The sequence below is a fragment of the Sphingomonas yabuuchiae genome, from assembly GCF_001477495.1.
Lineage (GTDB): Bacteria > Pseudomonadota > Alphaproteobacteria > Sphingomonadales > Sphingomonadaceae > Sphingomonas > Sphingomonas yabuuchiae_A.
In genome coordinates this window covers 1-49,476 of the sequence record NZ_LDTF01000077.1, presented here as the reverse complement: position 1 = coordinate 49,476, position 49,476 = coordinate 1, and the positions used below count along the sequence as shown (strand labels likewise).

Annotated in this window: 41 protein-coding genes, 1 pseudogene and 1 riboswitch; of the genes and pseudogenes, 14 read left to right on the top strand and 28 right to left on the bottom strand. The window is 65.8% G+C overall.

Annotation, left to right across the window (positions count from 1 at the left end; all coding sequences use genetic code 11):
• Window positions 1–165: 165 nt before the first annotated feature.
• A complete protein-coding gene (locus NS355_RS13590) occupies window positions 166–2,124 on the top strand; it encodes a putative bifunctional diguanylate cyclase/phosphodiesterase (RefSeq protein WP_084787948.1) in 1,959 nt (652 codons plus the stop codon).
• On the opposite strand, the gene NS355_RS13585 is transcribed toward NS355_RS13590, so the two are convergent.
• From NS355_RS13585 to NS355_RS13570, 4 genes are all read right to left on the bottom strand, one after another.
• Window positions 2,125–3,030: a crotonase/enoyl-CoA hydratase family protein gene (locus tag NS355_RS13585; protein WP_058746202.1), complete on the bottom strand. Its 906-nt coding sequence runs from the start codon at window positions 3,028–3,030 to the stop codon at window positions 2,125–2,127.
• 112 nt (window positions 3,031–3,142) lie between these two features.
• Window positions 3,143–5,041, bottom strand: a complete 1,899-nt coding sequence (locus NS355_RS13580) for a S9 family peptidase (protein WP_058746201.1) — start codon at window positions 5,039–5,041, stop codon at window positions 3,143–3,145.
• 76 nt (window positions 5,042–5,117) lie between these two features.
• A complete protein-coding gene (locus NS355_RS13575; protein WP_058746200.1) occupies window positions 5,118–5,312 on the bottom strand; it encodes a DUF1289 domain-containing protein in 195 nt (64 codons plus the stop codon).
• Between the two features lie 61 nt (window positions 5,313–5,373).
• Window positions 5,374–6,231, bottom strand: coding sequence for a serine hydrolase (locus tag NS355_RS13570; RefSeq protein WP_084787946.1), 858 nt, complete (start codon window positions 6,229–6,231; stop codon window positions 5,374–5,376).
• Window positions 6,232–6,362: 131 nt separating this feature from the next.
• On the opposite strand from NS355_RS13570, the gene NS355_RS13565 reads away from it, so the two are divergent.
• Window positions 6,363–7,313 carry a LysR family transcriptional regulator gene (locus NS355_RS13565; protein WP_244489684.1) on the top strand — a complete coding sequence of 317 codons (951 nt, stop codon included), beginning with the start codon at window positions 6,363–6,365 and terminating at the stop codon, window positions 7,311–7,313.
• Here NS355_RS13565 and NS355_RS13560 read toward each other — a convergent pair.
• Window positions 7,242–8,492 (bottom strand): cation:dicarboxylate symporter family transporter, encoded by a 1,251-nt coding sequence (locus tag NS355_RS13560; RefSeq protein ID WP_058746197.1) that lies wholly within the window; start codon window positions 8,490–8,492, stop codon window positions 7,242–7,244. The genes NS355_RS13565 and NS355_RS13560 overlap by 72 nt on opposite strands.
• Before the next feature lie 214 nt (window positions 8,493–8,706).
• Here NS355_RS13560 and NS355_RS13555 point away from each other — a divergent pair, with 214 nt between their 5' ends.
• The 6 genes and pseudogenes from NS355_RS13555 to NS355_RS18390 all read left to right on the top strand — a co-directional run bounded on the left by NS355_RS13555 (window position 8,707) and on the right by NS355_RS18390 (window position 14,424).
• A complete protein-coding gene (locus NS355_RS13555) occupies window positions 8,707–9,519 on the top strand; it encodes a substrate-binding domain-containing protein (protein ID WP_084787944.1) in 813 nt (270 codons plus the stop codon).
• Entirely contained in the window at window positions 9,516–10,835 is a 1,320-nt protein-coding gene (locus tag NS355_RS13550; RefSeq protein WP_275934727.1) for an MFS transporter, read from the top strand. The genes NS355_RS13555 and NS355_RS13550 overlap by 4 nt, the downstream gene beginning before the upstream one ends.
• A gap of 105 nt (window positions 10,836–10,940) precedes the next feature.
• Complete coding sequence (locus NS355_RS13545; protein ID WP_084787942.1) at window positions 10,941–12,461, top strand: porin; 1,521 nt, start codon at window positions 10,941–10,943, stop codon at window positions 12,459–12,461.
• Between the two features lie 90 nt (window positions 12,462–12,551).
• Window positions 12,552–12,785, top strand: a complete 234-nt coding sequence (locus NS355_RS13540) for a hypothetical protein (protein WP_058746194.1) — start codon at window positions 12,552–12,554, stop codon at window positions 12,783–12,785.
• A gap of 105 nt (window positions 12,786–12,890) precedes the next feature.
• Complete coding sequence (locus NS355_RS13535; RefSeq protein WP_058746209.1) at window positions 12,891–13,544, top strand: nicotinamidase; 654 nt, start codon at window positions 12,891–12,893, stop codon at window positions 13,542–13,544.
• An 83-nt stretch (window positions 13,545–13,627) separates the two neighbouring features.
• Window positions 13,628–14,424: pseudogene (locus tag NS355_RS18390) on the top strand (IS5 family transposase).
• Window positions 14,425–14,437: 13 nt separating this feature from the next.
• Here the strand turns inward: NS355_RS18390 and NS355_RS13520 are convergent.
• The 4 genes from NS355_RS13520 to NS355_RS13505 all read right to left on the bottom strand — a co-directional run bounded on the left by NS355_RS13520 (window position 14,438) and on the right by NS355_RS13505 (window position 18,990).
• Window positions 14,438–14,908, bottom strand: a complete 471-nt coding sequence (locus NS355_RS13520; RefSeq protein ID WP_209445095.1) for a cupin domain-containing protein — start codon at window positions 14,906–14,908, stop codon at window positions 14,438–14,440.
• A 100-nt stretch (window positions 14,909–15,008) separates the two neighbouring features.
• On the bottom strand, window positions 15,009–15,584 hold the full coding sequence (gene pnuC / locus NS355_RS13515; RefSeq protein ID WP_058746192.1) for a nicotinamide riboside transporter PnuC: 576 nt from the start codon (window positions 15,582–15,584) through the stop codon (window positions 15,009–15,011).
• Window positions 15,581–16,681 (bottom strand): phosphotransferase enzyme family protein, encoded by a 1,101-nt coding sequence (locus tag NS355_RS13510; RefSeq protein WP_430727016.1) that lies wholly within the window; start codon window positions 16,679–16,681, stop codon window positions 15,581–15,583. The genes pnuC and NS355_RS13510 overlap by 4 nt, the downstream gene beginning before the upstream one ends.
• A gap of 59 nt (window positions 16,682–16,740) precedes the next feature.
• A complete protein-coding gene (locus NS355_RS13505; protein WP_244489686.1) occupies window positions 16,741–18,990 on the bottom strand; it encodes a TonB-dependent receptor in 2,250 nt (749 codons plus the stop codon).
• A gap of 82 nt (window positions 18,991–19,072) precedes the next feature.
• Window positions 19,073–19,182, bottom strand: a riboswitch (TPP riboswitch).
• Window positions 19,183–19,310: 128 nt separating this feature from the next.
• On the opposite strand from NS355_RS13505, the gene NS355_RS13500 reads away from it, so the two are divergent.
• Window positions 19,311–21,737, top strand: coding sequence for a S9 family peptidase (locus tag NS355_RS13500; RefSeq protein WP_058746190.1), 2,427 nt, complete (start codon window positions 19,311–19,313; stop codon window positions 21,735–21,737).
• 118 nt (window positions 21,738–21,855) lie between these two features.
• Window positions 21,856–23,682, top strand: coding sequence for a DUF885 domain-containing protein (locus NS355_RS13495; protein WP_058746189.1), 1,827 nt, complete (start codon window positions 21,856–21,858; stop codon window positions 23,680–23,682).
• Between the two features lie 9 nt (window positions 23,683–23,691).
• Here the strand turns inward: NS355_RS13495 and NS355_RS13490 are convergent, their stop codons facing one another.
• On the bottom strand, window positions 23,692–25,473 hold the full coding sequence (locus tag NS355_RS13490) for a M14 family metallopeptidase (protein WP_430727015.1): 1,782 nt from the start codon (window positions 25,471–25,473) through the stop codon (window positions 23,692–23,694).
• 248 nt (window positions 25,474–25,721) lie between these two features.
• Here NS355_RS13490 and NS355_RS13485 point away from each other — a divergent pair, with 248 nt between their 5' ends.
• On the top strand, window positions 25,722–26,855 hold the full coding sequence (locus NS355_RS13485; RefSeq protein WP_244489683.1) for a DUF2252 family protein: 1,134 nt from the start codon (window positions 25,722–25,724) through the stop codon (window positions 26,853–26,855).
• Here the strand turns inward: NS355_RS13485 and NS355_RS13480 are convergent.
• The 3 genes from NS355_RS13480 to NS355_RS13470 form a co-directional block, all read right to left on the bottom strand.
• The gene (locus NS355_RS13480) at window positions 26,852–27,109 is read right to left on the bottom strand and encodes a hypothetical protein (RefSeq protein WP_058746187.1); all 258 of its coding nucleotides are present in this window, start codon (window positions 27,107–27,109) and stop codon (window positions 26,852–26,854) included. The genes NS355_RS13485 and NS355_RS13480 overlap by 4 nt on opposite strands.
• A 160-nt stretch (window positions 27,110–27,269) precedes the next feature.
• Window positions 27,270–29,495: a catalase/peroxidase HPI gene (gene katG / locus NS355_RS13475; protein ID WP_058746205.1), complete on the bottom strand. Its 2,226-nt coding sequence runs from the start codon at window positions 29,493–29,495 to the stop codon at window positions 27,270–27,272.
• 331 nt (window positions 29,496–29,826) lie between these two features.
• A complete protein-coding gene (locus NS355_RS13470) occupies window positions 29,827–31,383 on the bottom strand; it encodes a DHA2 family efflux MFS transporter permease subunit (protein ID WP_058746186.1) in 1,557 nt (518 codons plus the stop codon).
• A 125-nt stretch (window positions 31,384–31,508) separates the two neighbouring features.
• Between NS355_RS13470 and NS355_RS13465 the strand changes: the two genes are divergently transcribed.
• Together NS355_RS13465 and NS355_RS13460 are read left to right on the top strand one after the other, a co-directional pair.
• Complete coding sequence (locus NS355_RS13465; RefSeq protein WP_058746185.1) at window positions 31,509–32,561, top strand: type III polyketide synthase; 1,053 nt, start codon at window positions 31,509–31,511, stop codon at window positions 32,559–32,561.
• Entirely contained in the window at window positions 32,558–33,055 is a 498-nt protein-coding gene (locus NS355_RS13460; RefSeq protein WP_058746184.1) for an isoprenylcysteine carboxyl methyltransferase family protein, read from the top strand. Before NS355_RS13465 ends, NS355_RS13460 begins: the two co-directional genes overlap by 4 nt.
• On the opposite strand, the gene NS355_RS13455 is transcribed toward NS355_RS13460, so the two are convergent.
• From NS355_RS13455 to NS355_RS13395, 13 genes are all read right to left on the bottom strand, one after another.
• Window positions 33,039–33,293 (bottom strand): hypothetical protein, encoded by a 255-nt coding sequence (locus NS355_RS13455; protein ID WP_058746183.1) that lies wholly within the window; start codon window positions 33,291–33,293, stop codon window positions 33,039–33,041. The two genes, NS355_RS13460 and NS355_RS13455, sit on opposite strands and share 17 nt — an antisense overlap.
• Window positions 33,294–33,473: 180 nt before the next feature.
• The gene (gene lldD / locus NS355_RS13450) at window positions 33,474–34,607 is read right to left on the bottom strand and encodes an FMN-dependent L-lactate dehydrogenase LldD (protein WP_058746182.1); all 1,134 of its coding nucleotides are present in this window, start codon (window positions 34,605–34,607) and stop codon (window positions 33,474–33,476) included.
• 273 nt (window positions 34,608–34,880) lie between these two features.
• Window positions 34,881–35,012, bottom strand: coding sequence for a hypothetical protein (locus NS355_RS19425; protein WP_275934728.1), 132 nt, complete (start codon window positions 35,010–35,012; stop codon window positions 34,881–34,883).
• 1,088 nt (window positions 35,013–36,100) lie between these two features.
• Window positions 36,101–36,415, bottom strand: a complete 315-nt coding sequence (locus NS355_RS13440) for a 2Fe-2S iron-sulfur cluster-binding protein (protein WP_058746180.1) — start codon at window positions 36,413–36,415, stop codon at window positions 36,101–36,103.
• Complete coding sequence (locus NS355_RS13435; RefSeq protein ID WP_058746179.1) at window positions 36,415–37,404, bottom strand: NAD(P)H-dependent flavin oxidoreductase; 990 nt, start codon at window positions 37,402–37,404, stop codon at window positions 36,415–36,417. The genes NS355_RS13440 and NS355_RS13435 overlap by 1 nt, the downstream gene beginning before the upstream one ends.
• Window positions 37,404–38,564, bottom strand: coding sequence for an acetyl-CoA C-acetyltransferase (locus NS355_RS13430; protein ID WP_058746178.1), 1,161 nt, complete (start codon window positions 38,562–38,564; stop codon window positions 37,404–37,406). Before NS355_RS13430 ends, NS355_RS13435 begins: the two co-directional genes overlap by 1 nt.
• A 1-nt stretch (window position 38,565) precedes the next feature.
• The gene (locus tag NS355_RS13425) at window positions 38,566–39,348 is read right to left on the bottom strand and encodes an enoyl-CoA hydratase/isomerase family protein (protein ID WP_058746177.1); all 783 of its coding nucleotides are present in this window, start codon (window positions 39,346–39,348) and stop codon (window positions 38,566–38,568) included.
• A complete protein-coding gene (locus tag NS355_RS13420) occupies window positions 39,345–40,415 on the bottom strand; it encodes a phosphotransferase (protein ID WP_058746204.1) in 1,071 nt (356 codons plus the stop codon). The genes NS355_RS13425 and NS355_RS13420 overlap by 4 nt, the downstream gene beginning before the upstream one ends.
• 2 nt (window positions 40,416–40,417) lie before the next feature.
• A complete protein-coding gene (locus NS355_RS13415; RefSeq protein WP_084787938.1) occupies window positions 40,418–41,194 on the bottom strand; it encodes an enoyl-CoA hydratase-related protein in 777 nt (258 codons plus the stop codon).
• Window positions 41,191–42,369, bottom strand: coding sequence for an acyl-CoA dehydrogenase family protein (locus NS355_RS13410; RefSeq protein ID WP_058746175.1), 1,179 nt, complete (start codon window positions 42,367–42,369; stop codon window positions 41,191–41,193). Before NS355_RS13410 ends, NS355_RS13415 begins: the two co-directional genes overlap by 4 nt.
• Window positions 42,366–43,127, bottom strand: a complete 762-nt coding sequence (locus NS355_RS13405) for an SDR family NAD(P)-dependent oxidoreductase (RefSeq protein WP_058746174.1) — start codon at window positions 43,125–43,127, stop codon at window positions 42,366–42,368. The genes NS355_RS13410 and NS355_RS13405 overlap by 4 nt, the downstream gene beginning before the upstream one ends.
• Window positions 43,128–43,145: 18 nt before the next feature.
• On the bottom strand, window positions 43,146–44,327 hold the full coding sequence (locus NS355_RS13400) for an acetyl-CoA C-acyltransferase (protein WP_058746173.1): 1,182 nt from the start codon (window positions 44,325–44,327) through the stop codon (window positions 43,146–43,148).
• Entirely contained in the window at window positions 44,320–45,462 is a 1,143-nt protein-coding gene (locus NS355_RS13395; RefSeq protein WP_058746172.1) for an acyl-CoA dehydrogenase family protein, read from the bottom strand. Before NS355_RS13395 ends, NS355_RS13400 begins: the two co-directional genes overlap by 8 nt.
• A gap of 175 nt (window positions 45,463–45,637) precedes the next feature.
• Between NS355_RS13395 and NS355_RS13390 the strand changes: the two genes are divergently transcribed.
• Complete coding sequence (locus NS355_RS13390; RefSeq protein ID WP_058746171.1) at window positions 45,638–47,161, top strand: acyl-CoA synthetase; 1,524 nt, start codon at window positions 45,638–45,640, stop codon at window positions 47,159–47,161.
• Here the strand turns inward: NS355_RS13390 and NS355_RS13385 are convergent.
• Complete coding sequence (locus NS355_RS13385) at window positions 47,153–48,385, bottom strand: NAD(P)/FAD-dependent oxidoreductase (protein WP_058746170.1); 1,233 nt, start codon at window positions 48,383–48,385, stop codon at window positions 47,153–47,155. The two genes, NS355_RS13390 and NS355_RS13385, sit on opposite strands and share 9 nt — an antisense overlap.
• On the bottom strand, window positions 48,382–49,239 hold the full coding sequence (locus tag NS355_RS13380) for a zinc-binding dehydrogenase (RefSeq protein WP_244489681.1): 858 nt from the start codon (window positions 49,237–49,239) through the stop codon (window positions 48,382–48,384). Before NS355_RS13380 ends, NS355_RS13385 begins: the two co-directional genes overlap by 4 nt.
• Window positions 49,240–49,476: the final 237 nt, after the last annotated feature.

Sequence of the window (49,476 nt, the reverse complement as noted above, 5' to 3'; positions counted from 1 at the left end):
TCCGCCACACCGTAACATCCAACCCCTACCCCCTCCCCCCGCGCCTCGTGGCCTGCCCTACACCCTGACGCTACGGCTTCCACGACCGCACACCGGAACCACAAAGCTAGCATAGTTCTATCGACACCCGGAGCGGATGAGCTAGTCATCGCTCAGGAGATTGATATGAAACGCCTAATCACCCGGGTTATGCGATTGCGACAGGCCGACAGCCAGATCTCCTCGCGGGTTCGGGCCGTGCTGGTGGAGTCGCTCTATGCGTCGCCGCGCTCTTTGGTCATCGGCGCTTTGACCAGCAGCGCCATTGCGGCGGTCGTTGCCGTCTGCAGCGGCGACGACTGGCTGATCCTATGTGCCGTCGCCGTGGGGCTGGTCGGGCTGATCCGTATCGGCGATGCACTGTCAAGCCGTCCGGCTTCGGTTCCCGAGCAGGAACGCGGCTACCGCCTCGGTGCGCTGAGCTATGCGACCCTGCTGGGTCTGTTCGGGCTGCTCACGCTGACCCGGACCGACAATGGCGTCCTGCACCTTCTCTCCGTCACGACGGCCATCGGCTATGCGGCGGGGATTGCCGGGCGCAATGCCGGGCGGCCCTTGATCGCCTTGTCCCAGCTTTGCTGTGCCTCCCTGCCGCTCGCGATCGGGCTGCTCATCCCGCTGAGCCCGTTAAAGGCGCTGATGGCGGCGGTGATCATCTTCTTCGTCATCGCGATGATGGACATTACCCAGCAGACCTATGCCGCGATACTCCGTGCCACCGTCGCTTCGGAGGAAAAGGCCGCGCTGGCCGAGCATCATGCGCGCATGGCCCGGCGCGACGACCTGACCGGCGTGTCCAACCGCACGGCCTTTCACGAACAATTCGAGCAGCGCCTGCAAGGTCTGGCGCAATCCGGCGACAAGCTGGCATTGCTGTGGCTCGATCTCGATCGCTTCAAGGAAGTGAACGACTCCTTCGGCCATCTGGCGGGCAACGCGCTGCTTGTCGCCATCGCCCGGCGATTGAATGCGCAGTTCGGCGAAAAGGGCATCGTCGCCCGGCTGGGAGGCGACGAGTTCGCCGTCCTCTGTCATGTCTCGGAACATGATGCCGTCGACCGGATCGGCGCGACGATCCTCCATCTTGTAAGACAGCCGGTGCCGTTCAGCGGGCATATGCTGCACACCACCACCTCGATCGGCGTCGCCATCGCACCCGAAGACGGAGGCGATGCCGACACGCTGTTGAAGAATGCCGACCTCGCCCTCTACCGCGCCAAGGAGAGCGGTCGGGGCCAGGTGCTGTTCTATGAGCCGGTCATGGATGAGAAAATCGAGCGCCGCCGTCAGCTCGCCGCAGCGATGAACGGCGCGCTGGAACGGGGCGAGTTCCACCTGCTGTTCCAGCCCATCTTCCGTCTGGCCCAGAACAGCATCGCGTCGTGCGAGGCGCTGTTGCGATGGCACAGTCCGCAATTCGGCCCCGTATCCCCGGCCGAATTCATTCCGATCGCCGAGGAAAACGGGCTGATCGTGCCCATCGGTGCCTGGGTGCTGGAGCAGGCCTGTCGCGCGGCGAGCACCTGGCCATCGGGTGCGACGGTCGCAGTCAATCTTTCGCCGGTGCAGCTGCGTACCGAAGACCTGACCGTCATGGTCGCGGGAGCCCTGAGGGACAGCGGCCTGCCTGCGAAACGGCTGACGCTGGAGGTGACGGAGACGGTGCTGCTCGATGATGTCGAGCGCTCGGTGGCCGCGCTGACCGCGCTGAACGCGATCGATGTGTGCACGACCCTGGACGATTTCGGGACCGGCTATTCCTCGCTCAGCTATCTGACCCAGTTTCCGTTCCAGACGCTGAAGATCGACCGCTCCTTCGTGATGGATCTGGCGCATAACCCCGCCTCGATCGCGATCGTGCAGACCATCGTCGAACTCGCTGCCAAGCTGGGGATGCGGACGGTGGCCGAGGGCGTGGAGACACCTGCCCAGCTCGACCAGCTGCGCCGGACGCGGTGCGATGCGGTTCAGGGCTATCTGTTGGCCAAGCCGATGCCCGCCGCAGAGATAGCCGCCTTGTTCGCCGAGGCCGCCATCGAAGACCGAAGCCCCGGACAAGCGGCTCGCCTGCCCGGGGCCGGTTGATCAGGCTACGGCCTTGTCCCGCAAACGGCTCTGTGCGGCGACCAGCCGCTCCATCCGCTTCAGGTCTCCTTCGGTCAACCGCAAGGCGGCATCCGCCCAGAGGTCGACCACGGCCTCCAGTTCCTCCAGCGGTAACGGATTAACCGCGCGCGACGCCTCATAGATGGCGCAGTGCGCGCTGTGCCGCCGCTCGTTCTGCCGGATATAGTCGGCGACCATGTGCCGCCCCTCGCCCCGCTCGGCTAGGCCATGGACCAGGCCCATCTCGTAAAGCTCCTCGGCGCTAAAGGTCCGGCCGCTCAGGATCATCCGTTCGGCCCGCGCCGCGCCCAGCCGTCGCGAGAGGAAGCAATGCGCCCCCATGCCGGGGAACAGGCCGAACATCGTTTCGGGCAAGCCGAAATGGGTGCCGCGTTCGGCGATCACGACGTGGAAGGACAAAAGCGCCTCGAACCCGCCGCCCAGCGCGTCGCCCTCGACCAGGCCGATGGTGATGATCGGCCGTTCCAGTCCGCGCATGTTGCGATAGAGGATACGGACGCAACGATGGCCGTACCGGGCCAGCGCGTCGTGATTGCGGTCGCGGATCGCCTGCGCGAACAGGTCGAGATCGCCGCCCAGCGAGAACACGCCGGGAAAGCGCGAGCCGAGCACGAGATAGCGGATCGGCAGCGTGCCGCTGTCGACCGCCTGCACGATCCCGTCCTGCCAGCGCTCGAAATCGCTCAGCAGATCGGGATTGAAGCTGGGCCGCGCACGCGGGCGCATCGCGGTCCAGAGTGTGTGGGCGGCGCCGTCATATTGCGTTTCCAGCTGCTCGAAGCTGAGCGCGCGGACGATATCTGACATGAGCGAGGCGCGGCCATCGCGGAAGTCGTTCGCCATTTTGGGGTCATAAGCGGTCATCGGTGATACTCTCGACATGCAGCACCATGCTGCCTGTGGAGAATAGCCCGGACGCCGATCGCGCCCCTTGCCGAAACTGCCCCGTGCGCGACAGTTTCGGCCTTATAATACGTTAGTTAGTGGATGACTGACCCAGATATTTGCCGAACCATGCCAGTTGTCGCTTCATCACGTCGGGGGCCTGGGTCGGCACGCAGTGTCCGGCATCGGAATAGATGACGAGGCTGGTCGGCACGTTCTGGCTCTTCAGCGCATTCCACCATTCGACCGACTGGGTGGGCGGCACCTCGATATCGCGTTCGCCGACATAGATGAAAGTCGGGGTCCGCGCTGACTTGACGTGGTAGACCGCCGAGACATCCTCATAGGCCTGATAGTCGTCATAGACCGACTTACCGAAAAACGGGATCATCCAGGTGTTGATGCCGTTGGTCCCGTAATAGCTGACCCAATCGGATAGGCCTGCTCCCGCCACGATCGCCTTGAAGCGATTGGTCTGCGTGTTGGCCCACATCGCCATGAAGCCGCCATAGGAACAGCCGGTCAGGCCGAGCCGGGCGTCGTCGATCGGCGCCAGCTTCTCGACCGCGTCGATCCCAGCCAGAATGTCACGAAGGTCACCGCCGCCAAAGTCGCGCTTGTTCGCGGCCGTAAAGGCTTCGCCCTGCCCATAGGAACCGCGCGGATTGGGCAGGAAGCGGTAATAGCCCGCATCCTCGAAGGTGCTGGCCAATCCCTTCTCGATGAAGCGGGGCGTGCTGGCGGCGCTGGGACCGCCATGGACCTGTACGATCATCGGCGCCCTGGCATCGGGCTTTGCCGTCAACGGTGCCAACAGCCAGCCTTGGACAGTGAAGCCTTCGTTCGTCCAGGTGACGCTGCGCGCCTGAACGGCGGGCTTCTGGGTGTCATTGTCATGGGTGATCTGGCGAAGATCGGTCGCAGGCCCGGCATAGACGGCCGGTGCATGGGTAAAGTCCTCGACGACGCTGGCCGCCATATCGCCCTTGGCATTCCATGCGATCTTGCCGTCTCCCGCCGACAGACCCACGGGTCGGGCGAAGAGCGGACGCGGGGCTTGGCCCGGCATAAGGGCGACGGCCCCCATCTGTTCGTTGCGAAGCGTCGCCGCGCGCAACCCGCCCTTCGTCCAGGTCAGCGCGGTGAAGGTCATCGGCTGGCCCTTGGTCTGGTTGACCGGCGTGCCGCCCGCCAACGGCACGGTCCAGACATCGCCACCGATCGAGCCGAAATCGCTCATCAGCCCGCCGATATACGCGACGGTCTTTCCATCCGGCGACACGCGCGGCATGTTCAGCTGCGTCGCGGGTTTGGCGATCGACGTCACCGCCCCGGTCTTCGCATCGACCCGGTCGAGCGTCGCCACCCACCAGTTTGCATCGCCATTGCCCAGCGCCGAGGTCACGACCAGGCCCGAGCCATCGGGCGTCCAGTCATATTCATAGATGTAGCGCCCCTGCGGCGACAGCGGCACGGCCTTGGATGGTGCCCCCTCCCCGACCGTCACGATGGCGAGGCGCTGTTCGTCATTGGCGACACCGATCTCACCCACCTGCCGCGCACCCGCCTGGGTCGCACCGACATCCTTGGTCGCGCCCAGCGTGATGAGCATGGCCACCCGCTTGCCATCGGGCGAGAAGCGCGGGGTCGAGGCGAGTCCTTCGACCGTCGCGACGGACTGCACCGTGTCACCCCGTGCGAGCATCAGCGTGGCGACGCCGCCGTTCCGCGCCAGAAAGGCCAGGCCGTCGCCCTGCGGGGCATAGGTCAGCCCCGAATAGCTGCATGTCGCGCAAGGATCGATCCGCCGCACCACGCGCCCATCGCGCGCCGAACGCACGACGATGCCGGGATGGTTGTTCTCGCCCAGCTCGATCGCGGCGACCTCGCTGCCCGAGGGCGCCATGGTCAGGCCGAGATAACGATGCACCGCCGCCTGCGCCGGAAATGCGACGGCGGAGGCGAGAAGAAGGGCGAGAGGAAGACGCATCGGCGATCCTTGATGGAAGATGATGTCAGGCAATCGACGCAAAACCAAAATCTATCAAGCGCTTATGCCGGGATGGTCACACATCCTCGACCACGCGGATGCCGCGTGCATCCAGTTTGGCCAGCCGCGCCGGCAGCGCCTTGCTGATGGCCAGCAGCCGGGGACGCGGCGCCTTTTTCCACTCCCGGCATTCCGGCAGGGTCCGGGCGCACGCCACGCACCAGCCGGTGCGGCCATCGAAACGGCATATGCTGATGCAGGGGCTTTTCATCTGCGTACCATGATAGGTCCGCCATCCCTCTGCCCCGCTACGACAATCATAACGCGGCCGGTCACCGCAACCGCATGAAGACGGCAACCGCGTTGCGAACGCTGTCGGCAAAACGGTCGTAGATCATGCGGGACACTTCCGCGATGACGGGCTGGCGATCCCGCCCGCCCCGCGCGAAGACGGCGATCGCGACGCGGCGGCCGTCGGGCATGGTGATGAACCCGACATCGTTGGTGATGCCATCGAGCGTCCCGGTCTTGTCCTCCACCAGCGTTCCCGCCGGGAGCAGCCCGCGAATGCGGCGGGTCCCTGTCCGGCACTGGCGCATCAGACCCAGCAGATAGGCGCGGCTCTGGCTGGAGAGTGCCGTCCCGCTGTCGAGGATCCGCAGCAGCTGAACCATGGCGAAGGGCGTGGCGACGTCCTTGATGTCCGCCAGATGCCCACGCTCGCGGAGTAACTGGGCAATGGTACGGTCGACCCGCATCCCGCTGATGTTATGCGACAATACCCATTGCTGAACCTTGGCGGGACCGCCGAGCGTGGCGAACATCTGGTCGGCGGCCAGATTGTCGCTGCGCACGATCATCGCCTCCATCGCCTTGGCGGCGGTACGGCCGTTGACCATATCGCTCAGGCTGCGTCGGCCGCGATCCACCTCCGCCAGATAGGCGCCCGCAATGGCCAGTTTCACCGTGCTCGCCATCGGAAAAGGGATCTGGCCGTTGACCATCGCGGTCGAACCGCCGTCGAGGTCGATCGCCGCGATCCCATATTCCCCCGACCGGCCGGAGAGCAGCGCATTCATGTCGCGCTGAAGCTCGACAAGCTCCAGCGACCGTGCAGAGGCCGGGGCGGGAATAGCGCAGCAGGTCGCAATACCCATCAGGATGAGACGGGAAAGCGGGGTAAAACGCATACAGCTTACTCGATCGAAGACGGAATCAGCGACAGCGACGCTAACCAAAAAAACCGGTCGCGTCGCGCAGAAATATGTGGGCCTTGCGGCGAGTTGCTGGCCCGCGCGACAGGCGGCGGCTGGCCTAGGGCATGTCGCTGCTGTTACCGTCCGCCATGGCCATGAATTTCGAGCTGCTGGACATAAGGGTGTTCGTCGCGATCGCGGACGGCAAGAGCTTCCTGCGCGCCGCCGAGCAGTTGAACCTGTCGCAACCCGCGATCAGCCGCCGGGTCCAGAAGCTGGAGGCGACGGTCGGCACGCCCCTGCTGGAGCGGACGACGCGGACCGTGCGGCTGACCCCGGCGGGCAAGGAGATATTGCCACTGCTCCGCCGTCTGCTGGAGGAACTGGACGAATCACTGCTCGGCATGATGGCCTCGGGCGAGCGGCAGGCGGGGCGGCTGACCATCGCGAGCATCCCCAGCGCCACCGTGCGTTTCCTGCCGGACGTGCTGGAGGCGCTGGGGCGCGACTATCGCAACGTTCGGGTGCGCGTGCTCGATCTGTCGGCGACCGAATGCGCCGAGGCGGTGCGGACGGGGCAGGCCGAATTCGCCATCACCCTGCCCGTCTCATCAGATGGCGACATGGTCTATGAGCCGCTGACCGACGATCCTTATGGCTTGGTCTGTCGGAAGGACGACCCGCTGGCGGATCTTGCCGATCCGGCCTGGAGCGATCTGGCGGGATTGCGGCTGGTGACGGTGCATCCCGGCAGCGGCAACCGGACCGCGCTCGACGCCGGGCTGGCGCGTGCGGGCATCGAATTGCGCTGGTTCTATGAAGTGACGCGGCTGACCTCGGCGCTGGCGCTGGTGCAGGCGGGGCTGGGTCCGTCGGTGCTGCCGCGCCTGGCGTGCGAGGGACCGGATGCGCGCGATCTGGTCTGGCGACCGCTGCGCGGCGCGGAGGTCACGCGCACCATCGGCGTACTGCGCCGCAGCTCCGCCACGCTGTCCCCGGCCGCGTCACGGCTGATGGGGCTGCTGACCGAGGCCTGGACCGCCGAACCGCGTCCCGCCCCAGCGCGCGACGAGTAGCGAGGCCGAAACATTGGCCGTGCCGCTGGTCAGCGCGCGGATTTCCGACAGGAAACGGTCGACCGCGATCAGCATCGCCGCCGCCCCGACCGGAATATCGGGCAGCAGCGACAGCGTAAGCAGCAGCGCCGAAAAACCGCTGCCCGTCACCCCCGCCGCCGCCTTGGAGGTGATCAGCATCACGCCCAGATAGACCGCGATCCGCTCCGGCGTCAGCGCGATGCCCAGCGCCTCGCCCAGGAACAGGGTCGCGACGACCAGATACACCGCCGTGCCCGCCAGATTGAGCGAATAGCCTAGAGGAACGGTTAGCCCCGCCACGCTGCGGGGCACGCCCAGCGCCTCCAGCTTCAGGATCAGACGCGGCAGCACCACCTCGGTCGAGGAGGTGCCCAGCACGATCAGGATTTCGTCACGGAACACGCGCAGCAGCGTGCCGCCGCCGATCTCCGTTGTGATCCACACCAGCAGGACCAGCCCGGCGATCAGCAACCCGCATGCCAATGCAAGCGTCGCGAACAATAGCCCCAGCGAGCCTATGAAGCCGACGCCATAGGTCCCGACGGTATAGGCAATGGCCCCGAACGCCCCGACCGGCGCGGCGCGGATCAGAAAGCCGAAGATCGCGAATTGCAGACGGGTCAGCGCCTCGATCCCGCGCACGATCGGGGCGCCGGCTTCGCCGATGCGTAGCAGACCGAACCCGACCAGCCCGGCGACGAACAGCACCGGCAGGACATCGCCCGCGGTAAAGGCGGAGAACAGCGTATCGGGCACGATCCGCACCAGGAAGTCGCCCGGCCCGGTGATATGCCGCCCGGCCAGCTGGCGCTCCACCTCGGCCACGGCCTCGCCATAGGGCGGAACGGGCAGGTCGCGCCCCGGCTGCATCAAGGCCGCGACGCCCAGCCCGACGGCGAGCGCGGCGATGGTGATGCCCAGAAAGACGATCAGGCTGCGCAGCACCGTGGCGCCCGTGTCGCGGGCCGCGCCATGGCGGACGATGCCCTCGACGATGGTGCAGAACAGGACGGGCGGCACCATCATCCGCATCGCCTTGACGAAGGCGATGCCCAGCGGCCCCAGCTCGCGTCCGAACCCCGGGGCCAGCGCGCCGATCAGCGTCCCGGCGACGATGCCGATCAACATCTGGACATAGAGGTGCCGCAAGACGCGCAAGGCCGATCCGCTCCCGATATATGCAAGTTACGCATCAAGCGACCCGATCATTGCATTTGATCGAAGCACCCCGTGTGAGGCTTAGTGCCGCGCAAGGCACGATGGCTCAAGCCCCTGCCACGACAAGAAACCGTCACAACAAGAACCCGCGAGCGAGCGGGACGGCCAGAAGAGAGGTATGATGGAAGCCCGATCTCCCAGATTCCGAACCGTGATGCCCCGCCGCGCCGCGCTGGGGCTGGCATTGCTGCTGGGGCTGAACGCCGTCAGCGCACCCGCCCTCGCCCGCGATACGAAGCCGGCGAAAGTCCGTGAACTGCACGTCGTCACGTCGGGCGGCTTCACCGCCGCCTTCCATGCGCTGGCGGCGAAGTATGAACGCGACACCGGCATCCATATCGTTGCCGAGCATGGTCCCTCGATGGGCGACACGCCGCAGGCGATCCCCAACCGGCTCGCCCGCCATGAGGACGCCGATGTCGTCATCCTCGCGCGCAGCGGCCTGGACAAGCTCGCCGATCAGGGGTTGGTCGCGAAGGGCACCGAAGTCGATCTGGGCCTGTCCAAGATCGCCATGGCGGTGAAGGCGGGCGCCACCGCGCCCGACATCTCCACCCCCGATGCGCTCCGTAACACGCTGGTCAATGCCAAGTCGGTCGCGTGGTCGGACAGCGCCTCTGGCGTCTATATCCAGTCGACCATGCTCGACCGGTTGGGCGTCACCGATCAGGTACGCCCCAAGGGCCGGATGATCCCCGCCACCCCGGTGGGCCAGATCGTCGCCACCGGCCAGGCCGAGATCGGCTTCCAGCAGCTCAGCGAACTGAAGACGGTCAAGGGCATCCGCATCGTCGGGCTGATCCCGGACTCGTTGCAGAAGGTGACGCCCTTCTCGGCGGGCGTCGTCGCCTGGTCGCCGCGCCAGGCCGAGGCCCGTGCGCTGATCGCCTATCTGTCCTCGCCCAAAGCCTATTCGATCATCCGCGACAGCGGATTGGAACCCGCCTCGCAAAAGGCCAAGCCATGACCTCCTCCACCATGCCCTTCCCCGCCGCCGACGCCGCATCCCCGGTATCGGCCGAGCGCCGCAAATCCGCCTTCAAGTCGATCTTCATCGTTGCCAGCGGCAACTTCCTGGAGATGTTCGACTTCATGGTGTTCGGCTATTACGCCACCTACATCTCGAAGGCGTTCTTCCCGACCGGCAGCGAGTTCGCCTCGCTGATGCTGACCCTGATGACCTTCGGCGCGGGCTTCCTGATGCGCCCGGTCGGCGCGCTGGTGCTGGGCGCCTATATCGACAAGCATGGGCGGCGGCAGGGCCTGTTGCTGACGCTGGGCCTGATGGCGCTGGGCACGCTCGCCATCGCGGTGACGCCCACCTATGCGCAGATCGGCGTCGTCGCCCCCGTCATCATCCTGCTCGGACGGCTCGTCCAGGGCCTGTCGGCGGGTGTCGAGGTCGGCGGCGTGTCGGTCTATCTGAACGAGATCGCGCCGCCGAACCGCAAGGGCTTCTTCTGCTCGTGGCAGTCGGCCAGCCAGCAGGCCGCGGTGGTCTTCGCCGCGCTGATCGGCCTGATCGTGTCGACCAGCCTGTCGCCGGAGACGATGCAGGCCTGGGGCTGGCGCATTCCGTTCATCATCGGCTGCGTGATGATCCCCTTCCTGTTCGTCATCCGCCGTCACATGGAGGAGACCGAAGTCTTCCTGAAGCGCAAGGAGCATCCACCGCTGTCGCAGATCATGCGGACCATCGGCAGCAACTGGGGCGTGGTGCTTCAGGGCGCGCTGATGGCGGTGATGACGACCGTCTTCTTCTACATGATCACCGCCTATACCCCGACCTTCGGCAACAAGGTCTTGTCGCTGACCCCCGGTGCCGCGCTGTTCGTGACCGCCTGTGTCGGCGTCACCAACTTCGTGCTGCTGCCGGTCATGGGGGCGCTGTCCGACCGGATCGGGCGTCGGCCGCTGCTGATCACCGCCACGCTGCTCGGTGCGCTGCTCGCCTATCCGCTGATGAGCTGGCTGGTCGCGGCGCCTAGCTTCGGGCGACTGCTGACGGTCGAGCTGCTGCTCGCCGCCATCTATGCCACCTATAACGGTGCGTTCATCGTGTACCTGACCGAAGCCATCCCGCCGCATGTCCGCACCGTCGGCTTCAGCCTGGCCTATAGCCTGGCCACCGCGATCTTCGGCGGCTTCACCCCTGCGATCAGCACCGCGCTGATCGGGGCGACCGGCGACAAGGCGATCCCTGGGGCCTGGTGCGCCGCCGCCGCGCTGCTCTCGCTGCTCGCCCTGCTGATCGGGTCGCGCATGCGCCGCAGCGCCGACTGATCCCCGAACCGCCGCGCTCCTGAAGGAGTGCGGCGGTTCCCCCTTCCCAAATAATCCGAGGCGGCGGCCAGGAAGCCTCGCGCCCACCCCTGAGAGGATGCCGTCATGCATCGTGGAGCCTTGCTCGCGATCGGCCTGTGCGCGCCACTGCCGGTCGCCGCACAAACCACCCCCGCCCCCGCACAACGCAATGACGACGTCGCGCGTCTGACCAGGCTGGTCGAACAGCAACAGGCGCAGATCGAGCAGCTGGAAGCCCGACTGGCGGCGGTCGAAGGCGGCAAGCCCCAAATGCTCCTCGCCGCCCCGCTCGGCCAGCCGCTGCCCAGCGACGCGCATCCCTCCACTCCGCCACAGATCGCGGCGCAGGCCCCGCAGGTGGCGCGCACGCCCGCGCCGCTCGGCCAGTCGCTGCCCAGCGACGCGCACCCGCCCTCGCTCGACGCGCGGCTGGCGCGGATCGAGAAGGCGCAGAAGGACGGCGTGCATGTCGACTGGTCGAAGGGCACGCCCGAATTCACGAGCGCCGATGGCCGCTTCTCCTTCCGCCCGCGCGGCCGCATCCTGATCGACGCCGCCACCACGACCGGCAGTGCGCTCCCGACCCGGAACATCACCGCCACCACCGCCCGTTCGCTACGCCTGGGCTTCGAGGGGTCGATAGGCCCCCACCTCTCCTATCTGCTGGAGGGCGATTTCGCCGACAACGACCCGGCGATCAAATCGGCCTATCTCGCCTGGACCACCGGCTTTCTGGGACAACAGGCCGAGTTCGCGCTGGGCAACCGGCTGAACGATCGCGGGCTGGACGGGTCGAGCGGCACCATCTCGGTCCCGTTTCTCGAACGCAACTTCGTCGGCCAGGGCATCATCCCGGTGCGCGGCTTTTTCGGATTGGGCGCAGCCGCCCGCATCTATGGCGATGGCTGGCATGTCGGGGTGCAGGTGTCGGGCGACGACATCAGCAATCCTGGCACGGAAAGCGACGGCCTGACCATCGCGGGCCGCGCGCATTGGAACCCGGTCAAGACCGCCGAATGGCTGGTCCATCTGGGCGTCTGGGGCTTTCGCGAGACGATCGCCGCCGACGCGACCCGCCCGACGCGCAGCATCGCGGTCGGGGGTTTCTTCAACGACAATCTCCGCATCGCGCCGGGGACCTTCACCGGTGCGCGGACGGGCGAAGGCTATGGCTTCGAACTGGGCACCTTCCACAAGTCGCTTTGGGCGTATGGCGAATATGGCACGCGGCGGATTGCGAACCGCGCAGGGGCCGCGACCGACCAGTCGGCTTGGGCGGTGCAGGCGGGCTGGTTCCTGACCGGAGAGACCCCGCCCTATCTGACGCGCGGCGGCGTGTGGAGCCGCCCCAAGGTCCTGCGTCCCTTCACCTCGGGCGGACGCGGCGCGATCGAGCTCGCCACCCGGTATGAGGAACTGGATTACAGCGACAATCCCACCGCCGGGCGCGGGACCGCACTGACGCTGGGCATCAACTGGTATCTCAACAATTTCGTCCGGCTTCAGCTGAACGTGATCGACTGGACCATCGCCAATCCCGCCCAGCTCCAGGGAACCAGTGACCACGGCCAGACCCTGATCGCCCGCGCCCAGATCGCCTTTTGACGAAGCGGAACAGCCCATCGACTTCGTGACGAAAGAACCTGCTTCAAAATCACGGACCGTGCGTTGGTCCCGGGTAAAAAGGAGAAGGTCATGTCTCAGGAAATCCCTAATACCTCGGAGCCTGCCAGCTTTGCCGATCTGCCGATCCAGCCGACCGGATCGGGCGTGCAGGATCTCGAGATCGCCTATGAACAGATGGAACTAGCCAAAGGCGACACCGCATCAGCGGACGAAGCGCCGGACGGCGTGCCCTCTGGCGGTGGTGCCGTGATGCCCATCGAGGACGAGGAAGCCGCGATCATCAGCGCCGCCCACCCAAGCTGAACGCCCGGCGGGCGCGCTATCTCCAACCCTATGGCCCCGTCGCGACGACGCTGGCCATAGGGTTTTGATCGTCCTAAACCGCTCCCACTGGCAGTGGAGACGCAGATGGGAGCCCGGCCTTTGATAGAAGATCTAGCCGTTGCGGAAACAGACGCGCTCATCATCGTCGATCCACAGATAGACTTTTGTCCTGGAGGCCGATTGGCCGTGGCAGGTGGCGATGAAATCATGGCGGGCATCGATGCGCTTGCCCTGCGCTTCCGCCTCGTCGTCATCACGCAGGACTGGCATCCCCAGAGCCATTCGTCGTTTGCGAGCAGCCATTCCGGCCGGCGCCCGTTCGACACGATATCCATGCCTTATGGCGAGCAGGTGTTGTGGCCTGATCACTGTATTCAGGGAACGGCCGGGGCCGAATTCCATCCCGACGTGCAAGGAGCAATAGACCGCGCCGACCTCATCATCCGGAAAGGCTGTAATCCGCGGGTCGATTCCTACTCCGCCTTTTACGAGAATGACCGGACGACGAAGACCGGCCTTGCGGGCTACCTCCGTGACAAGCAGGTGCGGCGGTGCGTGTTGGTCGGGCTGGCCTATGACTTCTGCGTGGCCTGGTCAGCCCTGGATGCCAGGCGCGAGGGCTTTGAGGCCGTCATCCTGAAGGATCACACACGGGCGATCGGAATGCCGCTCGGCAGCGGCACGACGATCGACGAGGCTGAGGCACGGTTCCGCGCCGCCGGTGTCCGTTTCGTCTAGGTCGGATCGACATTCAGGATTCCCAAACGCGCTGAACGGTGATTCATAAGCATTCGTGTTGTGGCGCGGAGCGGATAATGGGGATCAGGCGGTACGAGTTGAGCGAGGCGCAATGGTCCCGGATTGCCTTGCTGGTTCCGGGCAAGACGGCTGATCCTGGCCGAAGGGGTTCGGATAACCGGCTGTTTGTGAATGGATGTTTGTGGGTGCTGCGCTCTGGCGCCCATTGGTGCGATCTGCCGGAACGCTACGGCAAGTGGAAGACGGTGCATCGGCGTTTCAGCCGCTGGTGCCACGCTGGCGTCTGGGAGCGGGTGTTCGAGGCGCTGACGGTGGATCGCGACAATCAGTATCTGATGATCGACAGCACCATCGTTCGCGCTCACCATCAGGCGGCGACCGGAAAAGGGGGGGCAAGGATCAGGCGCTGGGGCGTTCCCGAGGCGGACTGACGACCAAGGTTCACATGCTCGCCGACACGTTCGGCCGATCTTTGCGGTTTCGCATCACGCCCGGCTAAGCCAGCGACATCGCCTCGGCACCCGCCTTGCTCGAAGGCCAGCGCGGCAAAGCTGTGCTCGCCGACAAGGCGTATGACGGCAATGACTTGCGTAGTCAGATCGCTGCTATGGACGCCGAGGCGGTGATCCCGTCCAAGCGCAACCGCAAGGTCGCCATCCCGCACGATGCCCTCATCTACAAGCATCGCAACCAAATCGAAAGATGCTTCGGTCGCCTCAAACATTTCCGACGCTTCGCTACTCGCTACGACCGCCGCATCATCCACTTCACCGGCTTCGTCCATCTCGCCGCTGCCATGATCTGGCTACGAAGAATGTCGATCCGGCCTAGGACGCAGCGACATTCCCTGACGCCATAGGCCCCGCCCCGGTTCATCGGGCGGGTAGCTTGGTCCCCAGCAGCACCAGACGATCGCCGGTAATCCCGAACCAGTGCGGCATACCCGCAGGAAGCAGCACCACATCGCCTGGCCCCAAAGGGCGCGTCGTTCCGCCTTCGATCCGATCCCCTTCGATCAGATCGGCGCGGCGTGTAACCGGGGCGAGCAACGTGCCGCCAGAGATCAGCGTGCCGGCACCTTCCAGCACGATGGCATATTCCGCCTCTGCCTGATGAACCGCCGGACGACCGGGCTTCTTCCATATCTCGATCGCAGCCACGCGTGCACCGTCGCGAACGAGCGGACGCCATGCGAAGCCCTGACCCGGCTTCATCTCGGCCTCCATCGCTGCAATCTGCGCGCGAACCTCTTTGGCGCTCGCGAATTCGCCTGCCGCGGGACCGGTCGGAGCATTGCCCGATTGCGCCATCACGCCGGTCGACGCCAGCAGGATCGAAGCCATGGCGCCAATCATTTTATGGATTAAAAACGGCATCTTACAACCTCTCCCTGTTATGGGATCGTTGTTGCATCAAGCACTGATCGCGGCAACAGCCCTGTGCCTACGGCCCCATCCGTCCGTCGTGCGACATGGTCTCTCGCCAGTCGCGATAGCCGATGACGGCAAGGCCGATCATCACCGCGTATAGCCCTGCGGTCAGCATCAGGCCCTTGAACACGAACATGCCGACATAGACGATATCGACCGCGATCCAGAGCAGCCAGTTCTCGCGGTGCCGCCGCGCCGTCCAATATTGGGCGACCAGGCTGAAGCTGCTGAGCGTCGCGTCCAGCCATGGCAGGGCCGCATCGGTGTGGCGGCTGGTGAACCAGCCGATCGCTACCGCCCCCAGCATGCCGATCGCCAGACCCGCCACGGCTTTCGGGCGTGTCAAAGGCTTTACGACGACCGCGCCGGTGGCATTCCGATTACGACGCCAGACGATCCAGCCATAGACGATGCCCATGCCGAACACCGCCTGCAGCGCCATATCGGCATAGAGCCGTACATCGAGGAACAGCTTGAAATACAGCGCACAGGCGACGAGGTTCAGCGGCCAGCACAAGACGTTGCGCCGCGCCGTCAGCCAGATCGCCACGAAACTGATCGCGACCACTGTGATTTCCAGTACCGTCATGGCAGGTCCAGCCCAGCGCGGAGGCAAGCCACAAACTCCCGCCCCGCGGCCGACCGAAACCAGTCGGCATGACCGAGAAGATACCCGTCCCATGCAAGCGATGCGGCATCGGGATCGCCAACCACCCCGGCGAAATAGTCGATCTCGGACAAGGCGAATTCGACATGCACCAGCGGCAGGAGCCGGACGATCGTCTCCTTCGCCACGGCATCGAGCGGGCGGATTCCTTCATACCCGGCGATCAGCGACAGCGCGGCCATGGGATCGGCGATATGGCCATCGCGCCCCTCGCCCAGGTCCAGCCAGGCAAAGGCCGTCCGCTCGATCGCGGTCGCTAGGTCATGCACGGCACAGGTGCGGTCGGCCAGCCCGAAGTCGAACACGGTTTCGACCCTGCCATCCGCTGCCCAAAGCAGGTTGGACGGATGCCAGTCATTGTGAGTCCACAAGGGCTCTTGCCGTGCCAGCCAGGGCGCGATCTTTTCGCGTACTTCGGCAAATAGCGACACCAAGCTGCTCTGCCACTGCCGTTTTTCCAGAAACTCTGCAAGCGCGGGCCGGTCATCGACATAGGCCTGCGCCGCCCCGATGGGATCGGCGGCGGACAAAATGGAGAGGCTGGCGACCAGAGGCTGCACGATGCGCGCGGGGGCGGCATAGCCTTCGGAAGCGTGGTGCAACCGTGCCAGCGCAACCCCGGCGGCATGGGCGTGAGCCTGAGACTGGAAGGGCGTCCAGGACAAACGGTCCCGATAGAGATCCTCTCCGGGCGCCCGCCGGTGAAGCTCATAGGTCCAGTCGCCCCGCGCGATCGCACTCGCTCCTTCCCCGGTGCGCAGCAGGTCCGGCACGGGCATCCCGGCGGCGGCGAGATGGGCGATGAAGCCATGCTCCTCCGTCAATCCCGCCACGCTCCGCACCCGGCGATCATGCCGCTTCAGCAGAAGCGCGTCGCCGTTGGTATGGATCAACGTCGCGGCCGAAAAAGGACGCGGCGAATGCCAGTGGAGCGCTTCGATCTCAGGGGCATCCGGAAAGCATGCCAGCACCGCCGCCGCTTCGTCGGCCGTGATGGCGGGCCAGGTGGGGGCCTCCATCGTCAGCCCCATGCCGTGCACGCGGTGCCCCCCGGACGGATCGGCTGCACCGCTCATGCTCAGAAGACGCGCGATAGGGTGGCGACCACCGCCGAGCCGCCGCCGACATAATAGCCGGGCGCACTGCCCGTGATCACCATGCCACCGCGCCCGATCGTATCGCGGGCGTTGGTGGTCACCGCCTGAACACCCGCAAGGACGTGCGGGTCGGTGACGTTGATCGCGTTGAGCCGCAAGTCGGTCCGCTTGCCGTCGAGCCAGTCGGCCAGATGCACGCCGATCGCCAGATCCAGCATTGCATAGCCGGGAATGCTCTCGTCATTCATGAAGGTCGCATATTGGCGGCCGATATATTTGCCCGCGATGCTGCCGAACAACAGGCCGTCGTCATAGGTCCCGCCGCCGCCGATCTGGAGGGTCGGGCTCGACACCGCCCGCTTGCCGCGCGTCGGCAGAAAGTCGCCGCCGACCGGCAGATCGTCATCGATCCGCGTCCGCAGATATTCGCCCGAGACATAGACGCTGACGCCCTTGGCGGGGCGATAGTCGATCTCGCCATCGACACCGTGAGAGGTCTGCCCCCCGGCATTCAGCGTCGAATTGACCAGCGCGCCGCCATTGTCGACCACTGTCGCCAGCTGGCGGTTGCGGAACTTGTAGTGGAAGCCGCTGACGGACGCCGACAGGCTGGGGCCGATATAGCGATAGCCCAGCTCCTGCGACACCGAATATTCGTTCTTCAGCGCGTCCGTGCCGCGCGTCGTGACGACGCCGCCATAATAGCTGTCGTAGAGCGTGAACTCGTTGGGCGGCCGGAAATTGGTGGTAATGTTGGCGAACAGCTGCTGCCGATCGTCGATCGCGTAGTGGACGGCAGCACGCGGCAGGGCGACGAAGCTGTTGCGCCGGACCGCGCTCTGCGGCCCCGGCAGATAGTTTCGGCCGTTGCGCAGCAGGTCGACGCCCTTGAAGCCGAGATCGACCGTCAGGCGCGGCGTGAACGCGATGCTGTCGGCCAGGAACAGGCTCTTCGTCACGGTGCCGGTGCGCTGGTTCTCATAAGCGAGCAGACGGCCATCGGCGGTGCGGATCGCTCGGCTGCGATAGCCCCAGCGGTCCGCGGGGCGGCCATCGGCGTCGACTGACGTATAGGTCTGCGTCACCCGGTCGGTGCCATAGTCGAACCACAGCCCCGCCGTCAGCCGGTGGATACCCGCCTGCAGGGTCAGCTTGGCGACCTGCCCGACGCGCATCTGGTGGCCGGTATAGTTGCCCAGCACCGTCGCCACGCCGTCCACGGCCCCCGGCAAGGCGATCGGTCGGGTCAGTTCCTCATTGCCCAGAAAGTTGCCGGTCGTCCCCAGCTGGGTGCCATAGGGCGAATTGCCATAGCCGAACTGGAGATAGCTCGTGCTGTCGAAGCTCAGCCGGTCGGACAGCGCCAGATGCACAGGGGCCGAGGCATAGAGGTTGCGGAACGGCGCGCGGTACAGTTCCCAGTAATTGGTATCGCCCGGCGTATAGCGCGCATCGTAGTTGAACCCGCGCCCTTGCGCCTGCCACTCCGCCAGCGTCGGGCTGGGGTAAGCGGACGAATTGGCGTCATTGTACGACAGCGCCAGGCTAGCGCGGTTGCCATTCCCCCATTCGCGCAACAGCTTGGCATCGACATGCTGGCGCATGTCATAACCCGCACCCCGCCAATTGTCCGCGCGCGTGTTGGAATAGGAGACGAACGCCTTCAGCCCCGTGTTCCCGATCTCCCCCGTATCGACCCGGGCGAAGACACGACGCATGTCATAGGAACCGAGCGCCAGGTCGGCGAGCAGCTGCCGCGTCGCCCTGGGATCATCGAGGCTCAGCGACAGCAACCCGCCCGCGCCCACGACGTTCGGCGCATCGAGATCGACCGATCCGGGCGACAGCGCGATCCGGCGCAGATTTTCGGTATCGGCGAATTGCGACGGATAGGCGTAATAATAACCGATATCGTTTTGAGGTGCGCCCTCCATCAGCACGCCGATCTCGTCCTGCCCCAGGCCGCGCAGTGTCAGGCTGGAACTGGTCGACAGGCCGTAAGGGTCGCTGGAGGCGACGTTCGCGCCGGGGAGCAGGTTGACGAGTTGAAAGGCGTTCTGGGTCGGCGCCTGCTTGACGATGAAGTCGGTCGCGACTTCGCTCACCGCATGGGGCGCGGTCTGATCGGGCAGCAGGCCTTCGGGGTCGCGGTGGCCGATCACACGGATATCGGCCGAGGCGTCGGGGGTCTGCTGCGCCGCGACGGTCACCGGCCATGCGGCAGACAGCATCAGGGCACCGAGGCGGATCATCGTCTGACCGCGCGAAATCACAACCGGCATCGTCTTTTCGTCCACTTTACGGAGGGACGACGGAAGAGCCGCGTACCCTCCCTACGCCGGTATGACCCGGATCAGGTTCAGCGGGTCATGGGCTGCTGCCCATCTCTCAACCGCGCATCAGCGGCCCCCCGGGGATGACGCCGTCTAGGCGGTTATGCGCCGCATGCAAACGCTTATCGCGCCCGGCCTTGTCGCAAGTCCCCCGAAAGGGCTGGCAGGTCCGTCGCACCCGTGGCACATAATCCACCATTCATCACAAGGGGTTACGAATGCGCACTGGTGCCTGCCTGATCGCTCTGCTGCTTACCACCACTGCCCATGCGCAGACGCCCGGCACCAAATATCACCGCGCACCGGATGCCATCGCCAAGGCGCTGGAAAACCCGCCGACCCCGGCCGTCGCGCTCAGCCCCGATCACCGCACGCTCGCCATCCTGGGTCGTGAGAACCTGCCCACCATCGCCAATCTGTCGAAGCCGATCCTGCGCCTCGGCGGCTACCGCATCGATCCCGCGACCAATGGCCAGGCCGAAGTCCGCGTCCAGTGGCTGAACGCCCTCAGCTTCAAGGACATCGGTAGCGGCCGAACCGTCGCGGTCCAGCTGCCCACCGGGATGCGCTTCGCATCGCCGGACTGGTCGCCCGACGGCAGCCGCCTCGCCTTCTATGCGCAAGATACGGACGGGCTGTCGCTTTGGGTCGCCGAGCGCGATGGCCGGGCGCGGGCGGTCGCACGGGGACTGAACGGTGCGTTCGGCACGCCGTTCGTCTGGATGCCCGACAGCCGGTCGCTGGTCGCCTACACGGTCCCAGCCGGGCGTGGGTCGCCGCCCGCCGCCGCGACGACGCCGACCGGCCCGATCGTGCAGGAGAGCAGCGGCCGGACGTCGGCTGCGCGTACCTATGAGGATCTGCTCGGCGACGCGCATGACGAGGCGCTGTTCGACCATTATTTTACCGGCCAACTCGTCCGCATCGGCATGGACGACACCGCCCGGCCGATCGGCACGCCCGGCCTGATCCGTGATTTCAGCGTCTCGCCCGATGGCCGCTACCTGCTGACCGAGCGGCTGAAGCGTCCCTATTCCTATCTGCTGCCCGCCCGCTTCTTCCCGACCGAGATCACGGTTTCGACCATCGACGGACAGCCGGTGAAGACGCTCGTCGACCGCCCGCTCGCCGACGACCTGCCGGTGGATTTCGACGCGACCGTAAAGGGCCCGCGCGATGCGGAGTGGCGGTCCGACGCACCCGCGACCCTGATCTGGGCCGAGGCGCTGGACGGCGGCAATCCGCGCGCGAAGATCGCCTTCCACGACAAGGTCATGATGCAGACCGCCCCCTTCGACACCCCGCCGGTCGAACTGGCGAGGACCCCGGCGCGCTATGCGACGACCATGTGGGGCGATGACGGCTTTGCCATGGTCGTCGACCGCGAATGGCGGAGCCGCACCGAGCATCGTCTCGCGGTGGCGCCTTCGCGGCCGGGGGAGACCCGAATGCTGCTGACCCGCAATTATCAGGATCAATATGGCGATCCGGGCCGACCGATCCTGGAGGAGAATGCGGCGGGCAAGCCGGTGATGCGCTTCACGCCCGCGCATGACGGCATCTATGTCACCGGCGACGGCGCGACCAAGGCGGGGGCTTTCCCGTTCCTCGCCACCATGACGCTGGCCGGTGGCGAGCAGACGCGGCTGTGGAGCGCCAAGGCCCCCTATTACGAGCCGGTCGTCGCGATGCTCGACGACAAGGGCCAGCGCATCCTGACCCGGCGGGAGAGCGCGACGCTCGCTCCCAATTACGTCATCCGTACCGTCAGGGGCGGCGGGGCGAAGGCGATCACCGCCTTTGCCGACCCCGCCCCCGTCTTCGCAGGCGTCACCCAGCGGACGATCACCTATAGCCGTGCCGATGGCGTGCCGCTGTCGGGCACCCTCTATCTGCCCGCCGGTTACGACACGAAGCGCGACGGGCCGCTGCCGACGCTGCTCTGGGCCTATCCGGCGGAATATACCGATGCCAAGGTCGCCGGACAGACGGTCGACCAGGGCAATCGCTTCGTGCGACCGCGCGGTATCAGCCACCTGTTCCTGCTGACCCAGGGCTATGCGATCCTTGACAACCCGGCGATGCCGATCATCGGCGAGGGCGGCGCGGAGGCGAACGACACCTATGTCAAACAGCTGCGCGAGGATGCGCAGGCGGCGGTCGACGCGGTGGTGAAGCTGGGCGTCGCCGACCGGACCCGCATGGCGGTTGGTGGCCATAGCTATGGCGCGTTCATGACCGCCAATCTGCTCGCCCATACCGACCTGTTCCGCGCGGGGATCGCGCGGTCGGGGGCCTATAATCGCACCCTGACCCCGTTCGGCTTCCAGGCCGAGCAGCGCACCTATTGGCAGGCGACGCCGACCTACACAGAGATGAGTCCCTTCACCTATGCCGACCGGATCAAGGCGCCCATTCTGCTCATCCATGGCGGCGCCGACGACAATAGCGGTACCTTCCCCATCCAGTCGGAGCGGATGTACGCCGCGCTGAAGGGCAATGGCGCAACCGTGCGCTATGTCGTCCTGCCGAACGAACCGCACGGTTACCGCGCGTTGGAATCGACCGAAGAGACGCTGTGGCAGATGACCGAATGGCTCGACCGCTACGTCAAGCCGAAGCAGCCTGTGACGGCAGCCGACTGACGGGGGCGTTCACGATGCATGTCGTGCGGGCAGTTGATCCGCATGATAGGCTGACTTGCCCTGCAGCCGCTTTGTCGCCTAGCTTCCGGTAAATAGTTTTATAAAGGGGGAAATCGGCATGGATCGTCGCAACTTCATCGTGTCCGGTGCGGCCACGGCCGGGCTGACCATGCTGCCTGCGCGGTCCGTCCTTGCGCAGGCGTCCGGCGGTGCACCGGCAGCTCCGTCGCCGGGCGACGCGCGCCTCAATACCGCCTTCGATCAGGTCCTGGCCGAAACGGTTCGCGAGTCGCCCGAATTCGCGACCTCGCTGGGTCTGGACACCGGCCGGAATGCCGATCTTCGCCACCAGCTGGGCGACAACAGCTATGGCGCCATTGCCAAGAACCTGGCCCGCAGCCGCAAGGCGCTTGCGCTCGTCACGGCCGTCGATCCCGCCTCGCTATCGCCCCAGGCGCGGATCGATCGTGAGGTGGTGCTCTACAATATCAAGTCGAACATGATCGGCCCCGAGCAATTCGGCTTGTCCTCGCCGCAGGGGCCCTATCCGATCTCGCAGCAGGACGGCGTGTATTTCTCGCTGCCCGACTTCCTGGCCTCGACCCATCCGGTGAAGACCGCGGACGATGCCGAGGCCTATCTCGACCGGCTCGCGTTGATGGGGCGTCAGCTCGACAACGAAACCGACGTGCAGCGGCGCGAAGCCGCCAAGGGGCGCCTGGCCCCTGACTTCTCGCTCGATCTCGCGCTCGGCCAGATGGCGAAGCTGCGGTCGCCCGCCGCCGCCGACAGTCAGCTGGTCGAGGCGCTGACCCGCCGCACCGGCGCAGCGAATATCGGCGGCGATTGGAAGTCGCGCGCGACCCGGATCGTGGCAGAACAGGTCTATCCCGCGCTCGACCGCCAGATCGCCCTGCTGCGCTCGCTACGCCCCTCGGCCCGCAGCGCCGCGGGCGTCTGGGCGCTGCCCGATGGCGAGGCCATGTACGCCGCGGCGCTCGCCCAGGCGACGACGACCACCCTGTCTCCCGATGCGGTGCATCGCATGGGCCTGCAGCAGGTCGCCGAGCTGACCGCGCAGCTCGATACGATCCTGCGTGGCCAGGGTCTGACGCAGGGCAGCGTCGGCGCGCGCCTCGATCAGTTGAACCGCCAGCCTGCCCAGCTGTTTGCCGATGACGACGCCGGTCGCGCCGGCCTGCTCGCCAGCCTCAATGCCAGCGTAAAGGCGATGCAGGCCCGCCTGCCCCAGGCGTTCACGAACCCGCCCAATGCCGCGCTGGAAATCCGCCGCGTCGCGCCCGAAATCCAGGACGGCGCGCCCAACGGCTATTATTTCCGCGCCCCGCTCGATGGTTCGCGCGCGGCCATCTATTGGATCAACCTCAAGAACGTCCACGACTGGCCGAAATACACGCTGCCCAGCCTGACCTATCATGAGGGCGTGCCGGGCCATCACCTTCAAATCTCAACCGCCCAGCGCGCGCCGACCCATCCGCTGCGCAAGATCGCCTTTTTCAACGCCTATCTCGAAGGCTGGGCGCTGTATGCCGAGCAATTGGCCGACGAACTGGGCGGCTATGCCTCACCCGTCGAGCGCGCGGGCTATCTCCAGTCCTTCCTGTTCCGCGCCGCGCGACTGGTGGTCGATACGGGCATCCATACCAAGCGCTGGACGCACGACCAGGCGACCAAGTATCTCGTCGACACGGTCGGCTTCGCCCCCGGCCGTTCGCAGCGCGAGGTTGAGCGCTACTGCGTCTCGCCCGGCCAAGCCTGCAGCTACAAGATCGGCCATGCCGCCTGGCTGCGGGCCCGCGAAAAGGCCAGGGCGATCGCTGGCAGCCGTTTCGACCTGAAGCATTTCCACGACGTGCTGGAAGCGGGCGCGATGCCGCTGTCGATGCTCGAGCGTATCGTCGAGGAGCGGGCGCGCGCGGTCTGACGCCGCGCGTCAGTCCACCTCGCGCGCGATCGGGTAACGAAGCGGATAGGGATGCCCCGGCCCGGCCTCGGCATAGAGCCAGGTCAGCCGGGCATCCGGGTCGGCGGCAAAGGCGGGCTCGTCCTTGAGCTTCTGCTCGAAGCGACGCTTCACATCGGCATCGGTTTCGAGCAGTCGCTCGCCCAGTGCGGCGAGGATGTAAGCGTCGGTATTGGGCGCCGGTGCCAGCATCTCCGGGAAAAATCCCCAGGCCAGGAACGAGTCCTGACTTTCGGGTTCCAGCAGGGAGGCGGCCAGCAGGCCGAGCGGCTGATCGGCCGGGACACGGACACTGCCCGCGGGCATCTCCTGCTCGACACTAGCATGGGCGAAGCGTGCGGTGATCGGATAGCGTCCCTCATTGGGCTGGGACAGCTTTGGGTCGATCAGCCGCACCCGGTCGAGTTTGCGGCTCTGCGGCGCCTGCATCGTCTCGAACCGAATGCCGTGCAGGCGAAGCCGTTCGATCACCTCGGTCTGCTCGGGCGGGATCCACCAGGCCTTGGGCAGGCGAACGGTTTCGACCGGCTGCTGCCCGATGATCGGCATCCGGAAGGTGATCGGCTTGCCCAGCCAGCGCTGCTCGTCGCGCCCGGAGGCGGGTGAGCGATAGGTGTCGAATGCGACGCCCTTGAAATCCTCGATCCAGCCGATCGGCGCGGGGGCGGGCTTCCACCGCGTCAGCAACTCGGCGGGGCGGCTCGCCCGGTCGGCTGCCTTGGCTTCCGCGATACGGTCGCGATCGCGGGCCGCGACCTTCAACGCGGCTTCCAGCAGGATATAGGTCCCCAGGACGCGCTGGCGGTAAGGCTTGAGCATATGATTCTCGACCAGCACGGTCGGCATGCCGATGAAATCGCCGTACCCGGTCGAATAGCGCGGCCCTTCGGGGCTGTAGCGTATGCCCTTTTCCGGGTGCCGCGTATCGATCGGGCTGGGATAGATGATCGGGATATGCCCCGCCGCCGTCAGCGCGGTAGAGACCGCCGGGCCGAAGCGCCCCTCCAGCCAGTCGGCGGTGGCGCGATGCCGCGCATAGGTGCCCCAACCGGCATAGGTGAAGGTCACGTCATACTGCATGTCGAAGCCTTCGCTGACATGGCAGTCGATATAGAGTATGGGATCGAGCGCCCGAATCAGGCCGATCATCGCGCGCGATTCCGGCGCATCCAGCTTGGCATAGTCGCGATTGAGATCGATATTGCGCGCATTGGCATCCCGCCCCTTTTCGGCGGGACCCCGGATGTGCGGGTAGTTGTACGCACTCCTCTGCTCATGCCCGTCGATATTGTAGATCGGCACGAACACCAGATCGACCTGATCGAGCAGGCTGTCCTTCCCGCGCAGCGCGATGTCACGCAGCAGCATCAGCCCGGCGTCCTTGCCGTCGATCTCGCCCGAGTGGATACCGCCCTGCACCAGCACGACCGGCTTGCCCGCACCGCCCTTGCTGGCGCGGACATAGATCATCTCGCGCCCCTGGGCGGTCCGGCCGAACGTCTCGACGCTGATGAGGGGCGACGCCGCTTGCAGACGTGCCAGCCATGCCCGCACCTCGGCATAGCGCGGGGTCGTCCGAAACCCCGATGCTTCGGCCGGGGTGATCCAGGGATCGTCCGGCTTTGCGATCAGGGCTTCGCTTTTCCCGGACCATGGCAATTTCGGGGGCAGGCGCGCGGGCTCCTGCGCATTCAGACTGCCTGCTGTCGTCAGCAGCAGAAGGGCGAGAAAATAAGCATGCTTCGTATGCAAGGCGGCGCTTTCACAGGGGGACGAACAGGACGCGGCTGCCTTATGATACGATATAGCGTACCGCAACCCGGAGATCATGCCGGTCGCACTTCGCTCCCGCGGAGGCCGCGCAAGTCCCGCCGCCAGCAATATTTTGTTACTTTCCCGCTCACCTCGCGTTGTCGTGAGACAATCCGTTCGAGGTACCGTTACATATGCCCTTTCCTGCCGATCGTGGTGCCATTCTCGAAGCCCGACGTACTCTGAAGATGGCGCGATCCGCCCATGCCTATGTCCGGGGCAACACGGCGAAATTCTACGAATGGCTGGCGGCATCGGAGGCGGCCCGGCGGGTGCCCCAGGGACCGGCGATCTGGATTTGCGGCGACTGCCATCTGGGCAATCTGGGACCGGTCGCCGATGGCCGCGGATCGGTGGAAATCCAGATCCGCGATCTCGATCAGGCCGTGATCGGCAATCCCGCCCATGACCTCATCCGGCTCGGCCTGTCGCTGGCCACGGCGGCGCGCGGTTCGGACCTGCCCGGTGTCGTGACCATGCGTATGATGGAGGCGATGGTCGAGGGCTATGCCATGGCGATCCGCGATCCCGAACATGGCGATCCCGACCTCGACTCCGAGATCGTCCGCAGCGTCGAGCGCGAGGCCCTGGGTCGGCGCTGGCGCCATCTGGCCAAGGAAAGGCTGGACGCGGTCGAGCCGCGCATCCCGCTGGGCAAGAAATTCTGGGAGTTGGCGCCCGATGAACGCGAGGCGCTGACCGCGCTGTTCGCCGACGAACGGGTCGGTGCCATGGTCCTGTCGCTGAAGGGCAAGCCGCAGGATCGCGAAGTCCGGCTGGTCGACGCCGCCTATTGGATGAAGGGGTGCAGTTCGCTCGGCCTGCTGCGTTTTGCCGCCATCGTGGCGATCCGGACGCGCAAGGGCAACTGGTCGTACGCGCTGGTCGACCTAAAGGAAGCCACCGCCCCCATCGCTCCCACGGCGCCCGGCGCGGAAATGCCAGACGATCCTGCGACCCGGGTGGTGACGGCGGCCCGCCATTTGTCGCCCTATCTTGGCGAGCGGATGATGCCCGTCACGATGCTGGGCCGATCCCTCTTCATCCGCGAACTGACCCCGCAGGACATGAAGCTGGAGGTCGATCAATTCAGCCAGGGCGAGGCGGTGCGCGCCGCCCGACATCTCGCCTTCGTCGTCGGGACCGCCCATGCGCGTCAGATGAACGCGACCGCCCGCTCCGAATGGCTGGCAAGGATCGAAGCGGATCGGAGCGGCGCGCTCGATACCCCGTCATGGCTCTGGGAAAGCGTCGTCACGCTCTCCGGCAGCCACGAAGCAGGCTATCTCGAACACTGCCGACGCTATGCGATTGCCGCCTAGCGATCCGTCGGGATTGACCCGTTGGCGTCGGCAATCAGCTTCGCCATGCGCGCGGCATCCTTGGCGACCTGTTCGTCGTCCAGTTCACGGCGCAACCACCGCACCTCGTGCAGATTGCCGTGATCGTCGAGTTCGCCGCACCCGATCCGCTTGCCATAGTCCAGCAGCGCGCAGGTCGCACCGGGGACATGCGTCCGGACGATCTTCTGCACTTCGTCGATAACATATTCGCCGGAACCAGCAATTTGCGCCATATCATCCTCTGATCGAGCTTCGGGATAACATTCGCATCCACCCACGCGAAGTCGTTTCGTCCGCTGATCCATACGAGGCGGCATCGCGGATGTAAAAAAGGGGCGTGGTGCACCGGACCAGCGTCCCGTGCACCACGCCCCCGTAAGGCAATCTGCGACCTTAGCTGGCTTGGTTGGCCGACACCGGCTTGGCGGTCACGTCGAAGCGATCGGCGTTCATCACCTTCACCCAGGCCCGCACGAAGTCGCGCACGAACTTCTCCTCATGCCCGTTCTCGGCATAGACCTCGGCGGTCGCTCGCAACTGCGAGTTGGAGCCGAAGATCAGGTCGGTCCGCGTCGCACGCCACTTTTCCTGGCGGCCGCCCCGGTCGTAACCGATGAACTTCTCGTCGCTCGACGCATCGACCAGATCCCAGAAGGTATCATTGTCGAGCAGGTTGACGAAGAAGTCGTTGGTCAGCTGCCCCGGGCGATTAGTCAGCACGCCTTCCGGTGCATCGCCGAAGTTGGCACCCAGCACGCGCAGGCCACCGACCAGCACGGTCATCTCCGGCGCGGACAGCCCCAGCAGCGCCGCCCGGTCGAGGAGCAGTTCCTCGGTCTTCACCGGGTTTCGGGTCTTCAGATAGTTGCGGAAGCCGTCGGCCTGCGGCTCCATCCATTTGAAGCTCTCGACATCGGTCCATTCCTGCGTCGCATCGCCGCGACCGCCCAGGAACGGAACCTCGATGTCGAACCCGGCATCACGCGCCGCCTTCTCGACCGCCGCCGACCCCGCCAGCACTATCGCATCGGCCAGCGACATGTCACCGCGCAACTCGTTCAGCTTGGCCAGCACCGTCTGGAGCTGTTCGGGCTCGTTGACCGCCCAGTCCTTCTGCGGGGCGAGTGCGATACGGGCACCGTTCGCGCCACCACGATGGTCCGACCGGCGGTAGGTCGATGCCGAAGCCCAGGCGGTCTTCACCAACTGCGCAACCGTCAATCCGCTGGACAGCACGGCATTCTTGAACGCGGCCACGGCCGCATCCGACGGCGCACTGCCTTCGGGCACGGGATCCTGCCAGATCAGCGTCTCTTCAGGCGCTTCGGGCCCAAGATAGCGGATCTTCGGCCCCATGTCGCGGTGCGTCAGCTTGAACCAGGCGCGGGCGAACGCGTCGTCGAGCGCCGACTGGTCGTCGCGGAAGCGCAGCGCGATCTCACGGAACTCGGGGTCCATCTTCAGCGCCATGTCGGCGGTGGTCATCATCGTCGGCACGCGCTTGTTAGGGTCGCGCGCGTCGGGGGCCATGTCCTCCGGATCAGGGTTGACCGGGGTCCACTGCTTGGCACCCGCCGGGCTTTGCGTCAGCTCATAATCGTACTTGAACAGCAGCCGCAGATAATCGCCGGTCCACTTCGTCGGATTGTTCGACCACGCCCCCTCTATGCCCGAGGTCGTGATGTGCCCCTTGCCGATCTCCTCGCTGTCGGTCAGCCAGCCCAGCCCCTGCTGGTGGATCGCCTCCGCCGCCGGGTTCTTGAAGCCCGTGGGGGGCTTGGCGCCATGCGCCTTGCCGAAGGCGTGGCCACCGGCGGTCAGCGCCACCGTCTCTTCCGAGTTCATGGCCATGCGCTGGAACGTCGCCTTCATGTCACGCGCCGAGGTCAGCGGATCGGGATTGCCGCCGGGACCTTCGGGGTTGACGTAGATGAGACCCATCTGGATCGCGGCGAGCGGCCCTTCGAGTTCGGGCAGTTCCTCGGTGATGCGGGTCTGTGCGCCTTCGTCGACCCACAGTTCCTCTGCGCCCCAGAAGGTATCACCCTCCGACGCGTAGACGTCCTTGCGGCCGCCCGCGAAGCCGAAGGTCGGTCCGCCCATGCTCTCGATCGCGACATTGCCCGCCAGGATGAACAGGTCGGCCCAGCTGATATGCTTGCCGTATTTTTGCTTGATCGGCCACAGCAGGCGTCGCGCCTTGTCGAGATTGCCATTGTCCGGCCAGGAATTGAGCGGCTCGAAACGCTGCTGACCCGAGGACGACCCGCCGCGCCCATCGGTCACGCGGTAGGTGCCGGCGGCGTGCCAGGCCATCCGGATCATGAACGGGCCATAATGGCCATAGTCCGCAGGCCACCAGGGCTTGCTGTCGGTCATGAGCGCGAGCAGGTCGGCCTTGACGGCGGTATAGTCGAGCGCGCTGAACGCCTTGGCATAGTCGAAATCCTCGCCCATCGGGTTGGGCGAGACGCCGTGCTGATGCAGCATGTCGACCGGCAGCGAGTCGGGCCACCAATCCTTGTTGGTCCGCCCCAACAGCGACCGCGCCTTGACCTCGCCGCCGCCCCTGCCGCCCATCGGGCAACCGCTGCCCTTGGGCTGTTCGTAATCGGCCATCTCGGAGTCCTCTTCCAACCGGTTTTCCTATGGGGGCGAAGGTGCCGCATCGGACGGCACACTGTCCAAGCGATTTTTCGGGCCTGACAGATTTCATTAATCAATCACCGTCGGCACTGTGTCCATGGAACCAAATGCCTCGGACCCTGACTGGTTGCCGAATGGTATGGCGGTCCATCTTTCCGATCGAACGTCCGAACCCGCTGCCCGGCGCCGATGACTTACGCCGACCGCCGAGACGACAACCGCAGCAACCGGCCGACATCGCCATCCTCCAGCATCCACAAGGCGCCATCGGGTCCAGGAACCTTTGACGGGCGGATATCCCGCGTCACTCGACGGGCGTACGCCGCACCCATAGCACCGCGATGAGGACGATGGCGGTCAGCACCCCGCACATCGCCCAGGCGGCGTTGACGGCGGGGACAAGCGCGGCTTTCTCCACCAGCGGGCGCACCATCTCGACGGCGAAATCGTCGAGCGGCTGGCCGCGTTGTTCCAGGAAGGCATCCTTGGGGATGCCGATGCGCAGCGCCGTGTCGAGATCACCCTCCTGAAGGCGGCTGGCGATATGACGCCCCTCGGTCGCGGCACGGCTGAAGATCATGGTGTCGACGAGCGCCAGCCCGACCGCACCACCTAGGTTGCGCATGAGGTTGAACAGCCCGCTGCCATCCGCGACCAGCGTGCGCGGTAACCGGCCCAGTGCCATGCGGGTCGGCGGCAAGAGGCAGAACATGATCGCCGCGCCACGCACCACCTGCGGCGGGATCATGTCGTGGAAGTCGGTCTGTGCGGTCTGCCCCATGCTCATCAACAGGCCGATCGCGAACAATCCGAAGCCGAAGGCCGTCAGCCAGCGCGGATCGACCCGCCGCTCGGCCCAGACCGCGATGGGCGCACTGACCAATTGCGCGATGCCGGTGACCAGCATGATCTCGCCGATGCGCAGTGCGCCGTGCTCGCGCACCAGCCCCAGGAAAAATGGCATCAGATAGGTCGAGCCGAAGAGGCCGAACCCCAGCACGAAGCTGAACAGGCATCCGATCGCGAAATTGCGGTCGGCGAAACAGTGCAGTTCAACCAGCGGCACCGTCGCGCGCCATGTCCGCACGACGAAGCCGATCCCGCAATTCACGAAGACCGCCAACAGGCCCAGCACGCGCGCATCGCCCCAGCCGCGCGTCGGCGCGTCCTTCAACCCGATCTGCAGCGCGACGAGCGCAAAGGCGAGCAGGACGAGTGCCACGATGTCGATGGTGCGACGCGTGCCCGACCGTTCGATCGCCGCCTGGCCGCGCAACAGCCACGCCACGCCCAAGGCCGCGACGATACCGGGCGCGATGTTGATGCGGAACAGCCAGTGCCACGAAAAGGACTGGGTCACCCAACCGCCGACGATCGGCCCGATGGTCGGTGCCAGAACGGCGGCCACCCCGGCGATGGTGGTCGCCAACCCCTGCACCCGCACCGGGAACAGCAGAAAGACGGCGGAGAACACGATGGGGATCAGCGTCCCGCCCGAAAAACCCTGAAGGACCCGCCACAGGATCAGGCTTTCGAAACTGCCGCTCATCGCGCACCCGATCGAGGCCAGCGTGAACAGGCTGACCGCACCGACGAACAGCCGCCGCATCCCCAACACATCGGTCAGGTAACCGGTCAGCGGGATCGCGACGATCTCGGCGGTCAGATAGGCGGTCTGGATCCAGACCATCCGATCGGGCGCGATGCGCAGCGCCGCCTGGATCGTCGGCAGCGAGGTTGCGACGATCTGCACGTCCAGAATGGCCATAAACATGCCCAGGCACATGAACGTAAAGCCCGCCCAGGCGGCGAACCTTGCCGGCTGCGGCTCGGGGGCCGGCGATGCGGTCACGGGTGTCATATCGTCGCTTCGCCTGCCATCCGTCGACCCTATCCTGTATTTTTCGACAGGTTGAACAAGCCGCGACGCGGATCGTTGCGCTCCGGTATCCATTTCCGCCGGATGACCGGCTACTCGGACGGTGCATGTCTCAACCGGTTGCCCTTTTGTCGCTTGCGACCCGCACGCCCCATCATCGACTGTCCCAGGATCAGGCCCTCGCCACGGCGCGGGAGTTGATTGGCAACCGCTTCGCCGATTTCGATCGGCTGGCGCCCGTCTTCGACCATGCGGGCATCGCCGAGCGCCAGGTGGCCATGCCGCTCGACTGGTATCGCACGCCGCGCTCGTTCGAAGAGCGCAGCGCCGCCTATCTCGATGTCGCGCTCGACCTGTTCGTCGCCGCCGCCAGCGGGGCGCTGGCAGAGGCCGGACTGCAAGCCGGGGATGTCGACGCTATCGTTACCGTCTCTTCGACCGGAATCGCCACGCCCAGCCTGGAGGCGCGAGCCATGGCGCATCTGTCGTTCCGGAACGACGTGCGGCGCGTGCCGGTCTTCGGCTTGGGCTGTGCGGGCGGCGCCACCGGGCTGGCGCTCGCGGCCGATCTGGCACGGGCGCGGCCGGGCGCCACCGTGCTGTTCGTGACGGTCGAACTATGCAGTCTGGCGCTGAGGACGAACGGCGCGGACAAGGCCGACCTGATCTCCACCGCGCTGTTCGGTGACGGCGCGGCGGCATGCCTGCTGCGAACCGGCGACGAAGGCTTTGCCCAGATCGTCGGCAGCGCGGAAAATACCTGGAACGACACGCTCGACATCATGGGGTGGCGCACCGAGCAGACGGGGCTGGCGGTCGTCCTGAACCGCGCGATCCCGACCTTTGTCGAGCGAGAGATGCGCCAGGCGGTTACTGGAATGCTGGCGACGCAAGGGTTCGCCCTGTCGGATATCGACCGCTTCATCTGCCATCCCGGCGGCGCGCGGGTGCTGGATGCGCTGGAGAACGCTCTCGGGCTCGATCACGGTGCCCTGGTTCAGGAGCGGATGGTCCTTCACGACCATGGCAACATGTCCGCACCGACCGTGCTGTTCGTGCTGGATCGGTATCGCCGGGAAGGCCTGCCGCCCCGCTCTCTGCTGAGCGCGCTGGGACCGGGCTTTACCGCCTCTTCGCTGGTGCTAGAGTGCAATCGATGACCCTGCCCTATGCCATCATGGCGTTCGTCACCCTCCAGCGATTGAGCGAACTGGTCATCGCACGGCGCAACACCGCCCGGCTGATGGCCGCGGGTGCGCGAGAATATGGTGCGGGCCATTATCCGGTGATGGTCGCGATGCATACCGCATGGCTGATCGCCTTGTGGTTCAGCGTGGGCGACCGGACGGTTTCCTGGCCCTTGCTCTTGGTCTTCGCCGTCTTGCAGGGGATGCGGATCTGGGTGCTGGCGACTTTGGGTCCGCGCTGGACGACACGGATCATCGTCCTGCCGGGCGCCTCCTTGGTTGCCCGGGGGCCGTTCCGTTTCCTGCGCCACCCCAATTATGCGGTCGTTACCGCCGAGATCGCGGTGCTCCCCCTCACCTTCGGACTGGTCGGCATCGCCGCGCTGTTTACCGTCCTGAACGCGGCGATGCTGTATGTCCGGATTGGTGCGGAAAACCGCGCTCTGGGCCTCAGCGCCGGGTCGTAGCCGCCTCGCGCTCGGCCTTGATCCGTAGCATCGCGGCGTGACAGGTGGGCGAGGTCTGGTCGATCTTCTGGATCATACAGGCCTCGACCTTCTTGCGGCTCATCGACTTCATCTCCATCGGGCACAACCGCCGTGCCTCGGCGACGCAGGCCTTCTTGCCGGGATCGGACTCGGCCTGGGCGACGCCGATGGAGAGAAGCGACAAGAGCGCCGCGACGGTCAGGGCTTTGTACATCATGGGACTGGGACCTCTTCGATATCGTGGCTGCGATGTACCTTATGATATGGGCAAGACGCCAGATTTTCGGCGCATCGATCTTGCGACGCTGCGCCTGACAATCATCCGCGGCGGGTGCCATTTCCACCGACGCCATGCCGAAAAGCGGCATCCTGCATAGGCTTTTCGATAACCCCGGCGTCAGCGTGCGATGATCGTAGAATCGATGTCCGCGATCTTTCTTACGCCGGTCAGAGCCATCGCCACCCGCATTTCCCGGTCGAACAGGTCGAGCAGATTGGCGACCCCCGCCTGGCCATCGGCGGCCAGCGCATAGATGAACGCCCGCCCCAGCATGGCCGCATCCGCCCCCAGCGCCAGCATCCGCACCACGTCCAACCCCGACCGCACTCCCGAGTCCGCCAGGATCGTGAGCTGTTCCTTCACCGCATCGGCGATGGCGGGCAAGGCGCGCGCCGAGGACAGCACTCCGTCAAGCTGCCGCCCGCCATGGTTCGACACGACGATGCCCTGCGCGCCGAAGCGCACCGCCTCCCGCGCGTCTTCGACGTCGAGGATGCCCTTGATGACGATCGACCCCTTCCAGAAATCGCGAATCCATTGCAGGTCGCGCCAGCTGATCGACGGATCGAAGTTCGCGCCGAGCCATCCGATGTAATCGGCAAGCCCGGTGGCGGCCCCGCGATAGGCCGAGATATTGCCCAGATCATGCGGCCGCCCATGGACGCCGACATCCCATGCCCAGCGCGGGTGCGTGACCGCCTGCAGCATCCGCCGCCACGCTGCGTGGGGCCCCGACATGCCCGAATGCGCATCGCGGTAGCGGGCGCCCGGCACCGGCATGTCGACGGTGAAGACCAACGTCTCCACCCCCGCCGCCTGCGCGCGCTCCAGCGCGTCGCGCATGAAGCCGCGATCCTTCAGCACATAGAGCTGGAACCAGATCGGCGCGGGCGACTGGCGCTGCACCTCGTCGATCGCGCAGACCGACACGGTCGACAGAGTGAAGGGCACCCGCTTGCCCGCTGCGGCCCGTGCCGCCTGCACCTCGCCGCGCCTGGCATACATGCCGGTCAGTCCCACGGGGGCCAACACCACCGGCATCCCCAGCGATTGTCCGAACAGCGTCGTGCTCAGGTCGATATCGACGACGTCGCGCAACACCCGCTGGCGCAGCGCCACGTCGGAAAGGTCGGACACGTTGCGGCCCAACGTATATTCAGCATAAGCGCCGCCGTCGATATAGTGGAACAGGAACGGGGGCAGACGACGTCGCGCGGCCTCGCGATAGTCGGTAGTGGCGGAGATGATCATCGGAACGTTTCCAAATCTATAGCGAAGGGTCGGCGTTGCACGCGGGGGTCGCGCGTCCGGACGGGGCGTGGTTATGCACTACCTGCCGGACCGTCTTGCGCACGAAATCGAAATGGACATCGGCCGCCTCGCGCGCGCCGTCTGCATCTTGCAGCTTTCTAGTACCCCGAGTCGGCGGCGGACACGATCCCTGTCCACCGCATCGTCGAGCGACTTCCGGATCGCGAAGATATCGTGGCCATAACCCGGATTGGCCTCGACCAGCAGGGCCAGCTAATCTTCGATCACCTGTTCGATCCGCTGCACCAACGGCTCGGTCAGGATCGCCTCGGCGCGCGGGTGATTGGTGATCCGCCCTTGCGCCGCCAGCCGGTACATCGCCTCGCGCAGGAATTTGCGCGACATCCCTTCGCGCCAAGGCCAGCGCCAGGGCCGCCGACAGTCCCGAATGATTGGCAAGGAATCCGAAGGCGAGGACCATGCCGATCGAATAGATCGGAACCAGCAGGCTTTTCAACGTCTCGAAGGGTGCGTGCGGCATCCGCCAGCTTCATTCGCAGGAAGGCAATCATGACGACCGCCGTCAGCATGATCGCGTTGCCAGTCGCCGAAAGCCAGCCGAACGCGTACACCGCGTCATAGGGGGTGCGCCAAGCGATCCCGCCGTCACGTCGGTGCCTGGCTCAACGACTTTGCGCCCGAAACAGCCCAACGTGTTCGTGTAGCTGCGACCGACAGGAAAGCCGCGCGGGATCTGTTGGTTGTTCCGGCCTTCGGGGAAGCTCTGGACAATCTAGCCCATATACTCGTTGGTGAGCAGTGCAGCGCCACCCTGTTGGCCACTCCGACGGCGTCCGCGAGCGCTGTTATCGTCGCAATTGTCCTTGACGGCGCCAAGTGGCAAGTGCGCGGGCTTGCAGCACTGTGGGCTATCGCAAGCATGGCGGAAACCGCCATTCTGGTCGGGGAGACAGGATTCCTGACCTATTTCTTCCGCGCGCTAAGTCATTGATTTTGCGTCGCCGTGCAGCCCGTCTGTCAGCGAGTTGCACAGCAAGGGGTACAGCCGCGGGTACAATGAGGCAAGGCTATTGAATCGCCCCAAAGGTCGATGACTGCACAGCAGCAGCTGCGACACGTTCGGATCAGGCAGCTCAGTCTGGCGCGTGTGGATTTCAGTAGCCTAAGCAGAGGCTGAGCATGATGCCCGCGTACTTCGCGGGCACGTCGAGCCGTCCCATGTCACGATCGGACATCGTTCATAGGCGTTGCCTGTCCGCTTCGTCGCCGACGTCATGCTGATGCGATGCGATGCGATGCGGCGCAAGGACGGACGTCAGACGTACCGTCCTTCAAGCCCTTCTTGTCAGGTCATTGGCTTCAACGATTGCCCCCTAGAGTCCCGAAAGGTCATCCGAGTTCACGGCCGATGCCGACGAACCCGATGACCCACAGTCCGGCGAGGGATGTGTCAGATCAGATCGTACTCACCCTCAATCTTCAGGCGCGATACGGATCCGGCAACTGGTGCGCATGTTGCGAACTGCGAGCTGGCAGGCGAGGCGGGATCGGTCGGTGCGATAGTCGCTACTGTCGAGCAGATCGTCTTCGTCGGGACCGGGCGGGGGCAGGTCCTCTCCACCCGCCTCGACATAGACATGGCAAGTTGCGCAGGAGCAGCATCCGCCGCACATCGCCAGCAGTTCATCCACACCGGCATCGCGGATCGCTTCCATGACGCTGACATCTGCGGCGCCCTCGACCTCGATACGATCGCCGTCACGGGTAACGACCTCGATCGTTACCATTAGGCGTCCCCCTGCTTCACGAAGCCGCTCAACCGCGCTGCGATCAAATTTTGTGCATCGCCGACGATCCGCTCGATCAGCTGGCGACATGTCGGCACGTCATGGATCAGTCCCTGAACCTGCCCGGCCCAGATCAGCCCCGCGTCCAGATCTCCGGTTTCCAGCGCCGACCGCCCCTTGGCCCCGGACACCAACGGTCGGATATCCTCGAACACGGCGTCGGGACGCGCGGAGATTTCGACGACTTGGTCGGACACACTGGTTTTGGCCACACGTCCCGTATTGTGAAAGCGACGAAAGATCAGGTTGGTCGCACGCTCGTCGTTCGAGACGATCAACTGCTTGATCGCATCATGGATCGGCGCTTCGACCGTCGCGCAGAAGCGGGTGCCCATGTTGATGCCCTCCGCCCCCAACGTCAGCGCGGCAACCAGGCCCCGGCCATCGGCGAAACCGCCGCTCGCCAGCATCGGAATCTTCACCTTGTCGGCGGCGGCGGGGATCAGGATCAGACCCGGAATATCATCCTCACCCGGATGACCGGCACATTCGAACCCGTCGATCGAGATGATGTCGACCCCCATCCGTTCGGCGGACAGGGCATGGCGGACAGCGGTGCATTTGTGGATCACCGTGATGCCGTGCGCCTTGAAGTCCTCGACATGCTCCTGCGGGCGGTGGCCCGCCGTCTCGACGATCCGCACCCCGCTGTCGATGATCGCACGGCGATATTCGGCATAGGGCGGCGGCGTGACCGACGGCAGAATGGTCAGGTTCACCCCGAACGGCTTGTCGGTCATGCCTCGGCAGCGTTCGATCTCGCGGCGCAGATCATCGGGCGTCGGCTGCGTCAGCGCGGTCAGCATGCCCAGCCCGCCCGCATTGGACACGGCCGAAGCCAGCTCCGCCCGGCCGACCCACATCATGCCGCCCTGCACGATGGGATGTTCGATCCCGAGCAGCCTGGTTACGCGCGTGGCGAGGGCCATCACAGCGCCTCGATGATGGTGACGTTGGCGATACCGCCGCCCTCGCACATGGTCTGAAGGCCATAGCGCTTGCCCCGTGCGCGCAAGGCATGGACCAGCGTGGCCATCAGCTTGGTGCCGCTCGCGCCGAGTGGGTGACCGAGTGCGATCGCGCCGCCATTCACGTTCAGCCGGGCGGGATCGCCACCGACATGCTTGAGCCAGGCGATTGGGACGGGTGCGAACGCCTCGTTCACCTCGTACAGGTCGATATCGCCGATCGACAGGCCGCTTTTCTTCAGTGCCTTGTCGGTGGCGAACAGCGGCTCCTCCAGCATGATGATGGGATCGCCCGCCGTCACCGTCATGTCGACGATCCGCGCGATCGGGGTAAGGCCGTGCGCCTTCAGCGCCCGCTCGCTAACCACCAACACCCCGCTAGCTCCGTCACAGATCTGGCTGGCATTGGCGGCCGAGATCATGCCACCCTCCTGCAACAGCTTGACCGAGCCGATGCTCTCCAGCGTTGCGTCGTAGCGGATGCCTTCATCGCGGACATGCGGTCCACCATCCACCAGCACCGGCACGATTTCGTTCGCGAATGCTCCTGCGTCGGTCGCGGCGGCGGCGCGGCGGTGACTTTCCAGCGCGAAACGGTCGAGCGTCTCGCGGTCGAAGCCATGTTTGCGTGCCAGCATCTCGGCACCGGCGAACTGGCTGAACTCTTTTACGCCGAACCGCTCGGCGATGCTGGGGCTGACCGGGCCGATTCCCACACCCTCGCGCTGGTGGAAGCTGAGGTTGGAGAACATCGGCACCCGGCTCATGCTCTCGGTGCCCGCCGCGATCACCACGTCCTGTGTACCCGACATGATCGCCTGTGCCGCGAACTGGACCGCCTGTTGCGACGACCCGCATTGCCGGTCGATGGTGACGGCGGGCACGCTGTCGGGAAGCTTGGAAGCGAGGACGGCGTTGCGGGCAAAGGCGAAGGCCTGTTCGCCGGCCTGGGTGACGCAGCCCATGATGACGTCATCGATCGCCGCGGGGTCCAGGTCGTTGCGGTCGACCAACGCGTTCAGGACATAAGCCGCGAGGTCTGCCGGATGGACGCCGGACAATCGACCGTTGCGGCGCCCCCCGGCGGTGCGAACGGCGTCTACGATATAAGCATCGGCCATATCAGGCTCCTTGAAAAACGGGTTTGCGACGTTCGACGAAGGCGGCAATCCCCTCATGCGCTTCGGGATGGTCGCCGGCGCGGGCGATGGTCTGTGCCTCTCGGTCGAGATGATCACGAAGGGTCGCGGTTGCGCCGTCGATCAGCAGGCGGCGGGCAGCACCCAACGCGGCAGTCGGCGCGGCGATCAGACGTGCGATCACCGCCTCGGCCTCCGGGATCAGGTCTGCGTCGTCGACCGTCCGCGTCACCATGCCGATCCGCTCGGCCTCGTCCGCCCCGATCCGCTGATTGGTGAGGATGATCGCCTGCGCACGGCGAAGCCCGACGAGCCGGGGTAGAAGCCAACTCATCCCGCCATCGGGACTGAGGCCGACCCCTGTATAGGCGGCGGTGAAATGCGCCGATCGCGCGGCCAGCACGACGTCGCCCATGATCCCCAGGCTCAGCCCCGCGCCCGCCGCCGGGCCGTTGACCAGGACGACCAGGGGCTTGGCCATGCCCGTCAGCGTGATGATCGCGCCGTGCAGCGTATCGGCCAGGTCGCGGAGGAAAGACCCTGCCTCTTGGCCAGCCCCCGCCATCGCGGCGACATCGCCGCCGACACAGAACAGGCGTCCCGCTCCAGTCAACACGACGCAGCGTATCGCCGGATCGTCCGCCGCCTCGCGCGCAGCGTCGGCCAGTTCGCTCGCCATTGCCGGATTTACCGCATTGCCCGCCTCGGGCCGGTTGAGCGTCAACCAGGCGGCCCCGCCGTCCTTGCGGACCTGAACACTGCTCATCGACACGCCTCCATCGCTTCGCGAGCCAGTCGCGCCAACCGGGGAAAGCTCGCCGCACGTTCGCGGGCATGGGCGGACGAGGCGTTACCCCGGATCACCCGCCCCTTGATCCCATGGAAGATCGCGGCGATGCGGAAGAAATTGAACGCAATGTAGAATTCGTAGTCGGTGATCCCGTCGCGTCCGGTCCGCGCGCAATAGGCGGCGATATAATCGCGCTCGGAGGGCAGCCCCAGCGCAGCCACGTCCGCGCCGCCCAGCCCGGCAACGATATCCGGTGGCATCCGATACATCATCGCGTGATAGGCGAAGTCGGCCAGCGGATGGCCCAAGGTCGACAATTCCCAGTCCAGCACGGCCAGAATACGCGGCTCGATGGGATGAAAGATCAGGTTATCGCAACGGAAGTCGCCATGCACGATCCTGCTCTCGTCCCCCGCCGGTATGTGCTCGGGCAACCACGCGACCAGAGCATCCATATCCTCGTTTCGCCCGGCATCGGCGTCGTCCAGATACTGGCCGGACCAGCGCGCGATTTGTCGCGCGAAGTAATTGCCTGGCCGCCCATAATCGCCCAACCCGACCGCGATCGGATCAATGCCGTGCAGCGCCGCGATCGTCGCGTTCATCGCGTCGAAATAGGCGGGGCGCTCGACCCGGTCGATGTCGGCGAAGCTGGCGTCCCAGAAGATGCGGCCCTCGATCATTTCCATCACGAAGAACGGCGTGCCGATCACTCCTTCATCCGCACACACGCCCTGCACTCGCGCCACCGGCACCGGGGTATCGGCCAATGCGGTCAGGATACGCGCCTCGCGCAACACGTCATGCGCGCCTTTTGCCAGCGGCCCCGGCGGCTTGCGGCGCAGGACATAGCGGGCGTTCGGCGTAGACAGGCGATAGGTCGGGTTGGACTGGCCGCCCTTGAACTGTTCGACCGTCAACGGACCATCGAAACTCGGTATGGCCTCAGCCATCCATGCCGCCAGCGTAGCTTCGTCGAAGCGATGCACCTCCCGGACAGGCGTGGTTCCGGCGTTGGCGACGTGATCGAGGGCACTGACCATGGTCAGCAGCCCTTCCACTGTGGCGACCGCTTCTCGGCAAAGGCCGCTGGTCCCTCGACGGCGTCCTGCGAAGCCATCATCGTCGCGATCGCCGGATAATCCCATTGCTCGCGCAGGAACCGATCGGTGGGCGTGTCCAGCCCGCGCAATACCGCTTGCTTGGTCGCGCGGATCGACATGGGGCTGCACGCCAGTATCTCGTCGGCCCAGCGCCGGGCGGCAGCCAGGACGTCGCCCTCCGCCACCTCGTTGACGAAGCCCAGCCTTTGTCCTTCCTCGGCACTTACGCGCCGCCCGGTCAGCATCATGCCCATTGCAGGCTTCAGCCCGATGGTGCGGGGCAGGCGTTGCAAACCACCTGCCAATGCCGCCAGCCCGACCCTCGGCTCCGGCAGCGCAAAGACGGCGCGCGTGCTGGCGACCACGATGTCGCACGCCAGCACGATCTCGAACCCGCCACCCATCGCGACGCCGTTGACGGCGCCGATCACCGGCTTGGCCATGTCGAACCGCGCGGTCAGCCCGCCGAAACCACTGGACGGGGTCTCCATGCCGCCGCCCGATGCCTGCTGCTTCAGGTCATGCCCTGCGCAGAACGCCTTCTCACCCGCACCAGTGATGATGGCCACCCACTGGTCGGGATCGGCAGCGAAGGCGTCGAACGCCGCCGCCAGTTCCTCATGCGCGGCGGCGTTCAGGGCATTGTGCGCCTCCGGCCGATTGATCGTCACGATCGTCAGACGGCCTTCCTGCGCGACGGTGATATAGCGATGGGTCACTGTGCGGCTCTCCAATCCCGCTTGATTGTCTTGGCGAGGCTCCATTTGTGGACCTCGGTCGGGCCGTCATAGATGCGGAAGGCCCGCACCTCGCGGAACACCTGCTCGACGATCGTGTCGCCGGTCACGCCGGTGCCACCCATCACCTGGACGCAGCGGTCGGCGACGCGCATCAGCGCCTCGGACACCGCAACCTTGGTCATCGAGCTTTCCGTGCCGCCGCTATCGCCCGCATCCAGCACGCCCGCGCACCAGTCGATCATCAATTCGGCCTGTTTCAGGTCGATGCGGTTGTCCGCCAGCATGAAGCCGACGCCCTCATGGTCGATGATCGGCTTGCCGAAGGCCTCGCGGCGGCAGGCATAATCCGTCGCAATCTCGTTCGCCCGCAGGCAGGCCCCCAGCCAGCGCATACAGTGCGACAGGCGCGCCGGAGCGAGGCGGACCTGGGCGTATTTGAACCCCTCGCCACTTTGACCCAGCATCTGGTCGGCGGGGATGCGAAGGTTCTCGATGCGCACGACCGCATGGCCGCCGGGCATGGAGGTGTCGATCGCATCCAGCACCCGTTCGACCGTGATGGCCGGGTCGGGCAAATCGACCAGGAACATGCAGGCCCCGTCATCAGACTTCGCCATGACGATGCCGACTTGCGCACCTTGCGCGCCGGTGATGAACGCCTTGCGCCCGTTCACGACCCAGTGATTGCCGTCGAGGACAGCGCGGGTCCGCATCATTGACGGGTCGGAGCCCGCCCCGCCCTCCTCCGCCGGTTCGGTCATGAAGAAGGCCGAGCGCGCCTCACCCCGGACCAGCGGATCGAGGAAGCGTAGCTTCTGCTCCGCGCTGCCGACCTTGCCGAGCAGGTACATGTTGCCCTCGTCCGGGGCGGCGGTGTTGACCGCCAGCGGCCCCAGCGGCGACAGGCCCGACTGGCGCAGCACATAGGCGGTTTCGCGCTGAGTCAGATGCTCGCCATCCGCCAGGATATGCGGAGTAAGGACGCCTGCCGCCCGGGCCTTAGCCCGCATCTCGATGACAAGATCGTCGGAGGGGCCATGCGCGTCGCGGCGGGGGTCGTGTTCATAAGGTACGACCACCTCGCGCACGAACGCCGCCACCGCCACGCCGATGGCCTCGGCGCGTTCGGAGGGCGCGGGGCCGGTCAGGCTCATCGCGGTGCCATCCGAATGGAACCGTCGATACGGATCGTCTCACCGTTCAGCATCGGGTTGGTGACGATCGCCTCAACCAACTGCGCAAATTCGTCGGGCTGGCCGAGCCGCGACGGGAACGGCACCTGCGCGCCAAGCGAGTCCTGCGCCTCCTGCGGCAGGGTGGCGAGCAGCGGGGTCATGAAGATGCCCGGCGCGATCGTCATCACCCGGATGCCATAACGCGCCAGCTCGCGCGCGATCGGCAAGGTCATGCCGACCACGCCACCCTTTGACGCCGAATAGGCCGCCTGCCCGATCTGCCCGTCATAGGCCGCGACGGAGGCGGTGTTGATGACGACGCCCCGCTCCTCGCCCAGTGGATCGGCGGTGTGCAGCGCGGCAGCGAATTTCGATAGGACGTTAAAGGTGCCGACCAGATTGATCGTCACGATCTTTGAGAAGGCGGCCAATGGCAAAGGCTGGCCCTCCCGGTCGATGACCTTGGCGGGTGGGCCGATCCCCGCGCAATTGACCAGGATGCGCGCCTTGCCATGCAGCCCTTCGGCTTCCTGGATCGCGGCGGCAACCGCAGTTTCGTCGGTCACGTCGACCCGGACGAAGTGGCCGCCGATGTGCTGGGCCAGCGCAGTGCCCAGCTCAGCGTTCAGGTCGAAGATGGTCACCTTCGCCCCCACCCGCGCCAGCCGCTCTGCCGTGCCGCCGCCCAGCCCCGATGCGCCTCCCGTAACGATGGCTGCAACGCCCTGGATATCCATGTTGCTGTCCTTTTCCTATCAGATGATTTCGATGGCGATGGCCGTCGCCTCGCCGCCGCCGATGCACAAAGCCGCCACGCCGCGGCGCAGCCCCCGTGCCCGCAGCGCGGCGATCAGCGTGACGATGATCCGCGCACCGCTGGCACCGATGGGATGGCCCAGCGCCGTCGCGCCGCCGTTCACGTTCATCCGGTCGCGGGGGATGCTCAGATCGTGCATCGCGATCATCGCGACGGCGGCAAAGGCTTCGTTGACCTCGAACAGATCGACATCGGCAACACCCCAGCCCGCCCGCTCCAGCACCTTGCGGATCGCGAAGACGGGCGCAGTGGTGAACAGGGCGGGTGCGTGCGCATGGGCGGCGGCGGCGACGATCCGCGCCTGCGGGATCAGTCCTTTGCGCTCCGTAACGCTGAGCGGGGCCAGAACCAGCGCGGCGGCTCCGTCTGAAATTGAAGCGGAACTGGCCGCCGTGATCGTCCCATCAGCCGCGAAGGCGGGTCGCAGAGCCGGTATCTTGTCGGGACGGGCGTTGCCCGGCTGTTCATCGCGATCGACCAGCACCGTGCCGCCGCGGCCCGTCACCGGAACCGCCGCGATCTCTCCGACGAACGCGCCCTGCTCGATCGCCGCCTGTGCCCGCGCCAGGCTTTCAAGGGCATAGGCGTCCTGCGCGCCGCGGGTCAGACCATAGGCTCGAGCTGAGTCCTCGGCAAAAGCTCCCATCGGCTTGCCGCGATCATAGGCGTCCTCCAGCCCATCCATCATCATCGAGTCGATCACCCGATCATGGCCGATCCGCGCGCCGCCGCGATGCTTGGGCAGCAGGAAGGGGGCGCCGGTCATGCTTTCCATGCCGCCAGCCACGACGATCCGCGCCGATCCGGCGGCGATTGCTTCGGCCGCCATGATGACCGCTTGCATCCCCGATCCGCACATCTTGTTGACCGTCGTCGCCTCGACCGATTGCGGCAGATCCGCCTTAAGCGCCGCCTGCCTGGCGGGTGCCTGGCCCAGCCCGGCGGGCAGGACGCAGCCCATGATGATGCGCTCGATCAAGTCCGGCGAGACACCAGCGCGTTCCACCGCAGTGGACACCGCGACTGCGCCCAGCTCGACCGCGTTCAGCGTGGCGAAGGCGCCCTGGAACCCGCCCATCGGCGTCCGGGCGCTGCCCAGAATGACGATTGGATCAACCATGATGGCTTCCCAGTCCCCGCGCGATCACCATCCGCTGTATGTCCGACGTGCCCTCGTAAATCTGGCAGACGCGGACATCGCGATAGGTTTTGGCCAGCCCGAACTCCTCCAGATAGCCATAGCCTCCCAACGTCTGGATCGCGCCCGACACCACCGCCTCGGCAGTTTCGGACGCGAAGAGCTTCGCCATGGATGCGGCCTGCAAAGCGGGAAGTCCCGCATCCTTCAGCGCGGCGGCATGCAGCACCATCTGGCGCGCGGCCTCCAGCCGGGTAGCGAGATCGGCCAGGCGGAAGCCGACCGCCTGATGCTCGATGATCGGCTTGCCGAAGCTCCGGCGATCACGGGCATAGGCGATGGCGATGTCCAGCGCGCCCTGCGCCATGCCGACCGACTGGGCCGCGATGCCGATCCGCCCGGATTCCAGGTTGGCAAGCGCCATCGCATAGCCGCGCCCTTCCTCGCCGAACAGGGCGTCGGCACCGACCCGACAATCCTCGAAGCGCAAGCCGCAGGTGTCGGAGGCCCCCTGCCCGAGCTTGTGCTCGACCTTGTCGACGCCATAGCCGGGGGCGTCCGTGGGCACGAGGAAAGCGGACATGCCCTTGCGCCCCGCCGCCGGGTCGGTGACCGCGATCACCATCGCGACCGAAGCAATCTTGCCGGAGGTGATGAACTGCTTGGCCCCGTCGATCCGCCAGCCGTCGTCGGTCCGCTGGGCGCGCGTGCGGATCGCGGCGGCGTCGGACCCGGCATCTGCCTCTGTCAGGGCGAAAGCGCCGATTGCGGTGCCGCTGACCAGACCGGGCAACCAGCGCTCCTTCTGCACGGTCGACCCGAAGGCGATCAGGCCGTTGACCATGATCGAATTCTGGATCGACACGATGGTCGACAGCGCCCCGTCGGCACTGGCCAGTTCGATCAACGCCAGCGCGTAGGACACATAATCAGCCCCCGCCCCGCCCAATTCGGCGGGAGCAGTCATGCCCATCAGGCCCAGCTCGCCCAGTTCACGGAATAACGCGGGAGGATAGCCGCCTGACGCCTCGAATGCCGCCGCCTGGGGGCGGATGCGTTCCTGGGCGAAGTCACGGACGGCGTCGCGGATCGCGACCTGTTCGTCGTTCAGAACCAAAGGGCCTCTCCCATGCTCCCGTTCGCCGGGATGCCTGTTGCCCCATGGATAGCCGACAATGCCGCGACAGGCTTTGTCCGGCATCGCCGTGCTTTTTCACATTTCTTGCGCGCCCGTTGCCGCACGGGGCGCCACCGTGGTTCGCATGGCGCCATAAGATATAAGGAGAGGCCCGATGCACCCGGCGAACCATGCCGCACGCCATCCCGACAAGCCCGCCATCGTCATGGGCGGGACCGGCGAATCGATCAGCTTTACCGAACTCGACGCCCGGTCGAACCAAAGCGCCCATCTGTTGCGGGCGCTCGGACTGAAACGGGGCGATGTCGTCGCCACCGTCTTCGCCAATGCGGCCGAAGCCTTCATCCTGGGCTGGGCAGCGCAGCGGTCGGGGCTGTACCAGACCGCGATCTCCTGCAAGCTCAGCGCGCGCGACATGGCCTATATCCTGCGCGACTCCGGGGCCAGGCTGTTGGTCGTCTCGCCCGCCTACGCCGATCTGGCGCGCGAGGCTGTTGCGGATATTCCAACGCTACTGACCTATCGCTGGACGGGATCGGACGCCCGGTTTGCCGACTGGAGCCTGGCCGCCGGGGGCTATCCCGAAACGCCGATCGCGGACGAAAGTGCTGGCACCGACCTGCTCTATTCCTCGGGAACCACCGGGCGGCCCAAGGGCGTGATGCCGCCGCTCCCGACGGGGCCGATCGATGCGTCGACGCCACTGATGCGAATGGGACAGGCGCTGTACGGCATGGGGCAGGATATGGTCTATCTGTCCAGCTCGCCGCTCTATCACGCCGCGCCCTTGCGATGGGCGATGGCGGCGCAGCAGCTGGGCGGGACGGTGGTCGTCATGGAGCGGTTCGAGCCGGAGACGGCCCTAGCGCTGGTCGAGCGCCACCGCGTCACCCATGCCACCTTTGTGCCGACGCATTTCGTACGGATGCTCAAACTGCCCGATGCCGAGCGACTGCGCCATGACCTGTCCTCGCTGCGCGCAGTCATCCATGCCGCCGCGCCCTGTCCCGTGCCGGTCAAGCAGGCGATGATCGACTGGCTGGGCCCCATCGTGCACGAATATTATTCGGGCACCGAATGTTGCGGCATCACTGCGCTGAGCAGCAAGGAATGGCTGCAACGGCCGGGATCGGTCGGTCGCGCGGTGCTTGGCAAGCTTCACATACTGGACGACCGGGGCCTCGAACTGGCGGCGGGCGAGACGGGCAATGTCTATTTCAGCGACGGCCCCCAATTCGCCTATCTCAACGATCCCGCCAAGACCGCCGAGGCCCATAATGCGCAGGGCTGGGCAACGCTGGGCGATATCGGGCGGGTCGACGAGGACGGTTATCTGTACCTGTCGGACCGCAAGAGCTTCATGATCATATCCGGCGGGGTGAACATTTATCCGCAGGAGATTGAAAATCTGCTCGTCACCCACCCAAAGGTCGTCGACGCGGCGGTGATTGGCGTGCCGTGCGAGGAGATGGGCGAGACGGTGATGGCGATCGTCCAGCCCGCCGCCGGGATCACAGGCGACGAGACGCTGGCGGAAGAACTCCAGTGTTTTGCCCGGCGGGAACTGGGCGGGGTGAAGACGCCGCGCCGGTTCGCGTTTCTGGACGAACTGCCCCGCGAACCGACCGGCAAGCTGTTCAAGCGGCTGCTGCGCGACCGCTATGCCGCGTCAGGCTGAAAGGAGGTCTTTCAGCGACCGGGTCGTATCGGCGAGCGCATCCGGCGCGATCGCCGCGCCCGCCTGAACCAAGGCGCGGCCCTGGACATAATCCTTGACAGCGTTGACGGCATCGATGGCGATGACCCGCCCCTGCCGTAGATAGACGACCGAGAAACTTCGCGCCGCCGGATCGCCGCGCAATACCGCCGCGTCATGCCCCGCCGATAGGCCTATGGTCTGCAGCTTAAGGTCATATTGATTCGACCAGAACCATGGCACCGCTTCATAGGTCACCGGCCGCCCGACGATATCGCGCGCCGCCGTCACCGCCTGGTCATTGGCATTTTGTACCGACTCCAACCGGATTACAGCGCCATCGGCATAGCGGTTGGCATGTGCGGCACAGTCGCCGATGGCGTGGATATGCGGCAGGCTGGTCCGGCAGAAGCCGTCAACGATCACGCCATTACCCGCCTCCGCCCCCGCCTGTACCAGCGGCTCGACGGCTGGGACGATGCCGATGCCGACGATGACCATGTCGGCGGACAGCAGCGTGCCGCTGGCGAGCCGAACGCCGGTCACCCGGCCCCCGCCCTCGATGCAGGAAACACCGACACCCAGCATCAGCGTCACGCCATGCGCCCGATGCTCCGCCTCGTAGAAGCGGGACAGCGGCTCGCCCGCGACGCGCGCCAGCACCCGGTCCTGCGCCTCGACCAACGTCACGCTCTTACCGAACTTCGACAGCGCGGCCGAAGCCTCCAGCCCGATATAGCCGCCGCCGATCACGACGATCCGCTCGGCCAGGTCCAGCTCGCCGAGCAGCCGGTCGACATCGGCGCGGGTCCGAACGGCGTGGACGCCTGCCAGATCATGCCCGGCACAGGTCAGGCGACGGGGCTCGCCCCCGGTCGCCCAGATCAATTCGCCATAGCCGATAGTCTGGCCGCCCCCGGTCTGCACCGACCTGGCAACGGGATCGACCGTCACGACCGTTTCACCGAGCAGAAGCGAGACACCGCGCTCGGCCCAGAACGTCTCGGGTCGGATGAGGATGCGTTCGAAGGATTTGACGCCCGCCAGATATTCCTTGGACAAGGGCGGGCGCTCATAAGGTGGGTGCGGCTCAGCCCCCAAGATCGCGACGGAACCCGCGAATTTCTCTTGCCGGATCGCAACCGCCGCCTGCGCGCCTGCATGACCGCCACCGACGATCAACACGTCGAAATGCCCTGCGCTCACGGGATCAGCACCACCTTGACGCAATCGCCGCGCTTTTGCGCATCGATCGCCGCGTTGATATCGGTCAGCGGGAAGGTTCGAACCAGCTTGTCGAAGGGGAACTTCCCGTCGCGGTGCGCGGCGATCAGCTCGAGAATGAAGCTCTGCGGATCGCTGTCACCCTCCATGATGCCGACGACCCGCTGGCCATAAGTGATCATGCCGGCGATGTTGATGGTCAGCGCCGCGTCCGCCTTGCCCGGCACGCCGACCAGCCCCAGCATCCCGCGCGGGGTCAGCGCGGCGAGCACCGCCTCCATCATCTCCACCCGGCCGCTGGTATCGAAGGCATAGTCAACGCCGTCAGCCACGATCTCGCGGATCGCGGCGGTCACGTCGCCCGCCATCGGGTCGATCACACGGGTCGCGCCCAGTTCGAGTCCCAGGTCGCGGCGCTTCTCGAGCGGCTCGACCAGGATAATCGTCGCGCAATCCCGGATCTTTGCCCCCATCACAGCCGCCAGCCCGACCGGCCCGCCGCCGACGATCACGATCGACGATCCCGCATGGCACGCCATCGAGCGCATCACACCCCCCGCCCCCGTCTGGAATCCACAACCCAGCGGCCCCAGGATCGCGAGCGGAGCGGCCGTATCCTCGACCTTTACGACATTGCCCGCCCGAACGATGGCATGGGCGGCAAAGCTCGATTGGCCGAAAAAGTGCGACGAGATTGCCTCGCCGTCCTTGGAATAGGCCTTCGACCCATCCTCTAGCCGCATTCCCGCATAGTTGAGCGGCGGGAACTCCCGGCAATAGCTGGGCAGATGATCGTCGCACCGCGCGCAGTGCCCGCAGCTGGAAAAACCCAGCACCACCGCATCGCCGACCGCCAGCCCCTCGAACTCGCCCCTCCTCTCCTTTCTCCTCTCTCCCCCTTCCTCTCTCTTTCTCTCCTCTTTCTTCCTCTTCCCTTTTCCCCTTTCTCTTCTCCCCCTCTTCCTCTTCCTCCTCCTCTTCTCTTTTCTCTCTCTTTTTTCTCCTTCTCCTTCCCCCCACAAATATGAACTACCAAGATAATCAGTATCAGTACAATACAACCGAATCAAGAA

Bases quoted from the DNA above. Each gene is read 5' to 3' on its own strand.
- NS355_RS13550 (WP_275934727.1), top strand. From the start codon at position 9,516: ATGACCTCCTCCACCATGCCCTTCCCCGCCGCCGACGCCGCATCCCCG.
- NS355_RS13460 (WP_058746184.1), top strand. From the start codon at position 32,558: ATGACCCTGCCCTATGCCATCATGGCGTTCGTCACCCTCCAGCGATTG.
- NS355_RS13580 (WP_058746201.1), bottom strand. From the start codon at position 5,041: ATGCGTCTTCCTCTCGCCCTTCTTCTCGCCTCCGCCGTCGCATTTCCG.
- NS355_RS13390 (WP_058746171.1), top strand. From the start codon at position 45,638: ATGCACCCGGCGAACCATGCCGCACGCCATCCCGACAAGCCCGCCATC.
- lldD (WP_058746182.1), bottom strand. From the start codon at position 34,607: ATGATCATCTCCGCCACTACCGACTATCGCGAGGCCGCGCGACGTCGT.
- NS355_RS13435 (WP_058746179.1), bottom strand. From the start codon at position 37,404: ATGGCCCTCGCCACGCGCGTAACCAGGCTGCTCGGGATCGAACATCCC.
- NS355_RS13480 (WP_058746187.1), bottom strand. From the start codon at position 27,109: ATGGCGCAAATTGCTGGTTCCGGCGAATATGTTATCGACGAAGTGCAG.
- NS355_RS13470 (WP_058746186.1), bottom strand. From the start codon at position 31,383: ATGACACCCGTGACCGCATCGCCGGCCCCCGAGCCGCAGCCGGCAAGG.
- NS355_RS13400 (WP_058746173.1), bottom strand. From the start codon at position 44,327: ATGGTTGATCCAATCGTCATTCTGGGCAGCGCCCGGACGCCGATGGGC.
- NS355_RS13405 (WP_058746174.1), bottom strand. From the start codon at position 43,127: ATGGATATCCAGGGCGTTGCAGCCATCGTTACGGGAGGCGCATCGGGG.
- NS355_RS13540 (WP_058746194.1), top strand. From the start codon at position 12,552: ATGTCTCAGGAAATCCCTAATACCTCGGAGCCTGCCAGCTTTGCCGAT.
- NS355_RS13585 (WP_058746202.1), bottom strand. From the start codon at position 3,030: ATGACCGCTTATGACCCCAAAATGGCGAACGACTTCCGCGATGGCCGC.
- NS355_RS13440 (WP_058746180.1), bottom strand. From the start codon at position 36,415: ATGGTAACGATCGAGGTCGTTACCCGTGACGGCGATCGTATCGAGGTC.
- NS355_RS13430 (WP_058746178.1), bottom strand. From the start codon at position 38,564: ATGGCCGATGCTTATATCGTAGACGCCGTTCGCACCGCCGGGGGGCGC.
- NS355_RS13520 (WP_209445095.1), bottom strand. From the start codon at position 14,908: ATGGCTTCGATCCTGCTGGCGTCGACCGGCGTGATGGCGCAATCGGGC.
- NS355_RS13465 (WP_058746185.1), top strand. From the start codon at position 31,509: ATGTCTCAACCGGTTGCCCTTTTGTCGCTTGCGACCCGCACGCCCCAT.
- NS355_RS13505 (WP_244489686.1), bottom strand. From the start codon at position 18,990: ATGCTGTCTGCCGCATGGCCGGTGACCGTCGCGGCGCAGCAGACCCCC.
- NS355_RS13500 (WP_058746190.1), top strand. From the start codon at position 19,311: ATGCGCACTGGTGCCTGCCTGATCGCTCTGCTGCTTACCACCACTGCC.
- NS355_RS13410 (WP_058746175.1), bottom strand. From the start codon at position 42,369: ATGAGCCTGACCGGCCCCGCGCCCTCCGAACGCGCCGAGGCCATCGGC.
- NS355_RS13535 (WP_058746209.1), top strand. From the start codon at position 12,891: ATGGGAGCCCGGCCTTTGATAGAAGATCTAGCCGTTGCGGAAACAGAC.
- NS355_RS13565 (WP_244489684.1), top strand. From the start codon at position 6,363: ATGTCGCTGCTGTTACCGTCCGCCATGGCCATGAATTTCGAGCTGCTG.
- NS355_RS13590 (WP_084787948.1), top strand. From the start codon at position 166: ATGAAACGCCTAATCACCCGGGTTATGCGATTGCGACAGGCCGACAGC.
- NS355_RS13545 (WP_084787942.1), top strand. From the start codon at position 10,941: ATGCATCGTGGAGCCTTGCTCGCGATCGGCCTGTGCGCGCCACTGCCG.
- NS355_RS13485 (WP_244489683.1), top strand. From the start codon at position 25,722: ATGGCGCGATCCGCCCATGCCTATGTCCGGGGCAACACGGCGAAATTC.
- NS355_RS13420 (WP_058746204.1), bottom strand. From the start codon at position 40,415: ATGGTCAGTGCCCTCGATCACGTCGCCAACGCCGGAACCACGCCTGTC.
- NS355_RS13575 (WP_058746200.1), bottom strand. From the start codon at position 5,312: ATGAAAAGCCCCTGCATCAGCATATGCCGTTTCGATGGCCGCACCGGC.
- NS355_RS13455 (WP_058746183.1), bottom strand. From the start codon at position 33,293: ATGATGTACAAAGCCCTGACCGTCGCGGCGCTCTTGTCGCTTCTCTCC.
- NS355_RS13555 (WP_084787944.1), top strand. From the start codon at position 8,707: ATGCCCCGCCGCGCCGCGCTGGGGCTGGCATTGCTGCTGGGGCTGAAC.
- NS355_RS13495 (WP_058746189.1), top strand. From the start codon at position 21,856: ATGGATCGTCGCAACTTCATCGTGTCCGGTGCGGCCACGGCCGGGCTG.
- pnuC (WP_058746192.1), bottom strand. From the start codon at position 15,584: ATGACGGTACTGGAAATCACAGTGGTCGCGATCAGTTTCGTGGCGATC.
- NS355_RS19425 (WP_275934728.1), bottom strand. From the start codon at position 35,012: ATGTCGCGCAAATTCCTGCGCGAGGCGATGTACCGGCTGGCGGCGCAA.
- katG (WP_058746205.1), bottom strand. From the start codon at position 29,495: ATGGCCGATTACGAACAGCCCAAGGGCAGCGGTTGCCCGATGGGCGGC.
- NS355_RS13425 (WP_058746177.1), bottom strand. From the start codon at position 39,348: ATGAGCAGTGTTCAGGTCCGCAAGGACGGCGGGGCCGCCTGGTTGACG.
- NS355_RS13570 (WP_084787946.1), bottom strand. From the start codon at position 6,231: ATGCGTTTTACCCCGCTTTCCCGTCTCATCCTGATGGGTATTGCGACC.
- NS355_RS13510 (WP_430727016.1), bottom strand. From the start codon at position 16,681: ATGGAGGCCCCCACCTGGCCCGCCATCACGGCCGACGAAGCGGCGGCG.